Raw genomic sequence first — 56,140 nt, 5'->3', positions numbered from 1 at the left:
ATCCCCAGCGCGATCTGCCCGAGGCCTTCTGGCGCTGGCTGCTGCTGGGAGAGCCTCCCACCGGCGCATAGATTGACGTCCCAGAGCCGAGCCCAGAGGTCATTCCATGAGCAGCACCCTGCTGATCGGATCCTGTGATCCCTTCAGCGGCAAGTCAGCCCTGGTGCTCGGCCTGACCCGGAACCTGGCCCAACAGGGATTCCCCGTCCGCTACGGCAAGCCTCTGGCCACCAGCGTGCGCCAACCACGGCAGGGAGAGCCACCCACCTCGGGCCGCCTCGACGATGACGTACGTTTCGTCGGTCGCATCCTCGGCCTGCCGGAGGAGAACCTGTTGCCCTCCCTGCACCTGCTGGAGGCGTCCACGGCCCAGGAGCGGCTGCTGAGCGGCGACCTGGAGCCCGGTGAGGGCTTCGCCCGCCTGCGGGATCAGCTCGCGGCCTACCCCGATGGCCTCACCCTGCTGGAGGGCACCGGCACCCTCAGCGAGGGCCTGCTCTACGGCCTCAGCCTGCCCCAGCTGGCCAGGGGGCTGGAGGCTCCCGTGGTGCTCGTCCACCTCTGGGAGGACAGCCGCAGTGTCGATCCCCTGCTGGCGGCCCGCAACGTGCTCCAGGAGCGCCTGGCCGGGGTGGTGCTCAACGCCGTCGATCCCGATGCGGTGGAGCGGCTGCGCGCCGAGGTGGTGCCGGCCCTGGAGCAGCTGGGGCTGCCGGTGTTCGGCGTCATGCCCCGCAGCCCGCTGCTGCGCAGTGTCACCGTCGAGGAGCTGGTGGACCGCCTGGAGGCGCGTGTGCTCTGCTGCCTCGAGCGTCTCGACCTGCTGGTCGAGACCCTCTCGATCGGAGCGATGAACGTCAACTCCGCCATGGAGTTCTTCCGCCGCCGCCGCAACATGGCCGTGGTCACCGGTGCCGACCGCACCGACATCCAGCTGGCGGCCCTGGAGGCCTCCACCCAGTGCCTGATCCTCACGGGGGCCGGGGAACCCCTGCCCCAGTTGATCAGCCGCGCCGAGGAGCTGGAGGTGCCGATCCTGAAGGTGGAGCAGGACACCCTGACCACGGTGGAGGTGATCGAGCGCGCCTTCGGTCATGTGCGCCTGCACGAGACGGTTAAGGCCAGTTACGCCATTCGCCTGGTGGAGGAGCACTGCCGTTTCGAGCGCCTGTTCGAGCGCCTGGGACTGGTGGTGAAGGCCTGAAGCCTGCGCCCCGCAAGGGCGCTGCTAGTTTCCCCCCATCGGATGCATACACGAGGTGACCCGGTCCCTTGATCTGCCGGCCCTCGACCGGATCGACACGCTGGCCCAGGAGCTGGCCCTGCTTCAGGATCGCGGCAAGCGCCGCATCGCCATCCTCGGCAGCCGCCACGTTCCGGCCGTCTCGATCCACCTGGTGGAACTGGTGGCCCGGTCCCTGGCCCAGGAGGGTCACAACCTGATCACCTCCGGCTCCCAGGGGGTGAACGCGGCGGTGATCCGCGGCGTGCTCAGCGTTGATCCGGCCCGGCTCACGGTGCTGCTGCCCCAGAGCCTGGAGCGGCAGTCGAGTGAATCCCGCGAGCAGATGGAGCGGGTGCTGCATCTGGTGGAGAAGCCCGAGCACGACGAGCTGCCCCTGCCCATGGCCAGCAGCCTCTGCAACCAGGAGATCATCGGCCGCTGTGACCAACTGATCTGCTACGCCTTCCACGACAGCGAGACCCTGCTCTCCAGCTGCCGCACCGCCGAGGACATGAACAAGGTGGTCAGCCTGATGTTCTTCGACTGAGGGCGGCGAGCACCTGCAGGCGGGTTCCCTCCCGCCGCAGCACGGTCACCTCCTCCCCCGCCCTGGGCCCCGGCCCACCATCCGTCTCGAGCAGTTCGGCCGCCCAGCTCTGGCCCTGCCAGCGCACCCGCCCCCGGCCGCGCTCGTCGAAGGGCTGAATCACCTCGGCCCGCTCGCTGCCGGGCTCACTGAGGGCATCGAGTGTGGGCCGCCCCCTCAACGACCAGCGCCTCAGTCCGGCGTAACCCCCCAGGAAGAGCAGGCTGAACAGGGCCAGCTGGAGGGCCGCGGCCAGGGGCAGCAGGGCCGCGACGGCCGAGAGCAGCAGCGCCGCCACCCCACCGATCAGAAAGCCATCGACGCTGGGGAAGAGCAGCTCCAGCAGCAGCAACACCCCGCCACCGGCCAGCCAGATCAGGGGATGCATCAAGGCAGTGCGGGGCCTTCCAGTCTGCGGCGGGGGCCTTCCTAGGGTGAGCCTGGCTCTGCCTGGGCCGCTGTCCCCTCGTGCGCTCTGCGGCGCCACCTGCCATGGAAGGTCTGTTCTCCATCCCCGCCCTGGTGCTGCTGGCCGTGCTCGGCGCCAGCGGGGTGAAGGTCACCAGCGGTGGCCGCTCCCTGCTGGTGGAGCGGCTGGGCCGCTACGACCGCGAGCTGCAGCCGGGCCTCTCCTTCGTGCTCCCGGGCCTGGAGCGGGTGGTCAGCAACCAGTCGATGAAGGAGCGGGTGCTCGACATCCCGCCCCAGCAGTGCATCACCCGCGACAACGTCTCGATCACCGTGGATGCGGTGGTGTACTGGCAGCTGCTGGAGCACGCCAAGGCCCATTACTCCGTGGATGATCTGCAGGCGGCGATGGTGAATCTGGTGCTCACCCAGATCCGCGCCGAGATGGGCAAGCTTGACCTCGACCAGACCTTCACCACCCGCCAGGACGTCAACGAGATGCTTCTTCGGGAGCTTGACCAGGCCACCGATCCCTGGGGCGTGAAGGTGACCCGCGTCGAGTTGCGCGACATCATGCCCTCCCAAGGCGTCCAGCAGGCGATGGAGCAGCAGATGACGGCCGAGCGCGAGAAGCGGGCGGCCGTGCTGCGCTCGGAAGGCCTGCGGGAGTCGGAGGTGAATGCGGCCAAAGGCCGCGCCGAGGCCCTGGTGCTTGATGCCAAGGCCCAGCAGGAGGCGCTGTTGCTCGATGCCGAAGCCCAGGCCAAGCAGCAGGAGATGCTGGCCGTGGCTCGGGGCCGGGCGGCAGCTGAGCTGGCCCGCCTGATCGATGCCAGCCCGTCGGGTTCGGAGGCCCTGCGCCTGCTGCTGGCCCAGGACTGGATGGCGATGGGTGAGGAGCTAGGCAAGGCTCCCGGCGGCAGCGTGCTGATGGTGGATCCCCAGAGCCCAGCGGCCCTGCTGGCGGCCCTGCGGGGTCTGCAGAAGGGCTGAGGGCTCCCGTTCTCAGTGCGCCAGCACGGCCTTGAGGCCCTCCATGTAGAGCACGGCCGTGCAGACCAGGGCCACCGCCCAGCAGAGTGAGCGCAGCAGCGGCAGGTTGGCCACGTAGGCGCCGATGTAGGTCAGCCGCAGCAGCGGTTGCAGCAGTGCCGCTGCTGCCACAAGCGGCCCGCCAGCTCCTGCCTGCAGGCAGAGCAGACAGGCGGGGGCGTGCAGGGTGAAGGCTTCGAAACTGTTCTGGTGCGCCCAGCTGGCCCGCTGGCCCCAGGCCGGCAGCCGCTCGAACATCGCCCGTGGCGCCGCCAGATCCTCGGGCGTGAAGTCGGCATTGGCGCGTCCGGCCCCCAGGGGCACCAGGCTGACGATCACCACCGCCCCCGAGAGCAGCAGGGACCAGGCCAGTGCAGGCGCGGCGGCAAGCAGGAGGGGGGGCATCGGGGGGAGCAGATCAGAGCCCCTTTTCTAGGATTGGTCCTGATCCGAGCGCAGCCGCTGCCCATGGCCGACACCTACTCCTTCGACGTGGTCTCCGATTTCGACCGGCAGGAACTTGTCAATGCCGTGGACCAGGTGCGGCGCGAGGTGGGCCAGCGCTACGACCTCAAGGACTCCAAGACCGAGATCGAGCTGGAGGAGGGCAGCCTCACCATCACCACCGCCAGCGACATGACGCTCGACGCGGTGACCGACGTGCTGCGCCAGAAGGCCACCAAACGCCAGCTCTCGCTGAAGATCTTCGATTTCCAGACCCCCGAGCCCGTGGGCGGCAACCGCCTCCAGCAGGTGGTGAAGCTGCGCAAGGGTCTCAGCCAGGAGCTGGCCAAGTCGCTCAGCAAGACCGTGCGCGATCAGATCAAGAAGGTGACCGTGGCGATCCAGGGCGAGAGCCTGCGCGTCACCGGCAAGAACAAGGACGACCTGCAGCAGGTGATCCAGCTCCTGCGCGCTGAAGATCCCGAGGTGCCGCTGCAATTCGAGAACTACCGCTGAGGCCGCTGCGTGAGCGCAGTTGAGAGCCCTCAGCAGCCGGGCCCCCAGACCGGCTGGAGCTTCTGGATTGATCGGGGCGGCACCTTCACCGATCTTGTGGGCCGGGCCCCTGACGGGGAGCTGGTGGTGCGCAAGGTGCTCTCGCAGCAACCCGAGCGGGCGGGGGATCCGGCGGTGGCGGCCATGCGCGAGCTGCTGGGGCTGGTTCCCGGCCAGCCGCTTCCTTCCGGCGCGGTCAGCGAGGTGCGGATCGGCACCACGGTGGCCACCAATGCCCTGCTCGAAGACCGGGGTGCCGCCACCCTGTTGCTGATCAGCAGCGGTTTTGCCGATGCCGCCTGGATCGGCGACCAGCACCGGCCCGATCTATTTGCCCTGCACGTTGTGCGACCGGCCCCGCGATACCGGCGGGTCCTTGAGGTGGCGGGGCGTCTGGCGGCCGACGGCACGGAGCTGATGCCGCTGGTTCTCGATGCAGCTCTGGAGCGGGCCTTGGTGGAGGCCCGCAGCGACGGCATCAGCAGCTGTGCCGTGGCCCTGTTGCACAGCGCCCGCCATCCACGCCATGAACGTCAGCTGGCTGAGTGGCTGATGCCGTTCGGCTTCGAGCCAGTGGTGCTCTCCCACCAGGTGGGCCGGAGGACCAGGCTGGTGCCGCGGGCCCAGACGGCTGTGGTGGAGGCCATGGTGGCGCCGGCGCTGGCGGAGTATCTGGATCAGCTGCGGGCCGAGCTCGGACCCCACTGCCGTCTGCGGGTGATGCAGTCGAGCGGCGGCCTGGTGGCGCCGGAGCTGCTCAAGGCCAAAGACACGATTCTCTCCGGCCCCGCCGGCGGCATGGTGGCAGCGGTGCGGCTGGCGGGAGGGAGCACGCCCATCGTCGGTTTCGACATGGGCGGCACCTCCACCGATGTGTTCCATGTGGAGGCCGGTGGGCCGTCCCCGGGCTGGGGGCGACGCCAGGACACGGAGATTGCTGGCCTCACCCTGCAGGCGGAGATGCTGCCGATCCACACCGTGGCGGCGGGCGGTGGTTCGCTGCTGCATTTCGATGGCCAGCGCCTGCAGGTGGGGCCCGCCTCAGCCGGGGCCGATCCCGGGCCGGCCTGCTACCGCCGCGGCGGACCGCTGACGATCACCGACGCCAACCTGCTGCTGGGCCGCCTGCAGCCGCAGGCGTTTCCTGCGGTTTTTGGGCCAGACCGGGATCAGGGCCCCGATCCAGTGGTGGTGCGGCGGGGGTTCCAGCAGCTGGCGGAGCAGGTCGGCCAGGCCAGTGGGACCTCCATCACGCCCGAACAACTGGCGGAAGGTGCTCTGGTGATTGCCATCGAGCGGATGGCGGAGGCGATCCGACGCATCTCGATCCAGCAGGGCCACGATCTGCGCGGCGCCACGCTGGTCTGCTTCGGCGGGGCCGGCGGCCAGCACGCCTGTGCCCTGGCCGAGCGGCTGGGCATGGCCCGGGTGCTGCTCCATCCCCTGGCGGGGGGGTTCTCGGCCTATGGCATCGGTCTGGCCGATCAGCGCTTGCTGCTGCAGGAGGTGGTGCGCCGTCCCCTGGATCAGGGCCTGGTGGAGCAGCTCCAGCTGCAGGCCGATGCCCTGCTGGAGCGGGGTCAGCAGGCCCTGGGCGCCAAGGGCCGCGCCGAGGTGAGTGTGGGTGTGCGGCTCGCTGCCACTGAGCTGACGCTCCCCCTGGCTCTGCAGGAGGCCAGCGCCATGGAGCTGCAGTTCGCGCGCGACCATCAGCGTCGCTTCGGCCACCGCCCCGAAAACGCCGAGCTGCTGGTGGAGTGGCTGCTGGTGGAGGTGGTGGCCGCTGGAGAGGCTGTCTCGGCTGAAGCTGTCGCGGCTGAGATCGGCTCACCACCTCCCCTTGATCGAGCCCCCCCGGCCGCCGAGGAACGGCTGATCCAGCTCTACTGGGACGGCGCCTGGCGGTCCGTTCCGCTGCGCCGTCGTGAGGCCCTCACAGCCGCTGAGTGGCTTGACGGCCCAGCGCTGCTGGTGGAGGCCACCGGCACCATCTGGCTGGCCCCGCTCTGGCGGGCCGAATGCCGAGCCGACGGCTGCCTGCTGCTCAGCCATGGGCCAGCGGCGGCCCAACCAGCGAAGCAAGGACTCGCGGTGGATCCGGTGAGCCTGGAGTTGTTCAACCACCGCTTCAGCGCCATCGCCGAGCAGATGGGCGTGCGCCTGCAGCAGAGCGCCCGCTCGGTGAACATCCGCGAGCGCCTCGATTTCTCCTGTGCCCTCTTCGATCGCCAGGGGGAGCTGGTGGCCAACGCCCCCCACATCCCGGTGCATCTGGGGTCGATGGGGGCCAGCGTGGCCGGCCTGCTGGCGGCGGTGCGGCGGGGGGAGTGCCCAGCCCTGAAGCCCGGCGACGCGATCGTCTCCAACGACCCCGCCAATGGCGGCACCCACCTCCCCGACCTCACCGTGATCACCCCGGTGTTCATGCCCCGTCAAGGAGCGAACCCGGCGGACGGCCGCGAGCCACGGCCACAGCCTGATGGATTTGTGGCCTCACGCGGCCACCATGCCGATGTGGGCGGCATCACCCCCGGCTCGATGCCCCCCTTCAGCCGCTGCCTGGCCGAGGAGGGCCTTCTGCTCGACAAAGTGCCCCTGCTGCGTGATGGCGTGCTGCTGGCCGCCGACTGGAAGCGGCGGCTCGCGGCCGGTCCCCATCCCGTGCGCAACCCCGAGCAGCTGCTGGCCGATCTGCAGGCCCAGGTGGCGGCCAACCAGCTGGGCGCCGAGCTGCTGGTGGATCTGGCGCGGCGCGAGGGTCTCCAGCGGGTGAGCGCCTTCATGGCCCATGTGCAGGACAACGGCGCTGAAGCGGTGCGGCGGGTGATCGATCGGCTCGAGCCCGGCGCCTTCAGCCTCCCCCTCGATGGCGGCCTGCGCATCCAGGTGGCGGTGAGCATCGATCGGGCCTCCCGGCGGGCTGTGATCGATTTCACGGGCACCTCCCCCCAGGACACAGGCAACCGCAATGCCCCCCTGGCGATCACCCGGGCGGTGGTGCTCTACGTGTTCCGCTGCCTGGTGGGGGAGGCGGTGCCCCTCAATGCCGGCTGTTTCAGGCCCCTGGAGCTGGTGGTGCCACCGGGTTGCCTGCTGCATCCGAGCCCCATGGCTGCGGTGGTGGCCGGCAACGTGGAAACCTCGCAGGCGGTCGCCAATGCCCTCTTCGCCGCCCTGGGGGTGATGGCCGCCGCCCAGGGCACCATGAACAACCTCAGCTTCGGCAACGAGAGCTATCAGTACTACGAAACGATCTGCGGCGGCTGCGGCGCCGGACGCGGCCTCGATGGCCAGGGTTTTGCAGGTGCTTCGGCGGTGCAAAGCCACATGACCAACTCCCGCCTCACCGATCCTGAAATCCTCGAGCAGCGCTTTCCGGTGCGGCTGGAGGCTTTTGGGCTGCGGTGCGGCAGTGGCGGAGTGGGCCGCTGGCGGGGCGGTGACGGTGTGGTGCGGCGGATCCGCTTTCTCGAGCCGATGACCGCCGCGATCCTCTCGAGCTCCCGCCAGGTGGCCCCCTTCGGTCTCGCCGGCGGCGGGGCCGGCGCGCTGGGCCGCAACCGGCTGATCCGCTCCGATGGCAGCGAACTGGAGCTGGGTGGATCGGTGCAGCTGGAGCTGGCGGCTGGCGATGCCCTCGTGATCGAGACCCCCGGAGGTGGTGGCTATGGCGGCAGCTGAACTCCGCCGCCAGCGCTGGGCCCTGCTGCCTCTGACGGCCCTCGCCTTGCTGCCGCTGCCAGCGCCGGCCGATGTGCTCCAGGAGGCCAGTCAGCGCTTCCAGCCGCTCTGGTCGGCGGGGGGGATGGTGGCCAGCCAGGAGGTGGAGGCCTCCCGGGTGGGGCGTGACGTGCTGCGGGCAGGAGGCAATGCCGTCGATGCGGCGGTGGCCACCTCCTTCGCCCTGGCGGTCACCCATCCCCAGGCGGGGAACCTGGGTGGCGGCGGCTTCCTCGTGCTCTGGCGGCCGGAGCGGCTCAGCCGAGGGCGGCCGCCGCAGCCCCAGGAGGTGCGGGTGGGCAAGGGCCGGGCGGTGACGATCAACTTCCGCGAGAGCGCTCCCCAGGCGGCCGGCCCCGATCTGCTGCTCGATGCCTCCGGTGCGGTGGATCGCCGCAAGGCCACCCGCAGCCTGCTCAGCAGCGGGGTGCCCGGCACGGTGGCGGGTCTGCTGCTGGCTCATCGCCACTACGGCCACCTGCCCCTGGGGCGACTGATTGCCCCCTCGATTCGTCTGGCGGAGGAGGGGGTGGTGGTGAGCAAGGCCCTGGCCGATTCCCTGGAGACTGCGGCTCCCTTGTTGCGGACCGATCCCGAATCAGCTCGGCTGTTCTTCCGCCCAGGGAGCCAGCCTTACCGGCCGGGCGAGCGTCTGCGTCAGCCCCAGCTCGGCGCCACCCTGCGGCGCATCGCCGCCCAGGGGGAGAGGGGCTTCTATCAGGGGCCGGTGGCGCAGCAGCTGGTGGCCTTGATGCGCCGCCGGGGAGGCCTGATCAATGCTGAGGATCTGAGCAGCTACCGGGCCCGCCTTCAGCCCCCCCTGGTGGGCGATTGGCGCGGCCATCCCGTGATCGCCATGCCCCCGCCCAGCTCCGGTGGGGTCACCCTGATCCAGCTGCTCAACATCCTGGAGGGCTTCGATCTGGCGTCCCTGGGGCCCAACAGCGCCGCAGTCCTGCATCCGATGGCGGAGGCGATGAACCTGGCCTACCGCGACCGCAACCGCTGGCTGGGCGACCCCCGCTTCGTGGCGATGCCTCTGGAGCGGTTACTGAGTCAGGGCTATGCCGATGAGCTGCGACGCACGATCCGGCCCGAGCGCCACCGGCCTGCGCGCGACCTCGACCCGCCGGCTGAGGGCCGCTCTGCCGAAAGCCTCAACACCACCCATCTCTCGGTGATCGATCGTGACGGCACGATGGTGTCCACCACCACCACCCTCAACTTCCCCTACGGCAACGGCGTGAGCGTGCCGGGCGCCGGCTTCCTGCTCAACAATGAGATGGACGATTTCACGGCCCTCCCGGGTGCCGCCAATGCCTTCGGTCTGGTGCAGGGGGAGGCCAATGCGATCGCGCCGCGCAAGCAACCGCTGAGCTCGATGGCGCCCACCCTGGTGCTCACCCCCGGGGGTGACCCGCTGTTGGCCACCGGCAGCCCCGGCGGCAGCCGCATCATCACCACGGTGCTGCAGGTGCTGCTCAACCGGCTCGAGCACGGCCTCAACCTGGCCTCCGCGGTGGCTGCCAGCCGGATCCACAGCCAGCACTGGCCCGACGAGCTGGCGGTGGAGGAGGGCTTCAGCCCCGACACTCTCAGATTGCTGGAGGCGAAGGGACACCGCTGGCGGCTGGCACCGGCCATGGGGGCGGCCCATTCGCTGGAGGCGCTGCCCGGCGGGGGGACCCTGGGGGCGGTCGATCCGCGGCGGGCGGAAGGGGCCCTGGCGGGCGAGTGAAACTGGGGCATCCCCGAGCCAACCGGCCGTGCCCCTGCTGTCTGCCCCTGCCCCCAGTCCCGCCCTGCTGGCTGAATTCACCGTCCAGGAGTGGATGTGGAGCGGCGGTCTGATCGAGATCAGCCTGGTGCTCGCGGCCCTGCTGGGGGCCGTCTGGCTGGTCAGTCGCCGGAGTTGAGCGGGGCCATCAGCAGGTTCACCGCCGAGAACACCAGGGCGATCCCCAGCAGGGTGCCGACGGCCCAGAGGCTGTCGCTCGGCCACTCGGCGATCAGCAGCACCCCCAGGCCGGCGGTGACGAGCCCATCCAGCAGGACCAGACCTTTGGCAGGAAGGTCGGCGGCGGCAGCGGTGGCCAGCTCCATCAGCCCTTCGACCGCCAGCAGGAGGCCCACGAACAGGGTCAGGCTCACTTCGCTGATCACCGGATCCACCAGGATCCACACACCCCCCGCCAGGTAGAGGAGGCCGCTGAGGCCGCGGAAGAGTCGGCTGCGCGGGTCGCCCGCTCCGCTCAGGCGGATCAGCTGGGAGACACCGCTGGCGATCGCCACCCCTCCGATGGCGATCGTGAGCAGGGTGGCCGAGATGAACGGCAGGGCCAGGGCCAGGACCGCCGCCGCCAGCACCAACCCTGCCGCCAGCCAGCGCAGGGGACGGGAGGCTGGGATCGACATGGGGCTGACTCGACTGAGATCAGGCTAAGGAGTCGAGCCGACCCGCTCAGAACCGCATTTCCTGACGGTGGCCACCCCCGCCCAGTGGAGCCTCCGAAGCTGGAGTGAGTGGCAGGACGGGCACGCGCCCATGCTCGAGCTTCTTCCTCCCCTCAACGATCGCAACCTCCCCTGGATCGACACGATCCACCCGATCGTCGTCCATTTCGTGATCGCGATGGCTCTGATCGCCTTCGTGTTCGATCTGATCGGCCGTCTGGCGGGCAAGCCCTCCCTCTATGAGGTGAGCTTCTGGAACCTGCTCTTCGCCACGGTGGCGATCTTCATCGCGATCATCTTCGGCCAGGTGGAAGCGGGGCTTGCCAATCCCTATGGCGCCTCCCGCGACATCCTCAACCTGCACAGCACCCTCGGCTGGGTGCTGGCCGGGGTGCTCTCGGTGCTCACCGCCTGGCGTTACGTGATCCGCAGCCGTGACCCCCTGCAGCTGCCTCTCGCTTTTCTCGGGGCGGGCAGCCTGCTCAGTGCCCTTGTGGTGGTGCAGGTGGTGCTCGGGAATCAGCTGATCTGGGTCTACGGCCTGCACACCGTCAAGGTGGTGGAGGCGATGCGCGCAGGTCTGGTGTGATGGAGCTTGGAGCCAATGATCTGCCCTACCGGCTGCCGATTCACCCCAACCTGGTGCATCTCACGATCGGCCTGTTCGTGATTGCCATCGCCTTCGATATCGCCGGGGCCCTCTTCCCCTTCGAGAAGCGCCTGTTCCGTTTCCTGGCCCTGCCGGTGACCCGCTCCGGTCTTCACGATGTGGGCTGGTACAACCTGCTGGCTTGCTGCCTGATCAGTTTCTTCACCGTGGCGGCGGGTTTCGTGGAGATGCAGCTGGCCGATCCACTCCCCGGGGTCATCAGCAGCTTCGCCATGGGCAGCACCGCCACCATGCTCTGGCATGGAGCTGTGGGTGTGGGCCTGCTGTTCGCGATCGTGCTGATGACCCTCTGGCGCGGCTTCCAGCGCTACCGCTGGCGCTGGGAGATGGGCCGCCAGGTGCAGTGGAGTTACCTGCTGGTGGGCCTGCTGGTCTTCGCGCTGATGGCCTGGCACGGCACCCTCGGTGCCCAGCTGGGGGTGGAGTTCGGCGTGCACGTCACCGCCAGTCAGCTCCTGGCTGAAGGCGCCAGTCTGCGGGAGGCCCTGCCATGACCACCACTCCGCAACGCTTCCCCCTGACCCGTGTGATCGGCCTGGTTCTCTGGCTGGGGCTGCTCATCCTGCTGAGTGTCTGGATGGGCGCCCAGGTGCCCCGCTGGCTGCCGGTGCCGGCCTCCTCGGCGGCCCCGCTGGTGGATGGCCTCTTCGGTTTCGAGACGGCCGTCGCCACCTTCGTCTTCGTGGGGGTGGTGTCGGTGATGGTCTGGGTCGTGCTCTTCAACCGGGCCGAGAAGTACGACATGAGTGATGCGGAGCCGATCGAGGGCAACACCACCCTGGAGATCATCTGGACCGTGATCCCCCTGGTGCTGGTGATGGGGATCGCCGCCTACACGATCCAGGTGAACCGCGAGATCGGCCTGATCGGCCCCATGGACCATGCCCATGCCCCGGCCACGGCAAACTCCACCGCTGCCGCTCCCCCGCCTGGCGGGGAGGTGCAGGTGATCGCCCGCCAGTGGTCGTGGGAGTTCCGCTACCCGGTGGCGGGGGTCTCCTCCACCGAGCTGCACCTCCCCCTCGGCCGGCGTCTCGGCCTCCAGCTGGAGAGCGAGGATGTGATCCACGGGTTCTACGTGCCGGCCTTTCGCCTCAAGCAGCAGGTGATCCCAGGCCGCTCGATCACCCTCTTTCTCACCCCCACCCGCGCAGGCCGCTACCGCCTGCGCGACTCGGAATACAGCGGCACCTGGTTCGCCGCCAACCAGGCCGATGTGGTGGTGGAGAGCGAGGAGGCCTACCAGGAGTGGCTGCGGCGCGCCTCCCGCCTGCCGCTCCAGCCCGGCCTCAGCGATGCCGCCCGCGAATATGCCCAGCAGCTCAGCGGCGATCGCCCCAGCGGTTACGCCACCATCACCCCGGCCCCGCCGCCGCTGGTGAATGTGCCCGGCTCCAACACCCTTCCCCACGACGGCTGATCCCATGACCTCCACCGCCGGCGTTGACTCGCGCATCCTGAGGGCCCCCCATCCGGTGCCCGGTGCTCCGGACAACTGGAAGCGCTTCTTCAGCTTCAACACCGATGCCAAGGTGATCGGCATCCAGTACATCGCCACCGCCCTGTTCTTCCTGCTGGTGGGCGGCCTGCTGGCGATGATCATGCGTGGTGAGCTGATCACACCGGAGGCGGATCTGGTCGATCGCACCGTGTACAACGGCCTCTACACGATGCACGGGACGATCATGCTCTTCCTGTTCATCTTTCCGGTGCTCAACGGGCTCAACAACCTGCTGATCCCCTGCATGATCGGCGCCCCCGACATGGCCTTCCCCAAGCTCAATGCCGCTGCCTTCTGGATGGTGCCGGTGTTCGGGGTGATCCTGATGGCCAGCTTCCTGGTGCCCGGCGGCCCGGCCTCCTCCGGCTGGTGGTCGTATCCACCGGTGAGCCTGCAGAACCCCCTCGGCCATCTGATCAACGGAGAAGCTCTCTGGATCCTGGCGGTGGCCCTTTCGGGAATCTCCTCGATCATGGGCGCGGTCAACTTCGTGACCACGATCCTGCGCATGCGCGCCCCGGGCATGACCCTCGGCCGGATGCCGATCTTCTGCTGGACGGCTCTCTCGGCCCAGACGATTCAGTTGATCGGCTTGCCCGCCCTCACCGGTGGTGCCGTGATGCTGCTGTTCGATCTGGCGGTGGGCACCTCCTTCTACCGGCCGGAGGGCGGCGGTGATCCGGTGCTCTACCAGCACTTCTTCTGGTTCTATTCCCACCCCGCCGTCTATGTGATCATCCTGCCGGTGTTCGGGGTGTTCTCCGAACTGTTCCCGGTGTATGCGCGCAAGCCCCTGTTCGGCTATCCCTTCGTGGCTGGGGCCTCCCTGGTGATCGTGGGCCTGAGCCTGATCGTCTGGGTGCACCACATGTTCCCCAGCGGCGTTCCCCAGTGGATGCGCGATGTCTTCATGGTGACCACCATGCTGATTGCGGTGCCCACCGGCATCAAGGTGTTCGCCTGGCTGGGGACCTTGTGAGGCGGAAAGTTACGTCTGAACACGGCGATGTTGTTCGCCCTCGGCGGCCTGTTCAATTTTGTTTTTGCAGGCGTCACCGGCATCATGCTGGCCACGGTGCCTGTGGATATCCACGTCAACAACACCTATTTCGTGGTGGGCCATTTCCACTACGTGATCTATGGTGCGGCCACGATGGGTGTCTATGCCGCGATCTATCACTGGTTCCCGAAATTCACCGGACATATGTATTATGAGGGGCTGGGCAAGCTTCATTTCCTGCTCACTTTTGTGGGCACCAACCTCAACTTCTTTCCGATGCATCCCCTCGGCCTGATGGGCATGCCCCGCCGGGTGTCCTCTTATGACCCGGAATTCGCTTTCTGGAATGTGATCGCCAGTCTCGGTGCCTTCCTGCTGGGGGTCTCGATCATTCCCTTCCTGCTCAACCTCGTGAGCTCCTGGGTCCGGGGACCGAAGTCTCCGGCCAATCCCTGGAATGCCATCGGCCTGGAATGGCTGCTGCCCTCCCCGCCGCCGGCTGAGAACTTCGAGGAGCACGTGCCCACCGTGATCAGCGGTCCCTACGGCTACGGCACCGGCCGGCCGCTGGTGGAGCACCAGGCCGAGATCGAGCGCACCCTTCTGCAGGCCTGAGCCATGACCATCAGCCCTCCCCTCGATGCCGCCCCGACCCCCCAGGGTCATGACGCGGCTCACGCCAATCACAGCCTCACTGGCTTCATCATCTTTCTCTGCTCCGAGAGCGTCATCTTTCTGGCGTTCTTCAGTGGCTATGCGGTGCTGAAGCTCTCGGCCCTGCAATGGCTGCCGCCAGGGGTGGAGGGGCTGGAGTGGCGCAGCCCCCTGCTCTACACGCTGGTGCTGGTCTCCAGCAGCGGCACGGTGGCCCTGGCCGAGCGCTGCCTCTCCAAGGGTCAGCTCTGGGGCTTCCGTGCTTTCTGGCTGCTCAGCATGGCGATGGGGGCGGTGTTTCTCTATGGCCAGGCGATCGAATGGCGCTCACTGGCCTTCGGCATCACCAGCGGCAGTTTCGGCAGTTGCTTCTACCTGCTCACAGGCTTTCATGGCCTGCACGTGCTCAGCGGCATCCTGCTGATGGCCCTGATGCTGCAGCGCTCCTTCCGCCCGGCCAACTACGCCGCCGGTGAGCAGGGGGTGATTGCCACCTCCCTGTTCTGGCACTTCGTGGATGTGATCTGGGTGATGCTCTTTCTTTTGCTCTACGCCTGGTCATGATCCTCGACGACCAGCACCACGATGTGATCGTGATCGGCTCCGGTGCCGCCGGAGGCACCATGGCCGGAGCCCTCGCGGCCAAGGGCCGCACGGTGCTGCTGCTGGATCGCGGCGGGGCCATGGACCTGGCCGATCAGAACGTGGCCAGCGTCGATCTGTTCCGAAAAGACCGCTATCACCCCGGCGACGACTGGTTCGGCCCCGACGGCGATCCCTTCTCCCCCCAGACCATCTACGCCCTCGGCGGGAATACCAAGATCTGGGGCGGGGTGCTCGAGCGCATGTGGCCGCGCGAGTTCGAAGGCCTGCCCCTGCAGGAGGGTGTCGCCCCCGCCTGGCCCCTCAGCTACGACGAGCTCGCCCCCTGGTACGACCGTGCCGAGGCCCTCTACCGCGTCCATGGCCGTGCCGGCACGGATCCGCAGCAGCCGCCGCGCAGCGGCCCCTATCCCCATGAGCCGCTGCCGCTGGATCCAATCTTTGAGCCGTTGCGCCAGGGGCTGCAGCGCCAGGGCAGCCATCCCTACGACCTGCCGCTGAGCTGGTCGGAGCAGCCGGAGGATCCCAGTGGCGACGCGGAACTGTTCGGGGTGCATCCGGCCCTGGAGCATCCCGGCACCCGCCTGATCAGCAACGCCCGCGTCACCCGGCTGCATGTGGATCCCAGCGGCCGCGAGGTGAAGGGGGTGCAAGCCGAGATCGATGGTCAGAGCTGGATGTTCCTCGGCGATCAGGTGGTGCTGGCCGCCGGTGCGGTGAACACCCCAGCGCTGCTGCTGCGCTCCCGCAGCACACTCCACCCCAACGGCCTGGCCAATGGCTCCAGCCAGGTGGGCCGCCACCTGATGAAACCCCAGCTCACCGCCATCCTGCAGCTGGCCCGCGAGCCCCACAGCGGCCGCTTCCCCCGCAGCCTCGGCGTCAACGATTACGTCTGGGGTGATCAGAACGTCAGTTTTCCGCTCGGGCACATCGAAACCGGTGGCGGGGTTCTGCAGGACGCCCAGTTCGCCGAGTCGCCGCCTGTGCTCTCGCTCGTGACGCGGCTGCTGCCCAACGCCGCCCTGGAGCAGCTGGCGGTCCGCTCGATCTGCTGGTGGGCGATGAGTCCGGTGCTGCCCGATCCCGAGAACCGCATCGAGCTGCGCGGGGAGCGGCTGAGCATCCAGTACTTGGCCAACAACCTCGAAGCCCACGACCGCCTCGTTTACCGCTGGCTCTCCGTGCTCAAAGCGGTCGACGCCGATCCGCTCACTCCCCAGGTGCGCCCGGCCCCCTTCTACCCCCGCGGCGAGGCACCACTGGCGGTGATCGGCCACGCCTGTGGCACCTGTCGCATGGGCAACGATCCAGCCCACTCGGTGGTCGATCGCGACGGTCGCGTCCATGGCCTGGCCAACTTGACCATCGCCGATGCCAGTGTCTTCCCCAGCTGCCCGATGGTGTCGCCCGGCCTCACCGTGATCGCCAACGCCCTCCGGATGGCGGAGCGGCTCTAGGCTTCCCCTATCAGGGGATTGGAGGATCGAACACCAATGGCCGAACGCGGATCCCCCGCCAGTCCCATCCTGGCCAGTGCCATCGCCGGGGCGGTGATCGGTGCCGCCGGTCTGGCCTGGTGGCTGCTGGCAGAGGCCGAGAGCCGCCGCCTGGCCCAGCGGCAGCGGCGCAGCCTCACCCTCTCGCGCCTGCAGGCGGGCTCCCGCGACGGCGATGACGGCGAGCGCAGGCCCCTGCTGGAGCGGGAGCTGCAGCACAAGGTGAACGAGCTGAACCGGGCGATCGAAGACGTGCGCCGTCAGCTGGAGACCCTCAGCCCCGAAGCCTGAGCCGCGGCAGCACGCCTCGGTAAGTTGCTTGCGGTGCCACAGAAGGGTTCATGCTCCGTTCCGCCGCCATCACCGCAGGCGTTCAGCGTTCTCCCAACCGCGCCATGTTGCGGGCCGTGGGCTTCGGCGACGGTGACTTCAACAAGCCGATCATCGGCATCGCCAATGGCTACAGCACGATCACGCCCTGCAACATCGGCCTGAACGATCTGGCCCGCTGCGCCGAGGAGTCTGCCCGTCTGGCTGGGGCCATGCCACAGATGTTCGGCACGATCACCGTCAGCGACGGGATCTCGATGGGCACCGAGGGGATGAAGTATTCCCTGGTGAGCCGGGAGGTGATCGCTGATTCGATCGAAACCGCCTGCAACGCCCAGAGCATGGATGGCCTGCTGGCCATCGGCGGCTGCGATAAGAACATGCCCGGCGCCATGCTGGCGATGGCGCGCATGAACATCCCGGCGATCTTCGTGTACGGCGGCACGATCAAACCCGGCCGGCTCGGCCCCTGCGACCTCACCGTGGTGAGTGCCTTCGAGGCTGTTGGTCAGTTCTCGGGCGGTCGCATCGATGAGGAGGAACTGCTGGCGATCGAGAAGAACGCCTGCCCCGGCGCCGGCAGCTGCGGCGGCATGTTCACCGCCAACACGATGAGTTCGGCGTTCGAAGCGATGGGCCTGAGCCTGCCGGGCAGCTCCACCATGACGGCCGAGGATCCGGAGAAGGCCGAGAGCGCTGCCCGCTCCGCCGAGGTGCTGGTGCGGGCCATCGAGGCGAACATCCGCCCCCGTGATCTGATCACCCGCGAGGCGATCGAGAACGCCATCAGCGTGATCATGGCGGTGGGGGGGTCCACCAATTCGGTGCTGCACCTGCTGGCGATCGCCCGCACCGCCGAGGTGCCGCTCACGATCGACGATTTCGAGACGATCCGTCAGCGGGTGCCGGTGATCTGCGATCTCAAGCCCAGCGGCCGTTTCGTGACGGTGGATCTGCACCGGGCCGGCGGCATTCCCCAGGTGATGAAGCTGCTGCTGGATGCCGGCCTGCTGCACGGCGATTGCCGCACCATCGAAGGCCTCACGCTCAAGCAGGTGCTGGCGGAGGTGCCCAGCGAGCCCCCCGCCGATCAGGACGTGATCCGGCCCCTCTCCAATCCGCTCTATGCCAAGGGTCACCTGGCGATCCTCAAGGGCAACCTGGCCGAGGAAGGGGCCGTCGCCAAGATCAGTGGCGTCAAGACCCCGGTGATCACGGGGCCGGCCCGGGTGTTCGAGAGTGAGGAGAGCGCCCTGGAGGCGATCCTCGCCGGTGAGGTCCATGCCGGTGATGTGGTGGTGGTGCGCTACGAGGGCCCGGTGGGCGGGCCCGGCATGCGTGAGATGCTCTCGCCCACGGCCGCGATCGTGGGCCAGGGCCTGGGGGAATCGGTGGCGCTGATCACCGACGGTCGCTTCAGCGGGGGCTCCTACGGCCTGGTGGTGGGCCATGTGGCCCCCGAGGCCGCCGTGGGCGGCACCATCGCCCTGGTGCAGGAGGGCGACAGCATCACCGTTGATGCCCATCAGCTGCTCATCCAGCTCAATGTGGAAACCAGCGAGCTGGAGCGGCGCCGGGCGGCCTGGGTCAGGCCCGAACCGCGCTACCGCACTGGAGTGCTGGGCAAGTACGCCCGGCTGGTGAGCAGCAGCAGCCTGGGGGCGGTCACCGATCAGGGTTGAGCAGGGCTGAGCAGGGCCCGCAGCCGCCGGGCCAGGGCCTCCAGTGCCGCACCCGCGACAGGCCGCTCGCAGCGCTGGCCACTGTCGCCATCCATCCAGACCGGGTGGTTGCCCTGCCAGAGCATGGGGTGATCCGTTTGCTCTGGCCAACTCAGCATCAGGTGCAGATCCTCTCCACTGCGGTAGATCTCCAGCTCGATGTCGTTGAGCTCCGCCCGCTCACCATCCGCCCGGCGGCACTGCAGCCTCAGGGTGCACTCCTCTTCGCCCGGCTCGGAGCTGATCACCACGGCGTGGCGGTGGGGTTTCAAGCAGAGATCAGCCGCCGCCGCCACCCGCCTGAGCAGATCGTTGGGGCCGGGCCCATCAACGGCTTCGCTCAGGCTCTCCACCTCAGGGAACGGCCCGGATCGCTTCGATACCGAGGCGCAGGGCACCGGCGCGGAAGCCGGGATTGGGCCGGCCATCGTCACCGAACTTCGAGTGCAGGATCTGCAGCCGTGTGATCCGGGAGGGATCAAAGCGCAGCAGGGGCAGCGCCATGGGCTGGGCCCGCACCGAGGCCTTCAGCTTCTCGAAGGGGATCTCCACGGTGGTTAGGCCCTCCGAACTGGTGGCGAATTCGCTCACCCAGCGCAGCCCTCCTGGGATCAGCTCCGTGAGGCCAGCCACCCCATCGGCGCAGGCCACCGCCAGCTTGTAACGCCGTCCGTCGCCGAGCAGATCGAGCTGGAGGGCCCGGTAGGCGCTCAGATCCAGGGGCGGTGAGAACAGGGGGGAGCGGCAGCTCACGAAGCCGCCACCGGTTTCGATCACCTCCGCCTCCAGCACCAGCCCCGATGGTCCGCTGCGGCAGACGCCGCTGCTGCTCCCGCCCATGATCGTGTCGTTGAGGGCCAGCCAGCCACTGAATCCATCACCGCTCACCACCAGCAGGGGTGCCACCATCAGGGCCAGCTCGATCACTCCCCCAAGCCTGCCGCAGCGGCGGCATCGGCGAGGATCAGCACCGGCTGGCGGGGGCTCACCAGCCGTGCCGGGGTGCGCTCGGGTGATTCTTCGGGATCCAGCAATCGGCGCAGGGCCTGCTGCTTGCCCGCTCCGCTCACCTGGAACAGCACCTGGCGCGCCGCGCTCAGCACCGGAGCGGTGAGGGTGACGCGGGGCAGCCCCTTGCCTTCGCTCACCGTGGCTTCTCGATCGGTCACCGCGGTGGCCGGGGTGCCGGGAAAGAGCGAGGCTGTGTGGCCGTCCTCCCCCAGACCCAGCAGCACCAGATCGAAGACCGGTGGATCCCCGGCGCAGGTCCTGGCCACCAGGGCGGCATAGGCGGCGGCGCTGGCCTCGGGGCTTTCCAGATCGGTGGGCACCGGCTGGAAATGGGCCTCGGAGCCAGGGCCCTCCGCCAGCAGGGTCTGGCGCAGCATCAGGGCGTTGCTGGAGGGGTCGTCGGCCGCCACCCAGCGTTCATCGCCCAGCAGCACATCCACCCGCTGCCAGGGCAGCCGCTCCCGCGCCAGCAGCCGGTAGGCGGCGGCGGGGGTGCCACCGCCGGCCAGAGCGATCTGGGCCCGGTCACGCTGGGCCAGGGCCAGATCGATGCAGGCGGCGATGGTCTCGGCGGTGCGCCGGGCCAGTTCGTCGCCGTCGGCGGCCACTTCGATCCGGTAGCTCGCCGGCGACTGGCTGCGCATCACAGCCACTCGGTGTGGAAACTGCCCTCGCGGTCCACCCGTTGGTAGGTGTGGGCGCCGAAGCAGTCGCGCATGGCCTGCAGCAGGTTCTGGGGCAGCCGGGCCGTGCGGTAGCTGTCGATGTAATCGAGGGTGCTGCTCAGGCAGGGCACGGGAATGCCGGCCAGGGCCGCACCGGCCACCACCTGACGCAGGCCGCTCAGTCGGGCGTTCACCTGCTCGGCGAACCAGGGGTCCACCATCAGGTTGGCCAGATCCGGATTGGTGTCGTAGGCGTTCTGGATGCGCTGCAGCAGCTTGGCGCGAATGATGCAGCCCCCCTTCCAGATCTGGGCGATCGAGGAGAGGTTGAGGTGGTACTCGTGCAGGGCGGAGGCCTCCACCATCAGGGCCATGCCCTGGGCGTAGCTGGCGATGCAGGCCAGAGTGATGGCATCACGCAGGGCCGGCATGCCCTTGGAGGGTTCCCCCAGCGACACCGCAGCGGCCGCCGCCGGAGCATCGATCACGCTGGCCGCCGCCAGACGCTCGCTGTGCAGGGAGCTCATCACCCGGGCATTGAGCGCCGCGTAGATGGTGGGCACCGGCACTCCCATCTCCAGCGCGCTGACCACGGTCCATAGACCGGTGCCCTTCTGACCGGCCACGTCGAGGATCTTCTCCACCAGATCACCGCCATCCTCGGGATCACGGGTGCGCAGGCAGACCTCGGTGATCTCCACCAGATAGGAGGAGAGCTCCTCGAGCTGGTTCCAGCCGTCGAACACCTGGGCCATCGCCAGGCCATCCATGCCGGCGCAGCGCTTCATCAGGTCGTAGGCCTCCACCAGGATCTGCTCGATCCCGTACTCGATGCCGTTGTGGACGGTCTTGACGAAATGGCCGGCACCGCCGGGGCCGATGTAGGTGACGCACGGGCCGTCGTCGACCTGGGCGGCCATCTTGCGCACCAGCCCCTCGATGGCGTCGTAGGCGGCCTTGGTGCCGCCGGGCATCATGCTCGGACCCTCCAGGGCCCCCTTGGCGCCGCCGGAGACCCCCATGCCGATGTAGCCGAAGCTCTGGCTCTCCAGCTCCTTCACCCGCCGCTCGGTGTCGGTGTAGAGGGAGTTGCCGCCGTCGATCAGCAGATCACCGTCCTCCAGCAGAGGGGAGATCTGGGCGATCATCGCGTCGATGGGTGAGCCCGCCTTGATCATCATCAGAATGCGGCGGGGTCGCTCCAGGGCTCCGACGAACTCCTCAAGGGTGTGGGCGCCGATGATGTTCAGCCCGGCAGCCCGCCCCTTGAGGAAGTCTTCGGTCTTGGCGTAAGTGCGATTGAAGACGACGCTGGAGTAACCGTTGCGTTCGGCGTTGAGGACCAGGTTCTCGCCCATCACTCCGAGGCCGATCAGGCCGAAGTGTGCTTTGCTCATGAGAAGTTGGCGTGCAGGCCGTTCGGATTCAGTGTGGCCTTGAGCCTGCCCGAACGCCGTTGGCTCGCGCCCTGTGTCAGCAAGCGCTCAGATCACGGTGCCGTCGGCGATGGTGGCGTTCTTCTCCACCACCACGATGCCGTTGCGGATGTAGAAGCCCAGTTCAGGCCGGTCGGCCTCCTCGATCCCGTCCTTGTTGACGATCGTGACGTTGCGCCCGATGCGGACGTTCTTGTCGAGGATCGCCCGGCGCACGGTTGTGCCGCGGCCCACCCCCACCGGGATGCCGCCCCGTTCGCGCAGCACGGCCCGCTCCTCGCTGGATTCGAAGAAGTCGGCTCCCATCACCAGGGTGTCCTGCAGCACCACTTCACTTTCGATGCGCGAGCGAACGCCGAGCACACAGTGGTGAATGCTGCAATCCTGCAGCAGGGAACCTTCGCCGATGATCGACTGGGTGACCTGGGCATCCAGAAGCTTGCTGGGCGGGAGGTAGCGGGGTCGGGTGTAGATCGGAAACTTCTCGTCGTAGAAGGAGAAGGCCGGCCTCGGTTGGTCGGTCAGGGCCAGGTTGGCTTCGTAGAAGGCCCCGATCGTGCCGATGTCCTCCCAGTAGTCATCGAAGAGGTAGGCCCTGAGATTGTCACCCTGACCAAGCGCGGTGGGAATGATCTCCTTGCCGAAATCGGTGGAGCCGGGGTTCTGCGCCAGCAGATCGAAAAGCGTGTCGCGGCTGAAGACATAAATGCCCATCGAGGCCAGGTAAGGCCTGCGGGTGGCCTCGGCTTCCGCCAGTCCCAGGCGGGCCGTGTCCACTTTCATGGCCTCAAGGGCTGCGCCCTTGGGCTTCTCGGAGAACTCACGAATGCGGCCATCGAGGTCGGTGCGCATCAGCCCGAAGCCTTCGGCCTGTTCGGCGTCCACCGGCAGGGCTCCCACCGTGAGGTCGGCGCCGGACTGGATGTGGTGATCCACGAAACGGCTGTAATCCATCCGGTACAGCTGATCGCCGGAGAGGATCAGGTATTGATCCACGTCCCATTCCTGGAACAGCCACTGGTATTTGCGCACGGCATCGGCGGTGCCCTCGAACCAGGTGGGGCTGTCGGGGGTCTGCTGGGCGGCCAGCACTTCCACGAACCCCTGCCCGAAGCCGGCGGAGAGGTTGTAACTCTGGGTGAGGTGCCGGTTCAGCGAGGCACTGTTGAACTGCGTGAGCACGTAGATCTTGTTGATCCCCGAGTTGATGCAGTTGCTGATCGGTATATCGATCAGGCGATACTTGCCGGCGAGTGGTACAGCCGGCTTGGCCCGCATCTTGGTGAGGGGATAGAGCCGGGTGCCGGCGCCTCCGCCGAGAATGATCGCCAGAACCCGCTTCATCACTGCCCTCCGAGACTGCTGCCATCAGCGTGGGTGCACCGTACCGGATCAGGTGCCTCCAGAAGCCCGTACGCCAGGGCTGAACACAAAAACGTGGCAAGCCGCTGTAGCCCAGGCCACATCAGCTCTCCTCGTCCTCTCCGTCGAGAGCAAAGAGCTGGTGGAGCACCTGCATCGCCTGATGGCGCTGCTGGCGGGGCTGGGGTGCCCGCAGGTTGGTGACCGGGCTATGCAGGATTTTATTTATGATGCCCTTGCTCAGGGCTTCCACCACCTTGCGCTCCCGCGCTGAGAGGTCGGGACCCATGCGGCTGAGGGCCTTCTGCAGTTCCTGCTCGCGGATCTGTTCCAGCTGCTGGCGCAGGCGGTTGAGGGTGGGGACCGCCTCCAGCCCATCCCACCATTCCAGGAACTGACGAGCCTCCTCCTGCAGCAGCCCTTCGGCCTCCACGGCGATGTCGCGGCGGGCCTCCTGGTTGCGGGTCACCACCTCCTGGAGATCGTCGACGTCGAAGGCGTCGACACCGCCGAGATGGCTCACGTCGGCGCTGATGTTGCGAGGAACACCGATGTCGATGAGCATCAGTGACGAGCGCCGGTTCAGGCCGCTGAGCCGCCCGGCGTCGATGATCGGCTCCTCGGCTCCAGTGCTGGTGAACACCAGGGAGCAGGTGCTCAGGCAGTGGTCCAGGTCGCTCAGCGGGCGGCACTGGACGGGGAATTCAGGGAAATCAGCGGCCAGGGCCTCGGCACGTTCCGCCGTGCGATTGAGCAGCACCAGGCCGCGGCAGCCCTTGGCCTGCAGGTGCTGCAGCAGCAGCCTGGCCATGCGCCCGGCCCCCACCACCGCCACCTGCTCCTGATCCAGTGGCACGAGCTCGTCGAGGCCCCGGGCCTGGCCCACTTTGAGCTGGGCCAGTTCCACGGCGGCGGAGCTGATCGAGACCGCACCGGTGCCGAGGTTGGTTTCGCTGCGTACCCGTTTGCCGGTGCTCACCGCCTGGTTGAGCAGGCGGTTGAGGATCGGTCCGATCGAGCCGTGTTCCTGGCCCAGCCGCACCATCTTCTTCACCTGGGAGAGGATCTGACCCTCCCCCAGCACGAGGCTGTCGAGGCCGGCGGCCACCCGCAACAGATGGGCCACCGCTTCCTCGTGGTGGTAGGTGAACAGATGGGGCGTGAGCTCCCCGAAGTCGAGCCCGGAGTGCTGGCTCAGGAAGCTGCCCACGGCATGGATGCCCTGCTCGGGGCTGCGCAGCAGGGTATAGATCTCGAGCCGGTTGCAGGTGCTGAGGATGGAGGCCTCCAGAACCTGCGAGTCCCCGCGCAGGTTCTGGAGGGATTCCTCCATGGTCTGCTCGGGGATGCTCAGTCGCTCCCGGATCTCCACCGGAGCCGTGCGGTGGCTGAGGCCGACGACGGCGATGTGCATGGGAGGCGGCTCAGCGCAGGGCGACGCTCTGGGCGCCGGGCTTGATGTGCACCGTATCGGTGAAGCGGGCCGAGGAGTCGAGCGAGCTGATGATCAGGCTGCTGGTGCGGGTGCAGTCGCGCTCGAACACCACCCCTTTGAACAGCAGGCCGGGGGTGATGCCACTGCCGGCAAACACAACGTTCTCACCGGAAGCCAGCTCTTCGGCCTCATAGACCTTGTCGATGTCGGTGATGCCCATCGAGTTGAGCCGCTCGATGTTGCCTTCCTTGGTGTAGTCGGCCCACTCGCTGGTCTGGGCAATGGCGGGGTCATACACCAGCTGGCCCTGGAAATGGGCGCCGAGGCAGCGCAGGGCAGCAGCGGAGATCACGCCTTCTGGTGCGGCGCCGATGCCCATCAGGCAGTGGGTGCCGGTGCCGGCGAAACCGCAGGCAATCGCGGCTTGAACGTCACCGTCGCTGATCGGCTTCACCCGGGCGCCGGTGGCGCGGATCTCCGCGATCAGGTCCTTGTGGCGGGCGCGGTCCATCACCACGATCGTCAGATCGCTGGCGGGCATGCCCAGGCATTCGCTCAGGATGGCGATGTTCTCGGTGGCGCTCTTGCGGATGTCCACCTTGCCCTTGGCGGCCGGGGGTGCAGCCAGCTTCTTCATGTAGAAGTCGGGGGCGTTGAACAGTCCGCCGCGGTCGGAGGCGGCCAGCACCGCCATCGAGCCGTCCTGGGCGTTGGCGCAGAGATTGGTGCCCTCGCAGGGATCCACGGCGAAATCGACGCCGGGGCCAGTGCCGCTGCCCACTTCCTCACCGATGTAGAGCATGGGGGCCTCATCCCGCTCGCCCTCGCCGATCACGATCCGGCCCTGCATGGCGATGGAGCCCATGCGGGTGCGCATCGCTTCAACGGCGGCGGCATCGGCCTCATCTTTCTTGCCGAGCCCGGTGAGGTGGGCGGAGGCGATGGCGGCCTGCTCGACGACTTCGAGCAGTTCCTGAATGAGGGTGCGATCCACGACGGTCCGGCAGGGGGGAGAGAAGGCGTCAGCAGAAAGACAGGCAGACCAGCTGCAGCAAGGTCTTTCCGACAAGAAGCGGGCGTCACTGTATCAGCGCCGCGTGGGAGGCCCCACCCCACGTTCCTACAATCACCAGGCTCCCTTCGCCCCCGGTGGCCCCAACCATGAGCACGAAGCCTCTGGTGATCGCCCCGTCGATCCTTTCCGCTGATTTTGCCCGCCTCGGTGACGAGGTGAGGGCCGTAGACGAGGCTGGAGCCGACTGGATCCATGTCGACGTGATGGACGGCCGTTTCGTTCCCAACATCACCATCGGCCCGCTGATCGTCGAGGCCCTGCGCCCCGTCACCAGCAAGCCCCTCGATGTCCACCTGATGATCGTGGAGCCGGAGCGCTATGTGGGCGATTTCGCCAAGGCAGGCGCCGACCACATTTACGTGCAGGTGGAAGCCTGCCCGCACCTGCACCGCAACCTGGGCCAGATCAAGGACCTCGGCAAGAAAGCTGGCGCCGTGCTGAACCCCGGCACTCCCCTGGAAACCCTCGAGTACTGCCTCGAGCTCTGCGATCTGGTGCTGATCATGAGCGTCAACCCCGGATTCGGGGGCCAGAGCTTCATCCCCTCGGCTGTGGAGAAGGTCCGTCGCCTGCGCCGGATGTGCGACGAACGTGGACTGGATCCCTGGATCGAAGTGGATGGGGGCCTCAAGGCCAACAACACCTGGCAGGTGGTGGAAGCCGGCGCCAACGCGATCGTGGCTGGTTCGGCCGTGTTCAACGCCCCCGACTACCGCGCGGCGATCGAGGGAATCCGCCACAGCCGCAGACCTGCGGCCGTGCTGGCCTGAGCAACGGGGGGACCGAACAACGGGGGGACCGGGCCTTTGGCTTTGGCCCGGCTTCCCCGTCAGGCGCCCAGGAACCAGCCGTAGCTGTGCAGGCCGATGCCCAGCAGGTTCACGCCGATGTAACAGACGACGATGACCACCAGACCCGCCGCTGCCACCAGGGCGGGACGGCGGCCCTGCCAGCCCCGACTCAGCCGGCTGTGCAGATAGGCGGCGTAGACCAGCCAGCAGATCAGAGCCCATGTTTCCTTGGGGTCCCAGCTCCACCAGCTGCCCCAGGCTTCATTCGCCCACACGGCTCCACTCACCAGGCCCACCGAGAGCAGCAGGAAGCCCACGGTGATCGTGCGGTAGCTGAGGCTGTCGAGTTGCTCGCTCACCCCGATCGACACGCTGCTCAGGCGCAGCTCGCCCGCTTCACCGGCCAGCTTGGCCTGGCGATAGCCGCCGCTGCCGATGGAGCTGCTGCGCAGTTGCAGGTCCTGGCCGCGATCGGTGAAGAGCACGGCCACCGAGAGCAGTGATCCCACCAGGAGAGCGGCGTAGCTCACCATGATCACGCTCACGTGCATCACCAGCCAGCTGGAGCGCAGAGCCGGCACCAGGGGTGAGGCTTCCTGCAGCCGATCGGGCAGGGCGAAGCTGGCGAAGGCCAGGCAGCCCAGGCCCATGGGTGTTGCCGCGGCCGGCACCAGTGGACTGGGCCAGGAGCGCTCCACCAGCAGCTGGGTGAGGGTGCAGGCCCAGGCCAGGAAGCAGAGGGATTCGTAGAGGTTGCTGATCGGGAAGTGGCCGGAGTCCCACCAGCGCAGAGTGAGCTGGGCCGTGAGGCTCAGATTGGCGGCCGCAACCAATAAGCGGACTGCGCTGCTGGAGCGGCCGCCGCTGAGGCCCCAGAAGGCCAGGGGCAGGGCCAGCAGCAGCAGGGCGAAGGCCAGCAGGCCGAGGGAGAGAACCGGTTCGTTCACTGCAGCGCGCTCAAGGCGGGGCGGATCTGCAAGCCAGTCTGCCTGCAGGCCTGGCTGGACGGGGACCGGTTCAGCGGCTGGCCTGGCGCAACAGCAGCAGGCCCAGCAGCAGGCCGATCAGCACCGGGGACCAGGCCGCCAGCACGGGGCCGAGTGTGCCCTTCACCCCCAGGGAGCTGAAGATGAACGACATCAGGTAATAGGAGAAGATCAGCAGCACGCTGATGCCGAACCCCTGGCTGCGGCTCGTGCGGGCATTGGGCCTGACCCCGAGGCTGCTGCCGATCAGGCCGAACACCAGGCAGATGGCCGGAAAGGCGAACTTCTCCTGGATGCGCACCCTCAAGCGCCGGGCTTCCTTCTGATCGCCCGCTTCCCTCAGCAGAGTTTCAGCCCGCAGGGCTTCTGACACCGACATGCTGGCCGCATCCTTGGGCAGGGCCGCCAGCTTGAGGGGTCCCTGGTCGAGCGGGTAGAGATAGCGATCGAACTTGGCTGAGGTGGTGGTTTCGCTGTCGCCCACCAGCACAATCTGCCCGTCGCGGAATTCCCACATCCCCGCTTCATCGTTCCAGGTGCCCGTTTTGGCCTTGAGGATCTGGGTTCCGCTGGGGCGGCTGAAATCAAGGACCGTGACTTCCTCCATCTCTCCATCCTTGAACTGCCGGGAGTAAAAGAGTTGGGAGAGGTAGCGCTCGCTGCCACTCTCATCAAGCTTGCTGGGGCGACGGCTGAAGCGCGAATAGATGATGTTGCTGCCCTTCTCCGCCGCGATCGCCTTGCCAAGGGCCTGATTCAAGGTGTTGGTCGCCTCCAGATTGGCGCTGGGAACGATCAGGTCGTTGAACACGAAGGTGAGCAGGCTCATCAGCACCGCCACGATCAGGGCCGGCAACACCATGCGCCAGGTGCTGACCCCGACGCTGCGCAGGGCAATCAGTTCACTGTTGCTCGAGAGGGTGCTGTAGGCCAGCAGGGTGGCCATCAAGGTGGCCATCGGAAACGAGAGCACCAGGAAGCCGGGCATCCGCAGTCCAAGCACCTGCAGGGCCGTGAGCAGCGGCAGACCCGATTCGGCTACACGCCGCACCAGCTCGAATACCACCCCCACCGAGAGCGACACTGCCGTGAAGGCCGCGACACCGAACAGCAGCGGACCCATCAGCTCGTTGGTGAGCCAGCGATCCATCAGGGGTAACCGCTGCCAGGAGAGCATGAACGGCTTCAGCACCCGCTGAACCACCGGTGTGGTCTGTGGCTTGGTGGATGCGCTCACAATTGGAATCCCTCGCCCAGATAGTGACGCCGCACCAGGGGGTTGCTGGCCACATCCGAGGAGGGGCCCGAGGCAAGAATGCTCCCCTCGGTGAGGATGTAGGCACGGTCGGTGATGGCCAGCGTCTCGCGCACGTTGTGGTCGGTGATCAGCAGGCCCATGCCCCGCTGGCGCAGATTGCCGATCAATGCCTGCAGATCGGCAACCGCCAGGGGATCGACGCCCGCGAAGGGTTCATCCAGCAGCAGATAACGCGGTCCCTCGCGGCCCACGGCCAGGGCCCGAGCCACCTCACAGCGCCGGCGCTCACCACCTGAGAGCTGGAAGCCTCGGCGGTGCTGGAACCTGCTGAGATGAAATTCCTCGATCAACTCCTCCAACCTCTGGCGCCGCACCCGCACCGGGGTTCCGCTCTGTTGCAGGGCCAGCTGCAGGTTCTCGCGGGCCGTGAGCTGGCGAAACACACTGGCTTCCTGGGGCAGGTAGCCGATGCCCAGACGCGCCCGTTTGGGCATCGGCAGGCCTTCGACCCGGCGTCCATCCAGCAGCACCTGACCCTTGTCGGGCCTGAGCTGACCCGTCACCAGGTTGAAGGTGGTGGTCTTGCCCGCTCCGTTGGGTCCCAGCAGGCCCACCACTTCTCCGGGTTCCAGCTCCAGGCTCACCTCCTTGACCAGGGGACGGCCGCCCAGGCTCAGGGTGACGCTCTCCAGGGAGAGGCTCATCGAAGCGGCGGGGTGAGGGGCTGAGGTTGCGCTCCCGGCGGCTGAACCTGGGGTGTGGTCTGAATCAGGAGTTTGCTGAACACCTGCTGGCCTTCCAGGGGCTGGGCCAGGGCCCGTTCCCGCTCCACCAGGTAAGTGACCCGGTCGGCCCGCAGCAGGTTGCCATCGTCCTGGACCACATCCACATCGCCGCTGAGAATGATCATCCCCTCCCGGGTGAAGTACTGGGCCTGTCGGGAGGTGGCCACCACCCGGCGGTCGGGATAAACGATCCGGACGTTGCCCGTGGCGGTGATGATCCCGGTGACGTTGTCGGCCTGCTGGCGGTCGGATTCGATCGTGACCTGGCCGGTGGGTGCAGGGGCTGGCACTGCCGGCACTTGGTCCAAAGCGGGGCCGACCTGTTCACCGGGCTGGATCGGCTGGGCACGGCTGCTCTCCGCTGAAGCCAGCATCAGGAGCATGGCTGCCAGGGCCGGCATCACATGACGTCGCCTTGGCCACCGGAGCGGTTCGGACATCTCGACGGGGCTCACCTGCTGGGCAGTGCTCACATCTCAGCGGCAATGGTGGGTGTTGAACCAATCTGAGTTGGCAATCTACGGGCCGATGTCGGGAGCTCAGCGGCAGGGCGGACGCTCAGGCCTGCGGCCGCAGGCTGGGCAGGGGCAGTCCTGATGGATCGCCGCCAGCTTGCAGACAGCGCAAACGGGCGGTGCTGACCTGGCGCAGATGGTCGAGGTCGAGGCCGAGCGCCTCAGGACCGCTGTTGGCCAGACGGCCCACCCCTTCACCCAGCAGCACGGTGGCGCCGCGCTCGTTGCCTCGCTCCAGATGGAGGTGGGCCACGGCGATCTGCAGCATCCCCTGGAGCACGGGTCGGTCCGGGCCCAGGGTTTCATGCCAAAGCTCCTCGAGCCCGTCGTGGCAGGCGTACCACTGACCGGCATTGAAGAGGACGACCGCCTGCCGGAAGCGGGGGTCGTCCTCGAGGGCCTCGCTCAACGCTTGGCGGGCTTCTTCGCCGGCAGCTTGCGCAACCGGATCGATTCAGGGGTCACCTCCAGCATCTCGTCGGGGCCGATGTATTCCAGTGCCCGCTCCAGGGTCATCTGGATCGGCGACTGCAGGGTGTCGAGCACCTCAGCACCGGCCGAGCGGATGTTGGTGACCTGTTTGGCCTTGCAGACGTTGAGCTCAAGGTCGGGCGGTCGGTTGTGCTCGCCGACGATCATGCCCTTGTACACCTTGGTGCCCGGTGTGATGAAGAACTGGCCCCGATCTTCGGCACCCTTCAGGGCATAGAAGGTGGCGGTGCCTTCCTCGTAGGCAATCAAAACGCCATTGCGGCGCGCATCGAAATCGCCCTGCATCGGGCGGTACTCGAAGAAGGAATGGCTCATGATCCCCTCACCCCGGGTGGCCCGCACGAACTCTCCGCGGAAGCCGATCAGGCCCCGAGCCGGAACGACGAACTCCAGCTGGGTGCGTCCATCACTGCCGGTTTCCATGTTCTGCATCTCGCCCTTGCGCATCCCCAGCTTCTCGATGCAGCTGCCGACGGCATCTTCGGGGACATCCATCACCAGGGTTTCCACCGGTTCGCAGGGGGTGCCATCGATGGTGCGGAAGATCACCTGGGGCTGCGACACCTGGAATTCGAAGCCTTCCCGGCGCATCGTCTCGATCAGGATGCCGAGGTGGAGTTCACCACGGCCGCTGACGGCGAAGCGATCCGGGGAATCGGTGTCCTCGACCCGCAGGGCCACGTTGGTGAGCAGCTCCTTCTGCAGGCGGTCACGCAGCTGGCGGCTGGTGACGAACTTGCCCTCCTTGCCGGCAAAGGGGGAATCATTGACCACGAAGGTCATCTGCAGGGTGGGTTCATCCACCCGGATCAGCGGCAGCGCTTCGGGGTGATCAGGGCAGGCGATGGTCTCGCCGATGTTCACCTCATCGAAACCGGCCACGGCCACCAGATCTCCGGCGCGGGCCTCGGCGATCTCCACCCGGGCCAGTCCTTCGAAGCCCAGCAGCTTGCTGATGCGGCTGCGCTTGATGCTGCCGTCGTCGCGAATGAGTGCGGCCGGCTGCCCCGCCTTGATCGTGCCGTTGTGCACCCGGCCGATCATGATCCGTCCGAGAAAATCGGAGTAATCGAGCGTGGTGACCTGCAGCTGCAGGGGTTTGGTGGGATCTCCCACCGGAGGTGGGACGTGGCGCAGGATGGCGTCGAAGAGCGGCTTCATGGTGTCGCTCTCGGTGGCCATGTCGGGCTTGGCGTAACCGCCCATGCCGCTGCCGAAGAGGTAGGGGAAGTCGCACTGGTCGTCGTCGGCGCCCAGTTCAAGGAAGAGATCGAGGACCTTGTCGACGGCCTGCTCGGGGTCCACCCGGGCCCGGTCGATCTTGTTGACGAACACGATCGGCCGCAATCCCTGCTCCAGAGCCTTCTTGAGCACGAAGCGCGTCTGGGGCATCGGCCCCTCGTTGGCGTCGACGATCAGCAGCGCCCCATCGACCATGCCCAGCACCCGCTCCACTTCACCGCCGAAATCGGCGTGGCCTGGGGTGTCGACGATGTTGATGCGGGTGCCGGCGTAGGTGACCGCCGTGTTCTTGGAGAGAATCGTGATGCCGCGCTCGCGCTCCAGGTCGTTGGAGTCCATGACGCAGGTGGGCACGGCCTCCCCTTCGCGAAAGATGCCCGATTGCTGAAGCAGGGCATCCACCAGGGTGGTCTTGCCGTGGTCCACGTGGGCAATGATCGCGATGTTGCGGATCGGTGCGCTCTGATTGGCGCTCATACGGGATCTCTCGCTTAATCTTGTCGGCAGCAACCGAAACGGTTGCAACAATCCATCACCTTATCCCAGGACCACCTGGAAGCCTCAGGTTCCATCAGTTAAGGGAAGCCCTCGACAAGAGCCGTCCGAGCTGAATGGGGACATTCAGGCCTGAGATCTCGACCCTCCTGCTCCATGGCTCAGTTCACGGGCCAGATCACCGCCCCAGTTGCCTTGCCGTCTCGAACAGGCGCAGGGCCTCCAGAGATCCCTCGTAGCGCCAGTGCCAGGGCTCATAGCTCACCCCCTGGCTGTTGCCCCTGGGAAAGGACAGCTGGTAGTGGAAGCGATTGGCATTGGCCTCGAGCCAGCGGAAGGCGGCGGTGCGGTCGAAGCCTTCACTCAGGTGGCTCTGGGGGTTGGTGCCGTCGCCCAGATCGACCGCATAGCCGGTGCTGTGCTCTGAAAACCCCGGTGGCGCGCTCACCTGGGCCCGCTCCTGGGCGCTCTGGTTCCGCTCGGCCTTGACATCGAAGAAGATGGCCTTCTGAAGCTCGATCGAGCGAAAGGCGCTGAGCAGCCGCAGGTCGACGCCATCGGCGCTGGCGGCTCGCTGCATGGCCAGCAGGGCATCGGCGGCCTCAGGCCGCAGTTTCAGGCCAGGGGCCACCGCCTCCAGGCTGCTGGCGGCCGCTTCGGGGTAGGGGAAGTGACCCAGCAGGCGGCCATCGAGGGTCTGGCGCGCCTCAAGGCCAGGCACAGGCGGGGGCGCCAGCCAGAGCCGCAAGGGCTGAAGGAAGAGCAGCACCCCGCCGGCCGTCAGTGCCAGCAGGACGGCGGTCGTGGTGGCCACCGGCTTGAGCAGGCCCCTTCGGCCACGGCCCTCGGGCAGGGAGCGGCGCGCCACCGGCAGGTCCTCGCGCTGTTCGCTGCGCTTCAGGCGCGGCGGCCTTCGCGGTGGCACGCAACCTCGTAACAAACTTCGTCACAATCGTAGATGTCAGCCCTGGCCTGATCAACATCGAGCTGGGCGTGGGTGTTAGCTTCGCGCCCAAGGATCATTCCAGCGGAGCAGGTTTCAAGATGTTGCGAGTCGCAGTGGTGGGTGGCGGCCCGAGCGGTTCCTGCGTAGCCGAAGTGCTAGCGAAAGCAGGAATCGAAACCTGGCTCTTCGAACGCAAGCTTGACAATGCCAAGCCTTGTGGTGGTGCCATTCCACTTTGCATGGTCGAAGAATTCGATCTTCCCGAGTCGATCATCGATCGCAAGGTTCGCAACATGCGCATGATCTCCCCCTCCAATCGTGAGGTGGATATCCATCTTGAAAACGAAAACGAATACATTGGTATGTGCCGCCGGGAGATCCTTGATGGATTCCTGCGCAACCGTGCCGCTGAGCTCGGGGCCCATCTGATCAATGGTCTGGTTCAGTCGATCGACACCGGTTCCGCCCGCCAGGGTCCCTACACCCTCCACTACGCCGACTACTCCGGCGGTGGCCCCACCGGCGAGATCAAGAGCCTCGAAGTGGATCTGATCGTGGGTGCCGATGGCGCCAACAGTCGCGTGGCCAAGGCCATGGACGCCGGTGACTACAACGTCGCCATCGCCTTCCAGGAGCGCATCCGCCTGCCCAAGGAGGAGATGAGCTACTACGAGGATCTCGCCGAGATGTATGTCGGCACTGACGTCTCCCCCGATTTCTATGCCTGGGTCTTCCCCAAGTACGACCACGTGGCCGTGGGGACCGGAACGATGCAGAAGAACCAGGCGCTGATCAAGAGCCTGCAGAAGGGCATCCGTAAGCGGGCCAGTGCCCGGCTTCTGCGCGGTGAGGTGATCAAGGTGGAAGCTCACCCGATTCCCGAACATCCAAGGCCCCGTCGTGTCGTGGGCCGCATGGCCCTGGTGGGGGATGCCGCTGGCTACGTCACCAAGAGTTCAGGAGAAGGGATCTACTTCGCTGCCAAGAGCGGCCGCATGTGCGCCGAACAGATCGTTGCCGCCAGTGCTTCCGGAGCCAAGATCCCCACGGAAGCGGATCTCAAGGTCTACATCCGCAAGTGGGACAAGCAGTACGGCGCCACCTACAAGGTGCTGGAAATCCTCCAGAACATTTTCTATCGCAACGATGCGGCCCGCGAAGCCTTTGTCGAGATGTGCGACGACAAGGACGTGCAGCGTCTCACCTTCGACAGCTATCTCTACAAGCGGGTGGTGATGATGAATCCCTGGCAGCAGATCAAGCTCACCCTGCTCACCCTCGGTGCCGTGCTGCGCGGCAATGCCCTGGCTCCACAGTCGTACAAACCTGTGCCCAGCGTGGTCCGCAGCCCCGAGGAAATGGAAGCCTGGCTGGCCACCCTGGCCCAGGAATCAGAGCAGCAGCAGGGCGTGGGCAAAGCCAGGCGAGAACCTCTGGCCCAACCCGTGGTGGCCAACCCTCAGGTGAGCGAGGAGCGTGAACCCGCGCTGGCCGCCAAGGGCTGAGGTAAGGGGAGAGGCTGGTGCTTCCAGCCTCAACCGCTGAGCTTGCTGAAGTCGGCCAGAACACTGGCCTGATTGCGCAACACCGCCAGCAGGTTCAGTCGGTTGCGGCGCACGGCCGGGTCGTCGCACATCACCATCACACTGCTGGCGCCATCGAAGAAGGCGGAGAGGGCTTCGGCTCCCTCTGCCAACTTGCTGGCCAGCTGGCGGTAACGGATCTCGCCGTCGGGTAGCGAGAGGATCGGATCCAGCTCCTGCAGCACCTGCAACATGCCGGCTTCGCTGGGGGAGCTGAACAGGGCCGGATCCACCACAGCCGTAGGGCTGAGCACGTCGACCGGCAGGTCTCCCTTGACCGCCAGCCGTGCCGCCCTCTGCACCACGGCCTGCACCGGAGCCAGCTGGCCGTCAACGCGGAGCTGGGCCAGCAGGGCCACCCGCTTTCGCCCGTCGATCGGATCGCCCAGCAGCCGCTCGGCCGGCACCCCATCACCGGCCACGGCCTGGACCAGGTCGGCATCGAAGCCTTCCTCATCGAGCAGGGAGACCATCCGCAGGCGCAGAGCTTCCACCAGCTCGCCGGCGAGTGAGGGGGCATCGAGCTGCAGGTCTGGCAACAGCTGGGCCCAGTGGGCGCTGGCCTGCTTCAGCAGGTTGATCAGATTCAGAGACCAGCCCCGTTCCCAGAGGATCTGCAGCACGCCGTTGCCCGCCCGGCGCAGGGCATAGGGATCGGAGGAGCCACTCGGCCGCTCTCCTTTGGCGTAGATGCTCAGCAGCAGCTCCAGCCTCTCGGCCAGGGCCACCACAGCGCCGGCGTCGGAGCTTGGCGGCAGATCCCCGGCTCCCCGCGGCAGATAGTGCTCCAGCACCGCCAGGGCCACGGCCCTGGATTCCCCCTCCGCCAGGGCGTACTTGGCCCCCATCACTCCTTGCAGTTCTGGGAATTCACCCACCATCTGACTGACCAGATCGTGCTTGCACAGGTGCGCGGCCCGCAGGGCAGCCTCCTGGTGGTCCCGTGTCAGGGAGAGGTGCTGCAGCAGCAGTTCGCTCAGCCAGAGCAGGCGATCACTGCGATCGAGCAGGCTGCCTAGCCCTTCGGCGAAGGTGACGCTGGCGAGGCGCTCCCGCCGCTGCTCGCAGCTGATCGCACGGTCGGCCTGGAGAAAGAACTCCGCATCAGCCAGGCGGGCCTTGAGCACCCGCTCATTGCCCCGCCGCACCGTGGCGGCCGCCGCCGGCAGACCGTTGCCGATGCAGAGGAAGCGGGGCAGCAGGCTGGCCTGGGCCGAGAGGGCGAGAGGATCTTCCGCCGCGTCCAGGCGGCGCAGGGGCACGTAGCGCTGGTGGCTGCGCATCACCGTGCTCAGGACCTCCGGCGGCAGGTTGAGGAAACGCGGCTCCACCGATCCCTCGATCAGGCTGGGGCTCTCCACCAGATCCACCAGTTCCTCGAAGAGCTCCTCGGGGAGATCGGGCCTTGCCTGGGCGGCGCTGGCGGCCGCGAGCACCTGCTGGCGGATCCAGTCGGCCCGCTGCTGCCGTTCCACCAGCACACCGGCTTCAGCCAGCAGTTCGCTGTGGAGGCCCGCGTCAGGAATGGTGAGGGTTTGCTCCGACAAGCGGTGGCCCCGGCTGATCCGGCCGCTGCTGATCAGTGGATCACTGCCCTCCAGCACCACGGGGATCACCTGCTGATCGAGTAAGGCCACCAGCCAGCGGACCGGGCGGCTGAAGCGCAGCTCTCCCTCGCCCCAGCGCATGAAGCGCCTCCCCTGCAGGCCGGCGATCCAGGCCGGGATGCATTCCGCCAGCACCTCTTTGCTTGGTCGGCCTGGCTGCAGGAGGCGAGCAAAGACGAACGGACCCTTGGGAGTGTCCCGCAGCTCCAGGCTGGCTGGATCGACGCCGCAGCGGTTGGCGAAACCGATGGCGGCCGGGCCCGGTTGGCCATCCACAAAGGCCTGGCCCCCCGGGGGGCCCTTGCGTTCCTCGGCCAGATCGTCCTGGCTCAGGGGCAGATCGGCGACGCGCACCACCAGGCGCCGCGGCGTGCTGGTGGCCTCCACCAGGCCATGGGGCAGCCGCTGGGCGGCCAGGTCATGTCGCACCTGCTGCTCCAGCTGAGGCAGGGCCAGGCGCGCGAAATCGGCCGGCAGTTCTTCGGTTCCGATTTCCAGCAGGAACGTGGCCACTCGTACAGCTCAGCAGCCTGTGACTGTATTGAAAGCCCGTCAGCCTCACCCTGCTTCGCTACCTTCGAGGGACGCTGATGCCTTTGTTGTGACTCTCACCCCCGAACGTCATCTCAAGTCGTCGGGGCCCGGCCACACCAAGGTTGAAACCGAGGCTGTGGATGCAGCCTCTCGATCCTCTCCGGCCACCAACGGCAATGCCGCTGACGAGTCCGCCGCCGCCATCAAGCCTCCAAGCAAGTTCGAGCGCCTGAAGGCCGCCAGCGACTACCTCAAGGAGCCCCTGGCCACCGAACTGGAGAACGACAAACCCTTCTTCACCGATGGGGCCGTTCAGATCCTCAAGTTCCATGGCAGCTACCAGCAGGACAACCGCGACAATCGCCAGAAGGGCCAGGAGAAGGACTGGCAGATGATGCTGCGCCTGCGCAGCCCGGCTGGCCGCATTCCGGTGCCCCTGTATCTGGCGATGGATGATCTCGCTGATCGCCTCGGCAACGGCACCCTGCGGCTCACCACCCGCCAGGCCTTCCAGATGCATGGCATCGCCAAGGCCGACATCCGTGAGGTGATCGGCACGATCGTGCGCTCGATGGGCTCAACCCTCGCTGCTTGCGGTGACATCAACCGCAACGTGATGGCTCCGGCCGCACCCTTTGAAAAGGGGGGGTATCCCGCCGCCAGGCGTCTGGCCGATGAGATTGCCGACCTGCTCTCCCCGCTGGCGGCCGAGGGGTCGTATCTGGATCTCTGGGTGGATGGCGACCACAGCTACCGCTTCAAGCCCGCAGCGGCCGTGAAGCGCGTCCGTCAGCGGCAGTTGCAGGGGGCTGGATTCAGCGGCGACCCCAACGAACCGCTCTACGGAGGCACCTACCTCCCCCGCAAGTTCAAGGTGGCCGTCACCGTGCCGGGAGATAACTCGGTGGATCTGCTCACCCAGGACATCGGTCTGGTGGCCTTCACCGACCCCTCCGGACGTCTGCGCGGCTGCAACGTCTACGTGGGCGGCGGCATGGGCCGCACCCACAACAAGGAGGAAACCTTCGCCCGCACCGCCGATCCCCTCGGCTACGTGGCGGCTGAGCATGTGCTCGATCTGGTGCAGGCCATCGTGGCCCTCCAGCGCGACCACGGCGACCGGGAGCAGCGGCGCCATGCGCGCATGAAGTATCTGATCCACGACCGCGGGGTCGACTGGTTCCGCCAGGAGCTCGGCCGTTACCTTGACGCGCCGATCAAGCCCCTGCGGAGGGAACCGAAGCCTCGCCTGGACGACTACCTGGGTTGGCACCGCCAGAACCGAGGGCTCTGGTTCGTGGGGTTGCCCCTGGTCTGCGGCCGGCTGGAGGGTGAGCGCAAGCGCGGGCTGCGGCGCCTGGTCGAGACCTACCAGCTGGAGGTGCGGCTCACCCCCAACCAGGATCTGCTGCTCTGCTCGATCGGCACCTCCCAGCGCAACAGCGTGAAGGAGGCCCTGGCCGCCCTGGGCTTCGAGGCGCCGGAAGCGCCGTCTTTGCTGTCGCGCCATGCCATCGCCTGTCCGGCGTTGCCCACCTGCGGCCTGGCGATCACCGAATCGGAGCGGATCCTGCCGGCGGTGCTCGAGCGCCTGGAGGCTCTGCTGCAGCGGCTCGGTATCGAACGGCCGCTGCTGCTGCGCATGACGGGCTGCCCGAACGGTTGCGCCAGGCCCTACATGGCCGAAGTGGGCCTGGTGGGCAGCGGCGTGGAGCAGTACCAGCTCTGGCTGGGCGGCACCCCCAACCTCACCCAGCTGGCGGCTCCCTACCTGGAGCGCATGCCCCTCGCCGACCTGGAGGCCACCCTGGAGCCGCTGCTGGTGCTCTGGAAGAGCACGGGCGGTCGTCAGAGTTTCGGCCAGTTCATCTCCGGCCTCGGCGCCGAGAGGATTCAGGGGCTGCTCCCTGCCGAGAGCTGATGATGGCTCCCCTGCAGAGCGGCTCTGCTCCCCTGCTGCTGAGTGCAGCCAGCCTGGTCCTGGGGGTGATCAGCCCCTGGTGCCCACCGCTCGAGGCCCGCACGATGCCACCACCGCCGAAAACGCCCGTCACGATCTATCAACCTGACGGTGACACCTGCCGGGCCGACCACCTGCTCAAGGCGTACCAGAGCCAGCTGCTGCAATTTGCCGATCAGCCCCCTCAGGTGCTGCAGCGGCTTCGTCAGATGCAGCTGGAGCTGGGAGAGGCCAGCCTCAAGCGCTGCGCCAACGAGAACCGGATCAGCCGGGAGGAAGCTGACCGCATCTGGCGGGAGCTGCAGCGTCAGCCCCTGCCGGGATCCCAGCCGCCATAGATCGCGGCCGTCGCTCCCTGCCGCCAGGCCCAGAGCTGATCGCCGTGGCTGAAGTGCCACCACTCGTTGGGGTGCTGGGCAAATCCGGCAGCCGCCATCACCTCACGCAGCAGACTGCGGCGCCCGTGCCACTCGAGCTCGAGTACCCCTGCCCCTCCGCTCCCACTCTGCAGGCGTTGTTCTCGCTTCGAAGGGTCGTAGTGATCAGGCTCCGAGACAGCTCCGATCGCATCGATCTCCCCGCCCAGATCGAGCGGTTCGCCGCCTGAGGTGGCCAGGGTGAGATCCACAGCACCGCCGGTGCTGTGGGGGGGTGGTGTCGCTGGATCCAGGCTTGGGGGGGCCCAGAAACGGCCCACGTCCGCGGTCACGGCCTCCAGCTCGGGCCCGCTCTGGCGAGGGTCCAACCCCAGCCGGCGGCATTCGCTCGCGATGGTGTGCTCCACCATGAACTGCTGCACCCGTACGGGCCTCCAGCCGTCGAAGATCGCCAGGCGCCAGTCGCTGCGTTGACGCTGCAGCTCGCCCTGGGCCACCAGCAGGCGTTCCACCACGCCGTTGCGCAGCTGGAAGGGGCTGCAGCCGTCGCCGTAGGGCGCTCCCAGCGACGCGTAGGGGTGGGGCTCAAGTCGCAGAATCTCCCTGGGCAGGGGAATCAGCGGTTCGGCCGTGTCCTGGATCGGAATCGGGCTCCAGGGCCTGAGCAGGCTGGGGCTCACACTCGGGGATGGCGGGGACGGTCAATTCAAGCTGCCGGACTCGACCTGCCGTTGCCGCTGCTCGAGCAGCGCCTGGCGCAGGCCCGGATGACCCTCCAGGTCGGGGTCGAGCTCCAGCAGCCGCCTCGCCAGCGAGCGGGCCTGCTCCAGCACGTCCCCATCGTCGCTGAGGCTGGCCAGGGCCAGGTCTGGCAGGCCCGACTGGCGTGTTCCCAGCACCTGGCCTGGTCCCCGCAGTTGCAGATCCATCTCGGCGATCTCGAAGCCGTCGCTGGAGCGCACCAGCAGCTCCAGCCGCTGCTGGGCCTGCCCGGCTTTGCCATCGTTGATCAACAGGCAATGGGAGGCGGCCGCCCCGCGCCCCACCCGGCCCCGCAGCTGATGCAGCTGCGCCAGCCCGAAGCGCTCGGCGTGCTCGATCACCATCACGCTGGCCTCGGGCACGTCGACCCCCACCTCCACCACGGTGGTGGAGACCAGCACATCACAGTGGCCGCTGGCGAAGGCGTTGATCGCCTCCTGCTTGCGGGGACTCGGCATCCGCCCGTGCAGCAGGCCCACGCGCAGGTCCGGGAAGATCTCCTCCTGCAACTGCTGGTGCACGGTCACCGCCGAGCGCAGGTCCAGGTTCTCCGACTCCTCCACCAGGGGCAGCACCACATAGGCCCGCTGGCCCAAGGCCACCTCTGCGCGGATCAGCTCGTAGGCCTCCTGGCGCTGGCCGCCCCGCAGCAGGCGGGTGCGGATGGGGGTGCGCCCCGGCGGCAGGCCGTCGATCTGACTCACCTCCAGGTCGCCGTGCACCGAGAGGGCCAGGGTGCGCGGGATCGGTGTGGCGGTCATGGTGAGCAGGTGGGGCTGCAGGCCCTTGCCCATCAGCCGGTCGCGCTGGCGCACGCCGAAGCGGTGCTGCTCATCCACCACCACCAGCCCCAGGCGGGCAAAGGCCACCGGATCCTCCAGCAGGGCATGGGTTCCCACCAGCAGCTGCAGCTGGCCGTTGGCCAGGTCCTGGAGCAGCTGGCGCCGCCGCCCCGCCGGGGTGGATCCCGTCAGCAGGGCCGTGCTCACGTGCAGCTGGCTCAGCCACTCCCCCAGCTTGCGGGCATGCTGCTCGGCCAGCACCTCCGTGGGGGCCATCAGGGCCCCCTGGCAACCGGCTTCGATGGCCACCAGCAGGGCCGCGATCGCCACCACGGTCTTGCCGCTGCCCACATCCCCCTGCAGAAGGCGGGCCATCGGCTGCTCCTGCTCCAGATCGGCCTGAATGTCCGCCAGCACCCGCCGCTGGGCCTCGGTGAGCTGGAAGGGAAGCAACTCCAGAAAGGAGGCCATCAGACTGCTCTGCCCCCTGGGCAACCGCAGGGGCCGGGCCGGCCGCCGGGCGAGCTGCGCGCGCCGTTGCAGCAGGCTGAGCTGCAGCAGCAGGAATTCATCGAAGACCAGCCGATGGCGGCTGGCCCTGAGGTCGTCGCGATCAGCAGGATCGTGCAGACCGCGCCAGGCGGTGGCTCGATCCTGCAGACCCTCCTGCCGCCGCAGGGCTGCCGGCAGGGGATCGCCCCAGTGGGCGGCTGCGGTCAGCACCGTCTGGATGGCCTGGCGCAGGCGTTCGGCGCCGAGCCCTTCGGTGAGGGCATAGACCGGCACGAGCCGTCCGATCTGGCGCGAGCGCACCGGGGTATTGGGGGAGTCGAGCACCTCCAGCAGGGGATCCTGCAGGGTGGGGCCATAGGGGGTCTGGCGCACCAGGCCGCTGGCGGCCACGCTGCAGCCTGGCGGGAACTGCCGTTGCTGGGCCTTGAGCCATCCCGGTGAGCTGAAGCGCCTGCCAGCGAAGAACTTGCTCAGCCGCAGCCGTCCGGTGATGTCGTGGAGCTGCAGTTCCAGGATCACCAGCCTGGGGTTGCGCGGGCTGGCGAAGGCATGGGAGCGCTGCACCGTGGCGACGATCGTGGCCGTGCTGCCCGGCACCAGCTCCCGGATGCGCACCAGATTCGCGTAATCGAGGTAGTCGCGGGGGTAGTGGCGCAGCAGGTCGCGGGCCAGCAGCAGGCCGAGGCCCGCCAGTCGCGTGGCGGTTTTCGGCCCGATCCCCGGCACCTCGGCCAGGGGGGTGTCGGGTTGGATGGGGCTGGCCGTCCGGCGGGCTCCCGAAGGACCCCCGTTGGAGGCAGCTGTCTGGGGCGCCAGCTTCAGGCGCGGTGGGCCGGGCGGCCGGGGAGGATCCAGGCTCTGGCGAAGGCTGTGCAGCTGCTCCCGGCTGCGCCGCAGCAACGACTGGCGCTGGGCCAGGGGCAGCGCGTCGTAGCGGGCGAAGAGCTCGGCCAGGGCGATCAGGGCTGGCGCCGCCTCAGGCAGCCGGCGGATCAGGTCGTCGGGGGGCTGTCGGCACTGGCGCTCCAGGAAGAGGCTGAACCGTTCCCGGCGGCCCTGCAGGTTCTCGAACCCGCGCTCCACCTCCAGCTGCAGGGCCTGTTGCAGGGTGGTGATCCAGCTCCCATGGTCCAGGCTGGCCCAGGGTTGGCTGGCCCCGGCGCTGGCGGCCGGCGGATCCCCCGCCGGGTTCAGGCCGGGCTCTCGGGGGTGGATTGGCTGTCCTGCATCCACTGCTGTTCCGCTTCCAGGGCCCTGGCCCGCCGCTGCCAGTGGCGGTACTGCTGAGCCATTTTGCGTACGCTGGCGCGGCGCCGCTCCAGGCGTTTGCGGCAGGTGCGCAGGCGGGGTTGTTCGTATTCGAGGTCACTGGTGCGCAGGAGCACACCCAGGGCCTCGATCTGAACAGGCATTTCGGGGCTGCCGAAGGGCAATTGGATCCGCAGCAGGTTGGCCGGGGCGGGCAGGGCTTCGAGGTCTCCCTGCAGGACGGCATCAAGCAGGGACAGCGGCAGCAGGCTGCGAGTGAGCCCCAGCTTGATCAGATCCAGGTTGATGGCATGGGAAAGGTTGCGCAGGCGCCTCTGCAGGGCACGGTCGAGTGCCTGCCACCACTCCAGCAGCTCCAGGGGCTGCCGAGGCACCAGAGCCTGATCCCCATCAGTGGCCTCGGACCCAAGGGGGAGCGTTTCGGTTGAGGCCTCGGCAAGCGGGCGGCCAGGACCGCGAATCTGGGCGCGGCGTTCCGGGGGCACAGCCATCACCAGCAGGGCCCGCAGGATGTCGGTGGGATCCTCCGCCTCAGCCTCGTCAGCCTCAAGGCCCTCAAGGTCGTCCAGGCCGGACTCATCCAGGTCCCCGTCTTCTCCTGCGTCTTCGTCTAGTCCCTCGTCGCCCAGGTCCTCAAAGTCGACGGCTCCGTGGTTGCCGTCCTCTTCGTCGTGTTCTTTGCTGCCCATCAGCTCCGGTGAGGCGTCGTCCAACAGCCTGGTGAGGCCGGCCAGGGCGGGGATGCCAGCGGAGAACAGCTCGGCGGAGAGGGGAAGGTTCAGATCCAGCCGGATCGAGCCCTCAGCTTCCTCACGCTCGTTCCCGTCATCCTCGTCGTTGCCCTGGTCAGCCCCGGCGGACATCTGAGCCAGGGCACGGGCCAGGCGACGTTGTTCCTGCTGACCCAGGCGCCTCTGCTCGCTCTGGACCTGGCGCGCCAGCACCAGCAACTGCTCCAGGGTCAGCAGGCAGCCGCAACGCTGCACCAGCTGCGCCAGACGCCCGGGCAGCTCCTGGCGCTGGCGATCGTTCAGTTGCTGATAGCGCTCCGGCACCACCTGGGTGGCCACGTGAAAGACGGCCTGCTGAACGGCGTCCAGCAGACCGTCGCGCAACACCTGCAGGTAGAGGGCCAGGTCGTGATAGAGGTCCCGGTGCCCTTCCCCCAGACGCCGGCGGATCCGCTCCAGGTGCCCGTGGGCTTCTGACAACGCGGTGGCGCTGGTCTCCAATCGGCTGAAGCGGAGGGACGGAATGGGAACGCCAGCGGCGCTCAGGCCGCCTTGCCGGTGATGGCGGCCACCTCGGCGGCGAAGTCGGTCTGCTCCACCTCGATGCCCTCACCGAGGGTGTAGCGGGTGAAGCGACGCACCTGGATGTTCTCGCCGATCTTGCCGGCCACCTGCTTGACCAGCTCGGCCACGGTGATCGAGCTGTCCTTGATGAAGGGCTGCTCCAGCAGGGCCAGTTCCTTGAGGCGCTTGCCGATGCGCCCCTCGACGATCTTCTCCTTCATCTTGTCGGGCTTGCCGGCCAGGTCGTCACGACCCATCTCGATCTGCTTCTCGCGATCGGCGATAGCGGCGGGAATTTCCTCGGTGCTGACGTATTCGACGTTGGGGCAAGCAGCGATCTGCATCGCCACGTTGCGCAGCAACTCCTGGAAGACATCGCCGCGGGCGACGAAATCGGTTTCGCAGTTCACCTCCACCAGCACACCCACCCGTGCTCCGGTGTGGATGTAACTGCCGATGGCGCCCTCAGCGGCGGTGCGGCCGGCTTTCTTCTCGGCGGTGGCGATGCCCTTCTGGCGCAGCCACTCCGCGGCCTTGCCCATGTCGCCGGCGGATTCCCCCAGCGCCTTTTTGCAATCCATCATGCCGGCGCCGGTTTTCTCGCGCAGTTCCTTGACGAGCTTCGCTGAGATCTCAGCCATGGGAGGGGAAAGGAGGAAGGGAAGGGTGAAGGTGGTGATCAGGGGTCCCGAACAGCTTGGAACCCCGGGCAAACCTCAGGCCTGAGGCCTGAGCTCTGAGTCGAGAGGCTTCAGGCCTCGTCGTCTTCGGCGCGTTGTTCCTGGCTGCCGTGGCGACCTTCGTTGATCGCATCGGCCAGACGTCCCAGCACCAGCTGCACGGAGCGGACGGCGTCGTCGTTGCAGGGGATGGGGACGTCGGCCAGGTCAGGGTCGCAGTTGGTGTCGAGCATCGACACCAGGGGGATGTCGAGCTTGCGGCACTCGAGGACGGCGTTGTTCTCGCGACGCTGGTCAACCAGCACCACCACGTCCGGGAGGCGGCGCATGTTCTTCAGGCCGCCCAGGTACTTCTGCAGACGCTCCAGCTCGCGTCGCAGAACGGCCGCTTCCTTTTTCGGACGCATGGCGATGGCGCCGGAGCTCTCCATCCGCTCCAGATCCTTGAGGCGGTCGATGCGGGCGCGCATCGTGCTCCAGTTGGTGAGCATGCCGCCAAGCCAGCGCTGGTTCACATAGGCGGCGCCGCAACGGCTGGCCTCGATGGCGATCACCTCGGAGGCCTGCTTCTTGGTGCCCACGAAGAGGAAACGCTTGCCGCTGCGGGAGGCATTGCGAGTCCACTTGTAGGCGTTGTTCATGCAGACGGCGGTCTGCACGAGATCAATGATATGAACCCCGTTGCGCGCGCAATAGATGTAGCGCGACATCTTGGGATTCCAGCGACGCGTCTGGTGCCCGAAGTGGGCGCCAGCCTCCATCATCTCGGAGAGGGTGACAACAGCCATGGTTGGGAAGGGTTTCGGGTTCGCCTCCACCTGCCAGGGATCAGACGCGATGACCCGGAAGGGGGATCACCGGTGCCGACTGAGCACCCGAAACGGACAGGTGTGCGGTTTATTAAGGACAATCCAAGCTACCAAACGGTCAGCGAAGGCCCTCGGCGCGGGCTTCGCGGAACAGGGCGCGGACCCCCAGGCGGTTGAGCGGCAAGCGCAGCAGCTCCATGGCCAGAGCGTTCTGGCCATGGCGGATCAGCCAGGCCAGCAGCGGCCGCAGCGTGCGCTCGTTGACCAGCCCCCCCAGGGTGAGCAGCTCCCAGAGCAGGCGGTGCCACCAGGTGAACTGAATGATGAAGCGCACCCGCCGGGTGGGGTGCTTCCGGTAGAACACCAGCCCCATGCGGGCCCGCTCCTGCTCAATCCGTACCAGATCGGGCAGTTGCTCCAGGCTCAGCGCTGGATGCCAGTGGTACCCCACCGCCGCCGGGCAGCGCACCAGCTCCACCCCCAGGCGCCGCAGCCGCTCCCCCAGCTCCAGGTCTTCCCAGCCGTAGAGGCGGAAGCCGGTGTCGAAGAGGCCGGAGCGCTCCAGAAGCTGGCGATCGATCGCCACGTTGCCGGTGGCGAAGTAGGCCCAGGAGTGATCGCTCAGCTTGTGGGGTTCGCTGGTGGGATCCTCGAAATTGGCTGTGTTGATCACCGCGCCATAGGTGAAACAGAGCCGGTTGCCGCTGCGCTGCCAGTGGGCTTCCAGGGTCCGGGCATGCTCCAGCAGGAATGTTCCGGTGACCACCAGATCGCTGTCGATGAACACGATCACATCACCCCGGGCGTGATCCACGCCGCGGTTGCGGCCCTCGGCGGGTCCGCCATGGTTCTGCTCGATCAGGCGCACATGGGGGAAGCGCCCAGCCTCCTGCAGCAGCCACTCGGCGGTGCCGTCGGTGGAGCCGTCATCGACCACCACCACCTCGTACCCCTCCAGGGGCGGCTCCAGCCGCTGATCCTCCAGGGCCAGCAGCGCCTTCTCCAGGATCGGCCGGCGGTTGTAGGTGGGGATGACGACGCTGGGAAACATGGCTCGGCTGCCGGGGGGTGATGGGGCATGAAAAAGGGATCCCTCGGGATCCCCACGCCCGTCAGTCGCCACGCTCGGGCGCCTGACGGGCGACACCAGCTCCTGGCTCAGTCGGCAGCGCCGCCGTTGTTGGCCGTGCCGGTGACGCCGTTGCCGGCACCTTCACCACGACCGTCGTTGCGGAGCTTGCGCTTCTTGAACTTGCGGGCGTAGGCGCGGTTGCGCTCCTGCTTTTCCTTCTTCAGATTCCTGCGTTTCGCCATGTAGTGGTTCGGCCCGTTGGGGAGATTCTCCAGCCTACCAAGCCCTGCCCATCGGGCTTCAGACAGCCGGTTCCGGCTCAGGCACCCGGGCGGCGATCAGGCGGCCGTCCTCCATCTGCACCAGCCGGTCGGCCACATCCAGGATACGGGGGTCATGGGTGACCATCAGCACGGCGCAATGCTGCTCCCGGGCGAGGCGTTTGAGCAGATCCACCACCTCGCGGCCGCTCTGTTTGTCGAGGGCTGCGGTGGGTTCATCGGCCAGCAGCAGGCGGGGGTGGGCCGCCAGGGCCCGGGCGATCGCCACCCGTTGCTTCTGGCCTCCTGAGAGCCCGTGAGGCAGTTTGTCGAGTTGGTCGCCGAGGCCCACGGCCCGCAGCCACTCGCGTGCCTGATCGCGCCTGGCTCGGTAGCCGAGGTGCGGCAGGAGGTCGGAGCCCATCTGGACGTTCTGCTCGGCGCTGAGGCAGCGCAGCAGGTTGTGCCCCTGAAAAATCATGCCGATGTGTCGCCGCAGTTGCTGGCGCTGTCTCCTGCTGGACCCGTTCAGGTCCTGGCCCAGCACCCGCACATGGCCCTGCTGCACCTGGCGCAGGGCTCCCACCAGGGTGAGCAGGGTGGTCTTGCCACAGCCTGAAGGTCCGGTCAGCAGCACCACCTCCCCGGGCTGGATCGTCAGGCTCACCTGCTGAAGCACCTGGCGGCGCATCTCGCCGACGCCATACCAGTGGCAGAGGCCGTCCACCTCAACCATCGGTGGCGGAGATCCTCCTGGGGAGGTACGGGCGGGAAGGAATGAGGGGGAGGCGGTCATGGCGGCACGGCTGAGGTGGCGGTCAGAAGATCTCGGCGGGGTCGGCATCCCCCAGGCGGCGCATGGCCATCCCAGCCGAGCCCATGCACATCACCAGGATCAGGCTGAACACCAGCACGGCCCTGGGGGTGTCCATGTAGACCGGCAAGCGGGTGGCTGATCGCACCAGCGAGTAGAGACCCTGGCCGGCGGCATAGGCCGGCAGATAGCCGAGCAGAGCCAGCAGCAGACCCTCCCGGGCCACCACCCCCAGCAGGGTGGAGAGGGGATACCCCATCGCCATCAACGTGGCGTACTCCGGCAGGTGATCACTCACATCGCTGTAGAGGATCTGATACACGATCACGCACCCCACGATGAAGCCCATGGCGGCACCGAGGGTGAAGATGAAGCCGATGGCCGTGCTGCTGCGCCAGTAGTCCTTCTCGAAGTCCATGAAGCCCTGCTTCGTGAACACGTTCACGTCTTTTGGCAGGGAGGCCTCGAGGCGCTGCTTCACCTCTGCTGGATCCGCCCCTGGCCGCAGGCGGATCAGGCCCACTTCGATGCTGCCGGGGGGCGTGTTGGGCAGCAGCTGCAGATAGGTCTCGCTGCTGGTGAGGATGTTGCCGTCGGCCCCGAACGACACACCGAGGGCCACCAGGCCGCCGACGCGTACCCGCTTGCCGCCGATCTCGCTCTCCACGGTGCGGCCCTCCCGGAACCACTCCGCCACCGGACCGAACTCGGGCCTGGAGAGTTCATCGAAGAGCACCCGGCCCCGCTGGTTGAGCACCTTGGCCTTGGGCGCCAGGCCAGGATCGGTGAACAGGGGATCCCTCGGCTCAAACCCGAGGGCCAGGATCGAGCGGGTGCTGAGGTCCTTGGGATTGCGCCAGATCACCAGGTTCCAGTGCACCGGCGTGATGCCGGCCACGTCGGGATCGGCGAGGGTCTGCACCAGCCGCCGGCGGGGAAAGCCGGCCATGCTCACCGAACTGCTGGAGCGGGGGCTGAGCAGCACCAGATCGGTGTCGAACAGCTTGTGCACCGTGACGCTGGCGTCGAACAGGCCGTCGCGGAAGCCGAACTGCATGAACATCAGAATCCCGGCGAAGCTGATGCCCGCCAGGGCCACCGCCAGCCGGGCCGGTTGCCGGGTGAGCAGCAGCCAGGCCAGGGGAATCCGGCGCCGACTCCAGAGCGCCGCCAGCCTGGGCAGAGCGCTCATGGCTGGAAGCGGATCACGGTTTTCAGACCGGCGCGGTTCCGGACCTTGGCGATGTCGTCCGGCTCGAGGGCGAGCCGCACTTCAACAATGCGGGCATCGGCATCGCCGGTGGGGTCGGTGGAGAGCACATCCCGCTGGCGAACCTGGGGGCTGATCCGGATCACCCGGCCATTGAGGGTGCCGCTGAAGCCTCCGTTCTCGCTGGTGATGGTGGCCCGCTGGCCCAGTTGCAGGCGGTTGATGTCGCTCTCGTAGACCTCGGCAAGCACTTCCATCTGGTCGCTGGCGCCCAGTTCGAGAATGCCGTCATCACCGGGACGCTCGCCAACCCTGGAGCGCAGCTTCAGCACGGTGCCGCTGAACGGGGCACGCAGCTCCGTGTTGACCAGATCGGCCTCGGTCTTGACCAGTTCGTCCTGGGCTTCGCGCAGATTGCCCTTGAGTTCCACCAGGGTGAGTTCGCGGCTCTCGAGGTCAGCGGCCGGGGTGGCACCCGCCTTGGCCAGCTGGCGGTAGCGGGAGATCTCCCGTCCCAGAAGGGTCACCTGGTCGCTGAGGTTGGCGATGCGGCTCTGAAGCAGCCGCCGCTGGGCCTGAAGGGGCGGGCCGGTGTCGAAGGTGGCCAGCAACTGGCCCTCCTGCACCCGTTGGCCTTCCTCCACCAGCAGCTTGGTGATGCGAGGACTGCCGCCGATGCCGGTGATCGGTGCGGCCAGCTTGCGAATGTCGCCGGCGGGCTCAAGCCGTCCCAGGGCCGATACCGCCTCCAGCGTCCTGGGCTGGGCGGTGGTCTGGGGCGCGGCCTCGGAACTGGTGCTCTGCTGGCTGCGGCTGATCAAAATCGCTGCCCCGGCCACCAGCACCAGGGCAGCGGCGCCGATCAGCCACGGACGCAGGGTCAGTCGGCTCATGCCGGCGGCAGAGGATCGTCGAACAGGAGTTGCTCGATGTAGCGATCCGCCCAGCTCGGGTTGAACGCCTTCTCCAGCACGCGACGGGTCTTGTCGTTCCGTTTCTGCTGCTGGCAATACGAGAGCTGGCCGTGATATCTCGAAACCGTAGCGGGGTCATCGCTGGCCTGCTCCGGCGTGCTGGCCACGGCCTTGCCCATCACGGCCAGCAGTGCCGCCACCTCCTCGAGGAACCAGCCGTCCTCCTGTTCGCTCATCGGCCGCACGAAGCGCACGAAGGGGGAAAAGATCGTGCCCCAGGCCGGCAGCTCCCGCGGCTGGCTGTAAGGGCGGCGCGGCAGGGCGGCCAGGTCGGCGGCGATCCCGGCCGCCAGCTCACCGCCCGTTGGGGAGAGATCGGCGATGGCGGCAGAGACCCCGGCCGGTCCGGCCACGATGTCTGCGCCGAAGATGGGCAGGTCGTAGCGGGGATCCGGGAAGAACACGCAGTGCAGGATCTGCAGACCTGCTCCCAGCCGTGCGGTTTCCAGGTGCAGTTTGCGCAGGCCACGGCAGCGGCGCAGCTCATTGCGGATGAACAGCTTTTCGCCGTCGAGGCTGCCGCTGATCGCCTCGAGATCGGCCTCGATGGCCAGGGGAGCCAGATCCGGCAGCGTGCTCCAGCTTCTGCGGATCGTTTCGGCCAGGGCATCCACCAGGGGGTGCAGACCGGAGGAGGCGGGGCGCTGATCGGGGCTCGGGGCAGGGACGGTGGAGGTCACGGGGCAGCCTCGGCCAGCAGAATGTTGATCCTGCCACGCCCTTTCGGCCCAGCCGTTGCCCCTCCCCTCCCGACCCCCGCTCGAGGCTGCCGACAGCTTCGAGGATCCATGCCTGCTCCGCCTCGCCAATGGGGTGGATGTGGTGAGCCTGAAGCAGGAGCAGGCTCCCCTGGTCTGTATTGACTTCTGGTGCCAGGCAGGCAGCGCTGGTGAGGGCCCCGGACAGGAGGGGATGGCTCACTTCCTGGAGCACATGGTCTTCAAGGGCAGCGAGCACCTGGAGGCGGGGCAATTCGATCACCGCATCGAGTCGCTGGGCGGCAGCAGCAATGCGGCCACAGGCTTCGACGACGTGCACTACCACGTGCTCGTGCCTGCGGAGGCGGTGGCTGAAGCCCTGGAACTGCTGCTGGATCTGGTGCTCAAGCCACGGCTCGATCCCGGGGATTTCCGGATGGAGCGCCAGGTGGTGCTCGAGGAGCTCGCCCAGAGTGAAGATCAGCCCGAGGAAGTGGCTTTCCAGAGCCTGCTCCACCTGGCCTGTCCCCAGCACCCCTATGGCCGGCCGATCCTGGGAAACCGCGGGGCGCTCAAGGCCCAGACCCCCGAGGGGATGGCCTCCTTCCACAGCGGCGCCTACCGGCCCCGGCGCTGCAGTCTGGCCCTGGCCGGTGCCCTTGATCAGTTGCCGATCGAGTCCCTGCTGGAGGCCAGTGCCCTGGCCAGCCTTGAGCCTCTGGCCTCGGCAGATCCGCCAGGCCCAACCCTGGAGCTGCGCCCTGGGGTCCATGAGCTGCGGCTGCCCCGGCTTGAGGCGGCCCGCCTGCTGATGGCCTGGCAGCTTCCCGCCGCTGACGATCTGGAGGCGGTGGCCGGCGCCGATCTGCTCACCAGCCTTCTGGCCGAAGGGCGCCGCAGTCGCCTGGTGCAGCGGCTGCGCGAAGAGCTGCGCCTGGTGGAGAGCATCGATCTGGATCTGAATGTGCTGGAAGCCGGCAGCCTGGCCCTGCTCGAAGCGGTCTGTGCCCCGGAACAGGTGGCGGCGGTCGAGGAGCAGATCGCCGTGGTCTGGCAGCAGATCTGTTGCACCCTTCCCCCGGAGAGTGAGCTGGAGCGCGCCCGGCGGCTTGTGGCGAACGGCTACCGCTTTGGCTTGGAGTCGGCGTCGTCAGTGGCGGGGCTGATCGGTCACCAGTGCCTCTGGGGGCGCTTGCGACCACTGCGCCATCCCCTTGAGCTGCTGGAGCGCTGGAGCGTTGAGCGCCTCGGCGCTGAGCTGCTGCCGCTGCTGGCGCCCGAGCGGGCCTGCCGCCTGCTGGCCCTGCCCGCATGAGCCGCTCCACACCCCTTCCTCTTCTGCCCCAGCCCGAGCGCTTCGAGCTGCCTGGCGGCTGCCCGGCGTCGGTGCTGCGCCGCGAGGGGCCGGCAATTCTCTCCGCCAGGCTCTGGATCCGTGGCGGCAGTGCAGCCGATCCCCCTGGCCAGCGAGGCCGGGCCCAGCTGATGGCGGGCCTGCTCAGCCGAGGCTGCGGTGATCTCAGTGGCGACCAGCTGGCTGATCTGGTGGAGGGCCTCGGCGATGAACTGCGCTGCGAAGCCAGCGAAGACGCCCTGGTGATCAGTCTGAAGTGCGCCAGCGACGATGCCCCGGCTCTGCTGCCCCTGCTGGGGGTCATGGTGCAGCGCCCCTGGCTCGATCCCGATCAGATCAGTCTGGAGCGGCAGCTCAACCTGCAGACCCTCGGCCGCTTGCGCGAAGACCCCTTCCAGCAGGCCCATGACCAGTTGCGTTCGCACCTTTACGGCGAGGGCCCCTACGGCCACGACCCCCTGGGCGTGGAGGCGGAGCTGGCCGGTCTTGATCGTCCCCAGCTGCTCGATGCCGCCGCGGCCCTGGGGAGCCAGGGGGCAGCCCTGGTGCTGGTGGGCCGGCCACCCCATGACCTGGAGGAGTTGCTGCAGCCCCTCGGCAGTCAGGCCTGGAGCAGCCGATCACCGTCGCTGCTGAGCGGACAGGAGGCGGTGAACGAGGCTGGCCTGGTGCTGGAGGAGCAGGACACCGAGCAGCTGGTGCTGATGCTCGGGGCCGCCACGGTGCCCCTGGCCGATCCCCGCTCCCTGGCCCTGCGGCTGCTGCAGTGCCACCTGGGGGTGGGCATGTCGAGCCGGTTGTTCGTGGCCCTGCGGGAAGATCACGGTCTGGCCTACGACGTGGGTGTCCATGCCCCGGCCCGTTGCGGTGCCGCCCCGTTCGTGTTCCACCTCTCCAGTTCCGCGGAGCGGGCCGCTGAGGCCACCACCGAGCTGCTTGCCGAGTGGCAGCGTCTGCTGGATCAGCCCCTGAGCGAGGAGGAACTGTCCCTGGCGATCGCCAAGTTCCGCGGCGCTTCCGCCGCCGGCCGGCAGACCTGTGGCCAGATCGCCGATCGCCAGGCGATGGTGCTGGGCCATGGCCTGGGCTGGTCCTACGCCGATGAGGCTCTGGAGCGGGCCGGCAGCCTCGACCCCGACAGTCTTCATGTGGTGGCCCGCCAACTGCTGAGCCGGCCGAGCCTGAGCCTCTGCGGACCGCCCCAGGCCCTGCGGGCCGCCGGCAAGGTCTGGTGGGCTCACCCCTTCGGCCGCCCCTCGGGAGTGCAGGCGCTGAGCTGAGCGACATCCAGAAGGAAGGTGCCGCGCCGGAAGCGCACCGCCAGTTGGTTGATGGCCCGCAGGGCCATCACCTGGCCGGCTTCATCGCCATCGACCAGATCGGGGGGGCGCAGCATCGGCATCGGATCGGCGGTTTTGAGGTAGGTGATCCGGGCCGTGATCCGCACCCAGTCGCCCACGTTGAACGGCGCGGCTTCGGGCTCACCGGCAGGACTGGAAGGCTGATCCGTTGGTGGATGGTTCGGAGGGTCAGTCGTGGCCTTGGCGGAGTGATCGGAGGGTTGATCGGGGGGGCTCATCGCCACAGCTGTTCAGCTGGCATCCACTACAGCAGGATGGGGGCAGCCAATCACCCTTCGTTTGCGGGCCTTAGCCAACTGGAGTGGCGCCCTTGTCGGGCTGCTGCTGATCATCATGGGGGGTCTGATCCAGGCCGCTGTTCCCCTGCCCCTTGCGGGGGGCGGACTGCGCCTTCTCGACCTGCCCGTCACCGCCCAGGTGCCGGCGCTGTTGCTCACGGCCCTGGTCTGCGGGCCAAGGCCGGCCCTGCTGGCGGCGGTCGCCTACCTCAGCCTCGGTCTGCTGGTGCTGCCTGTGTTCCATTCCGGCGGTGGCATGGCCTACCTGCTGGATCCCGGGTTCGGCTATCTGGCTGGATTCGTGCCGGCGGCCTGGGTGAGTGGACGGCTGGCCCGTCAGGAGGGGATGGGTGAGCTGCTGCGCCTGCTGGGAGCTGCCTTCTTCGGGCTGGTGGTGATTCAGCTCAGTGGCATCGCCAACCTCCTGCTCGGAGCTCTGGCGGGCCGATGGGCCAATGGTCTGCCCGATCTGCTGATCGCTTACAGCCTCGGCCCGTTGCTGCCCCAGCTGCTGCTTTGCTGCGGCGTGGCGGTGCTGGCCTGGCCCCTGCGCCGCCTCCTGCTGGTGCAGCCATGAGCGGGGCGGGGAGCTCCAGTCGCCGCCTCGCCTGGAGCGTGGCGGGGCTGGTGGTGGTGCTCGACCAGCTCAGCAAGGCGTGGGCCACGGCCGCTCTTCCTTCGGGCCTGGCGGAACCGCTGATCCCGGGGCTCCTGCGTCTGCGGCTGGTGTTCAACACCGGCGCCGCCTTCAGCCTGCTCACCGGTCACACCGTCTGGCTGGGGGTGGTGAGTCTGGTGGTGGCGCTGCTGCTGGTGGTGTGGATCCAGCGCCATCCTTCTCTGCCGCGCTGGCAGTGGCTGGGGCTCGGATCCTTGCTCGGGGGCGCCGTGGGCAATGGCCTCGACCGCTGGCGGATCGGTGGCGTGGTCGATTTCCTTGAGTTGGTGCCCGTCCAGTTCCCGGTGTTCAACCTCGCCGATGTGGCGATCAACGTGGCGGTGGTCTGCCTGATCCTGGACCTCTGGGAGGGACGCCCCCGTGAGCGCCGTTGAGGGCTTGAAAAGGGGCTTGGTGGAGCTGGAGAGCCCGCCGGCCGCTCAGGTCGAGATCCATCTCGGCGGCCAGCCCCCCCGCCGGATGGCGCTCCACGGCCGCCTGGTCCGTCTTGGCCGAGATCCTGGTCTGGAGCTGAGCCTCGACCACCCTGCTGTCAGCAAGCAGCACGCCCGACTCGAAGCGGTGGGCCACCAGTGGCTGATCCGTGACAGCGGCTCCACCAACGGGCTGTTCTGGCGGGGCCAGCGGATCCGGGAGCTGCTGCTGCGGGATGGCGATGTGGTGCGCTTCGGCCCCCCCGAGCAGCCGGGGTTGCCGGAGCTGGTGTTTGAGCGCAAGCCGATGCCCCGGGGACTTCGGCTCGCCCGCGGTCTCACCCTGGTTCTGGCGGGCGTGGGTTCGGGGGGGCTGCTGCTGCTGGCTCTGGCCTTCCTGTGGACCCCGGTGAGGGGCAGCCTGGCGCCGGTGCGAGGTCCCCTCGCCCTCTACGACCGCTTGAACCGGCCTCTCAGTTCCGTCGAATCGAGCGAACATCGCGAAAACGATTCCCTCTCCGATTTCCCGCCGGCCCTGGTGGATGCCCTCCTTGCCAGTGAAGACAGCCGCTTCTGGTGGCACCCCGGCGTGGATCCGATCGGCACCGCCCGGGCCCTGGCCACCAACCTGCTCGGTGGCCGGGTGCTGGAGGGGGGCAGCACCCTGACCCAGCAACTGGCCCGCAGCCTCTACCCAGAGCAGGTGGGCCAGGGGGAAACGCTGATCCGCAAGTGGCGGGAGCTGATGGTGGCCCTGCAACTCGAGGCCCGTTTCAGCAAGGGCGACCTGCTGCTGAGCTACCTGAACCGGGTGTATCTGGGGGTGGGTTGGGGCTTCGAAGACGCCGCCCGCCATTTCTTCGCCAAGCCGGCGGCCCAGCTCAGCCTGGAGGAGGCAGCCCTGTTGGTGGGTCTGCTGCCCTCTCCCAACGGCCATGATCCCTGCGTCAATCCCCAGGCGGCCCTCGAGGCCCGGAACGTGGTGCTGCTGAAGATGGCCGACAGTGGCCGCCTCAGCGCCGACCAGGCCCGCCGCTCCCGCCGCAGCCCCATTCAGCTGGGGAGCCAGGCCTGCCGCAGCGGCAGCCGGCGACCTGCGCCCTACTACACCGACCAGGTGCGTCTTGACCTGGAGCGGCTGCTGGGGGCGGATGTGGCGGCTGAGGGGAATTTCCTGGTGGAGACCCACCTTGATCCGCCGGTGCAGGCGGTGGTGGAGCGGGAGCTGCGCCGTCGCCTGGCCGCTTCCGCCGCGCTTGGGGTGAGCGAGGGGGCCGTGGTGCTGCTGGACAGCCGCAACGGTGGGGTGATCGCCATTGCCGGCGGGCGTGACTACCGCACCAGTCAGTTCAACCGGGCCAGCCAGGCCCTGCGGCAGCCCGGCAGCACCTTCAAGCTCTTCACCTATCTGGCGGCCCTGCAGCGGGGCGCCAAGCCCGGCGACGCCATCAGCTGCAGTCCCCTGAGCTGGCGCGGCCAGTCCTTCTCCAGTGGCTGCGGCGGCAGCCTCAGCCTGCGCCAGGCCTTCGCCGCCAGCAGCAACACCGCCGCCCTGCGCCTGGCTCGGCGGGTGGGGCTGGAAGCGGTGGTGCAGCAGGCCCAGGATCTGGGCATCAGCTCCAGCCTCAGCCCGGTGCCCGGCCTGACTCTTGGCCAGAGCGAGGTGCGGCTGATCGAGCTCACCGCCGCCTACGCCGCCGTGGCCAACGGCGGGGTCTGGCATGCCCCCAGCACCATCCGCCGCCTCACTGACGCCGAAACCTGCGCGGGCCTCGAGAGCGAGCGCTGCCGCCAGCTGCGCAACCAGGGCGATCAGCCGAACCGGGCCATCCAGGCCGGCCGCAGCGTGCTCAAGCCCGAGGTGGCCCGCAGCATGCAGGGGCTGCTCCAGGCCGTGGTGCGCTCCGGCACAGGCCGGGCGGCGTACCTCGGCGGACAGGAAGGAGGCAAGACCGGTACC

General features: G+C 67.8%; 54 protein-coding genes and 1 pseudogene (2 of these 55 only partly in view). 25 read left to right on the top strand and 30 right to left on the bottom strand.

The window, feature by feature from the left end; genetic code table 11:
* The 3 genes in view from ebsA to WH5701_RS07970 are tightly spaced (at most 55 nt apart) and all read left to right on the top strand, a layout consistent with a single transcriptional unit that may run on beyond the window.
* A protein-coding gene (ebsA, locus tag WH5701_RS07980) for a type IV pilus biogenesis protein EbsA (protein ID WP_071934280.1) crosses the window boundary here: on the top strand, nt 1–71 show its end. The gene continues 343 nt to the left of window position 1, outside the view; only the last 71 of its 414 coding nucleotides appear in the window; its start codon lies off the left edge, out of view; its stop codon occupies nt 69–71.
* Between the two features lie 35 nt (nt 72–106).
* Nucleotides 107–1,204 (top strand): phosphotransacetylase family protein, encoded by a 1,098-nt coding sequence (locus WH5701_RS07975; RefSeq protein ID WP_006171669.1) that lies wholly within the window; start codon nt 107–109, stop codon nt 1,202–1,204.
* Nucleotides 1,205–1,259: 55 nt separating this feature from the next.
* Nucleotides 1,260–1,772: a hypothetical protein gene (locus WH5701_RS07970; protein ID WP_006171668.1), complete on the top strand. Its 513-nt coding sequence runs from the start codon at nt 1,260–1,262 to the stop codon at nt 1,770–1,772.
* On the opposite strand, the gene WH5701_RS07965 is transcribed toward WH5701_RS07970, so the two are convergent.
* On the bottom strand, nt 1,750–2,199 hold the full coding sequence (locus WH5701_RS07965; RefSeq protein WP_037979800.1) for an NfeD family protein: 450 nt from the start codon (nt 2,197–2,199) through the stop codon (nt 1,750–1,752). The genes WH5701_RS07970 and WH5701_RS07965 overlap by 23 nt on opposite strands.
* Nucleotides 2,200–2,303: 104 nt before the next feature.
* On the opposite strand from WH5701_RS07965, the gene WH5701_RS07960 reads away from it, so the two are divergent.
* The gene (locus WH5701_RS07960; protein WP_006171666.1) at nt 2,304–3,212 is read left to right on the top strand and encodes an SPFH domain-containing protein; all 909 of its coding nucleotides are present in this window, start codon (nt 2,304–2,306) and stop codon (nt 3,210–3,212) included.
* Nucleotides 3,213–3,224: 12 nt separating this feature from the next.
* Here the strand turns inward: WH5701_RS07960 and WH5701_RS07955 are convergent, their stop codons facing one another.
* Entirely contained in the window at nt 3,225–3,656 is a 432-nt protein-coding gene (locus WH5701_RS07955; protein WP_006171665.1) for an MAPEG family protein, read from the bottom strand.
* Between the two features lie 63 nt (nt 3,657–3,719).
* On the opposite strand from WH5701_RS07955, the gene WH5701_RS07950 reads away from it, so the two are divergent.
* From WH5701_RS07950 to WH5701_RS17630, 4 genes are read left to right on the top strand one after another with little or no spacing between them, the layout of a single operon-like run.
* Nucleotides 3,720–4,211 carry a YajQ family cyclic di-GMP-binding protein gene (locus WH5701_RS07950; RefSeq protein ID WP_006171664.1) on the top strand — a complete coding sequence of 164 codons (492 nt, stop codon included), beginning with the start codon at nt 3,720–3,722 and terminating at the stop codon, nt 4,209–4,211.
* A gap of 9 nt (nt 4,212–4,220) precedes the next feature.
* The gene (locus WH5701_RS07945) at nt 4,221–7,931 is read left to right on the top strand and encodes a hydantoinase B/oxoprolinase family protein (protein WP_006171663.1); all 3,711 of its coding nucleotides are present in this window, start codon (nt 4,221–4,223) and stop codon (nt 7,929–7,931) included.
* Nucleotides 7,918–9,708, top strand: a complete 1,791-nt coding sequence (ggt, locus tag WH5701_RS07940; RefSeq protein ID WP_006171662.1) for a gamma-glutamyltransferase — start codon at nt 7,918–7,920, stop codon at nt 9,706–9,708. Before WH5701_RS07945 ends, ggt begins: the two co-directional genes overlap by 14 nt.
* 28 nt (nt 9,709–9,736) lie before the next feature.
* Nucleotides 9,737–9,886, top strand: a complete 150-nt coding sequence (locus WH5701_RS17630; protein ID WP_006171661.1) for a hypothetical protein — start codon at nt 9,737–9,739, stop codon at nt 9,884–9,886.
* Here the strand turns inward: WH5701_RS17630 and WH5701_RS07935 are convergent.
* On the bottom strand, nt 9,870–10,385 hold the full coding sequence (locus tag WH5701_RS07935) for an HdeD family acid-resistance protein (RefSeq protein ID WP_006171660.1): 516 nt from the start codon (nt 10,383–10,385) through the stop codon (nt 9,870–9,872). The genes WH5701_RS17630 and WH5701_RS07935 overlap by 17 nt on opposite strands.
* A gap of 130 nt (nt 10,386–10,515) precedes the next feature.
* Between WH5701_RS07935 and WH5701_RS07930 the strand changes: the two genes are divergently transcribed.
* From WH5701_RS07930 to ilvD, 8 genes and pseudogenes are all read left to right on the top strand, one after another.
* Nucleotides 10,516–11,013: a DUF2231 domain-containing protein gene (locus WH5701_RS07930; RefSeq protein WP_037979795.1), complete on the top strand. Its 498-nt coding sequence runs from the start codon at nt 10,516–10,518 to the stop codon at nt 11,011–11,013.
* Nucleotides 11,013–11,588 (top strand): DUF2231 domain-containing protein, encoded by a 576-nt coding sequence (locus WH5701_RS07925; RefSeq protein ID WP_006171658.1) that lies wholly within the window; start codon nt 11,013–11,015, stop codon nt 11,586–11,588. The genes WH5701_RS07930 and WH5701_RS07925 overlap by 1 nt, the downstream gene beginning before the upstream one ends.
* On the top strand, nt 11,585–12,514 hold the full coding sequence (locus WH5701_RS07920) for a cytochrome c oxidase subunit II (RefSeq protein WP_006171657.1): 930 nt from the start codon (nt 11,585–11,587) through the stop codon (nt 12,512–12,514). The genes WH5701_RS07925 and WH5701_RS07920 overlap by 4 nt, the downstream gene beginning before the upstream one ends.
* Nucleotides 12,515–12,518: 4 nt before the next feature.
* Nucleotides 12,519–14,210 (top strand): annotated as a pseudogene (locus WH5701_RS07915) (cbb3-type cytochrome c oxidase subunit I).
* 3 nt (nt 14,211–14,213) lie between these two features.
* Nucleotides 14,214–14,813: a heme-copper oxidase subunit III gene (locus WH5701_RS07910; RefSeq protein ID WP_006171654.1), complete on the top strand. Its 600-nt coding sequence runs from the start codon at nt 14,214–14,216 to the stop codon at nt 14,811–14,813.
* Nucleotides 14,810–16,312, top strand: a complete 1,503-nt coding sequence (locus WH5701_RS07905; RefSeq protein WP_006171653.1) for a GMC oxidoreductase — start codon at nt 14,810–14,812, stop codon at nt 16,310–16,312. Before WH5701_RS07910 ends, WH5701_RS07905 begins: the two co-directional genes overlap by 4 nt.
* A gap of 36 nt (nt 16,313–16,348) precedes the next feature.
* Nucleotides 16,349–16,642, top strand: a complete 294-nt coding sequence (locus WH5701_RS07900; RefSeq protein ID WP_006171652.1) for a hypothetical protein — start codon at nt 16,349–16,351, stop codon at nt 16,640–16,642.
* 50 nt (nt 16,643–16,692) lie between these two features.
* A complete protein-coding gene (gene ilvD, locus WH5701_RS07895; RefSeq protein WP_037979792.1) occupies nt 16,693–18,363 on the top strand; it encodes a dihydroxy-acid dehydratase in 1,671 nt (556 codons plus the stop codon).
* On the opposite strand, the gene WH5701_RS07890 is transcribed toward ilvD, so the two are convergent.
* From WH5701_RS07890 to glpX, 7 genes are all read right to left on the bottom strand, one after another.
* The gene (locus WH5701_RS07890) at nt 18,354–18,755 is read right to left on the bottom strand and encodes a hypothetical protein (protein WP_006171650.1); all 402 of its coding nucleotides are present in this window, start codon (nt 18,753–18,755) and stop codon (nt 18,354–18,356) included. The genes ilvD and WH5701_RS07890 overlap by 10 nt on opposite strands.
* Nucleotide 18,756: 1 nt before the next feature.
* Complete coding sequence (locus tag WH5701_RS07885; RefSeq protein WP_037980751.1) at nt 18,757–19,311, bottom strand: CIA30 family protein; 555 nt, start codon at nt 19,309–19,311, stop codon at nt 18,757–18,759.
* A gap of 14 nt (nt 19,312–19,325) precedes the next feature.
* On the bottom strand, nt 19,326–20,057 hold the full coding sequence (gene pgl, locus WH5701_RS07880; protein WP_037979791.1) for a 6-phosphogluconolactonase: 732 nt from the start codon (nt 20,055–20,057) through the stop codon (nt 19,326–19,328).
* Nucleotides 20,057–21,475 carry an NADP-dependent phosphogluconate dehydrogenase gene (gene gndA / locus WH5701_RS07875; RefSeq protein WP_006171647.1) on the bottom strand — a complete coding sequence of 473 codons (1,419 nt, stop codon included), beginning with the start codon at nt 21,473–21,475 and terminating at the stop codon, nt 20,057–20,059. Before gndA ends, pgl begins: the two co-directional genes overlap by 1 nt.
* Before the next feature lie 87 nt (nt 21,476–21,562).
* Nucleotides 21,563–22,858, bottom strand: coding sequence for a glucose-1-phosphate adenylyltransferase (locus WH5701_RS07870; RefSeq protein ID WP_006171646.1), 1,296 nt, complete (start codon nt 22,856–22,858; stop codon nt 21,563–21,565).
* Nucleotides 22,859–22,979: 121 nt separating this feature from the next.
* On the bottom strand, nt 22,980–24,290 hold the full coding sequence (locus WH5701_RS07865) for a glutamyl-tRNA reductase (RefSeq protein WP_006171645.1): 1,311 nt from the start codon (nt 24,288–24,290) through the stop codon (nt 22,980–22,982).
* A 10-nt stretch (nt 24,291–24,300) separates the two neighbouring features.
* Entirely contained in the window at nt 24,301–25,305 is a 1,005-nt protein-coding gene (gene glpX / locus WH5701_RS07860) for a class II fructose-bisphosphatase (protein ID WP_006171644.1), read from the bottom strand.
* Nucleotides 25,306–25,472: 167 nt separating this feature from the next.
* Between glpX and rpe the strand changes: the two genes are divergently transcribed.
* Entirely contained in the window at nt 25,473–26,156 is a 684-nt protein-coding gene (gene rpe / locus WH5701_RS07855; RefSeq protein WP_006171643.1) for a ribulose-phosphate 3-epimerase, read from the top strand.
* 59 nt (nt 26,157–26,215) lie between these two features.
* Here rpe and ccsB read toward each other — a convergent pair whose 3' ends face one another.
* The 7 genes from ccsB to WH5701_RS07820 form a co-directional block, all read right to left on the bottom strand.
* Entirely contained in the window at nt 26,216–27,124 is a 909-nt protein-coding gene (gene ccsB, locus WH5701_RS07850; protein ID WP_006171642.1) for a c-type cytochrome biogenesis protein CcsB, read from the bottom strand.
* 70 nt (nt 27,125–27,194) lie between these two features.
* Entirely contained in the window at nt 27,195–28,400 is a 1,206-nt protein-coding gene (locus tag WH5701_RS07845; protein WP_006171641.1) for an LptF/LptG family permease, read from the bottom strand.
* Nucleotides 28,397–29,125 (bottom strand): LPS export ABC transporter ATP-binding protein, encoded by a 729-nt coding sequence (lptB, locus tag WH5701_RS07840; RefSeq protein ID WP_006171640.1) that lies wholly within the window; start codon nt 29,123–29,125, stop codon nt 28,397–28,399. The genes WH5701_RS07845 and lptB overlap by 4 nt, the downstream gene beginning before the upstream one ends.
* Nucleotides 29,122–29,646: an LPS-assembly protein LptD gene (locus WH5701_RS07835; protein WP_198005153.1), complete on the bottom strand. Its 525-nt coding sequence runs from the start codon at nt 29,644–29,646 to the stop codon at nt 29,122–29,124. The genes lptB and WH5701_RS07835 overlap by 4 nt, the downstream gene beginning before the upstream one ends.
* Before the next feature lie 118 nt (nt 29,647–29,764).
* Entirely contained in the window at nt 29,765–30,130 is a 366-nt protein-coding gene (locus tag WH5701_RS07830; protein ID WP_006171638.1) for a DUF309 domain-containing protein, read from the bottom strand.
* Nucleotides 30,127–31,932 carry a translational GTPase TypA gene (gene typA / locus WH5701_RS07825; RefSeq protein ID WP_006171637.1) on the bottom strand — a complete coding sequence of 602 codons (1,806 nt, stop codon included), beginning with the start codon at nt 31,930–31,932 and terminating at the stop codon, nt 30,127–30,129. The genes WH5701_RS07830 and typA overlap by 4 nt, the downstream gene beginning before the upstream one ends.
* Nucleotides 31,933–32,128: 196 nt before the next feature.
* On the bottom strand, nt 32,129–32,875 hold the full coding sequence (locus tag WH5701_RS07820) for a M15 family metallopeptidase (protein ID WP_006171636.1): 747 nt from the start codon (nt 32,873–32,875) through the stop codon (nt 32,129–32,131).
* Between the two features lie 119 nt (nt 32,876–32,994).
* Here WH5701_RS07820 and chlP point away from each other — a divergent pair, with 119 nt between their 5' ends.
* Nucleotides 32,995–34,401: a geranylgeranyl reductase gene (gene chlP, locus WH5701_RS07815; protein WP_037979790.1), complete on the top strand. Its 1,407-nt coding sequence runs from the start codon at nt 32,995–32,997 to the stop codon at nt 34,399–34,401.
* Nucleotides 34,402–34,430: 29 nt separating this feature from the next.
* Here the strand turns inward: chlP and glyS are convergent, their stop codons facing one another.
* Nucleotides 34,431–36,599: a glycine--tRNA ligase subunit beta gene (gene glyS, locus WH5701_RS07810; protein WP_006171634.1), complete on the bottom strand. Its 2,169-nt coding sequence runs from the start codon at nt 36,597–36,599 to the stop codon at nt 34,431–34,433.
* Between the two features lie 223 nt (nt 36,600–36,822).
* On the opposite strand from glyS, the gene sir reads away from it, so the two are divergent.
* Nucleotides 36,823–38,541: a sulfite reductase, ferredoxin dependent gene (gene sir, locus WH5701_RS07805; protein WP_037980743.1), complete on the top strand. Its 1,719-nt coding sequence runs from the start codon at nt 36,823–36,825 to the stop codon at nt 38,539–38,541.
* Between the two features lie 2 nt (nt 38,542–38,543).
* Complete coding sequence (locus tag WH5701_RS07800) at nt 38,544–38,918, top strand: hypothetical protein (RefSeq protein WP_156776595.1); 375 nt, start codon at nt 38,544–38,546, stop codon at nt 38,916–38,918.
* Here WH5701_RS07800 and WH5701_RS07795 read toward each other — a convergent pair.
* The 11 genes from WH5701_RS07795 to WH5701_RS07750 form a co-directional block, all read right to left on the bottom strand.
* The gene (locus tag WH5701_RS07795; protein WP_006171631.1) at nt 38,888–39,637 is read right to left on the bottom strand and encodes a M15 family metallopeptidase; all 750 of its coding nucleotides are present in this window, start codon (nt 39,635–39,637) and stop codon (nt 38,888–38,890) included. The two genes, WH5701_RS07800 and WH5701_RS07795, sit on opposite strands and share 31 nt — an antisense overlap.
* Nucleotides 39,638–39,658: 21 nt before the next feature.
* Entirely contained in the window at nt 39,659–42,247 is a 2,589-nt protein-coding gene (gene recG / locus WH5701_RS07790; RefSeq protein ID WP_006171630.1) for an ATP-dependent DNA helicase RecG, read from the bottom strand.
* Nucleotides 42,205–43,494 carry a hypothetical protein gene (locus tag WH5701_RS07785; RefSeq protein ID WP_050751404.1) on the bottom strand — a complete coding sequence of 430 codons (1,290 nt, stop codon included), beginning with the start codon at nt 43,492–43,494 and terminating at the stop codon, nt 42,205–42,207. Before WH5701_RS07785 ends, recG begins: the two co-directional genes overlap by 43 nt.
* 62 nt (nt 43,495–43,556) lie before the next feature.
* Nucleotides 43,557–44,219 carry a translation elongation factor Ts gene (gene tsf / locus WH5701_RS07780; protein WP_037980735.1) on the bottom strand — a complete coding sequence of 221 codons (663 nt, stop codon included), beginning with the start codon at nt 44,217–44,219 and terminating at the stop codon, nt 43,557–43,559.
* A gap of 110 nt (nt 44,220–44,329) precedes the next feature.
* On the bottom strand, nt 44,330–45,046 hold the full coding sequence (rpsB, locus tag WH5701_RS07775) for a 30S ribosomal protein S2 (RefSeq protein WP_006171627.1): 717 nt from the start codon (nt 45,044–45,046) through the stop codon (nt 44,330–44,332).
* A 139-nt stretch (nt 45,047–45,185) separates the two neighbouring features.
* On the bottom strand, nt 45,186–46,118 hold the full coding sequence (locus tag WH5701_RS07770) for a glycosyltransferase family 2 protein (protein WP_006171626.1): 933 nt from the start codon (nt 46,116–46,118) through the stop codon (nt 45,186–45,188).
* Nucleotides 46,119–46,225: 107 nt separating this feature from the next.
* Nucleotides 46,226–46,381 (bottom strand): hypothetical protein, encoded by a 156-nt coding sequence (locus WH5701_RS17625; protein ID WP_006171625.1) that lies wholly within the window; start codon nt 46,379–46,381, stop codon nt 46,226–46,228.
* A gap of 58 nt (nt 46,382–46,439) precedes the next feature.
* Entirely contained in the window at nt 46,440–47,135 is a 696-nt protein-coding gene (locus WH5701_RS07765; RefSeq protein WP_006171624.1) for a DevA family ABC transporter ATP-binding protein, read from the bottom strand.
* An 82-nt stretch (nt 47,136–47,217) separates the two neighbouring features.
* The gene (devC, locus tag WH5701_RS07760) at nt 47,218–48,405 is read right to left on the bottom strand and encodes an ABC transporter permease DevC (protein WP_006171623.1); all 1,188 of its coding nucleotides are present in this window, start codon (nt 48,403–48,405) and stop codon (nt 47,218–47,220) included.
* Nucleotides 48,402–49,316 (bottom strand): HlyD family efflux transporter periplasmic adaptor subunit, encoded by a 915-nt coding sequence (locus WH5701_RS07755; RefSeq protein WP_006171622.1) that lies wholly within the window; start codon nt 49,314–49,316, stop codon nt 48,402–48,404. The genes devC and WH5701_RS07755 overlap by 4 nt, the downstream gene beginning before the upstream one ends.
* On the bottom strand, nt 49,313–50,077 hold the full coding sequence (locus WH5701_RS07750; protein WP_006171621.1) for a phycocyanobilin:ferredoxin oxidoreductase: 765 nt from the start codon (nt 50,075–50,077) through the stop codon (nt 49,313–49,315). Before WH5701_RS07750 ends, WH5701_RS07755 begins: the two co-directional genes overlap by 4 nt.
* Before the next feature lie 55 nt (nt 50,078–50,132).
* Here WH5701_RS07750 and WH5701_RS07745 point away from each other — a divergent pair, with 55 nt between their 5' ends.
* Both WH5701_RS07745 and WH5701_RS07740 read left to right on the top strand, forming a co-directional pair.
* Nucleotides 50,133–51,410 carry a pitrilysin family protein gene (locus tag WH5701_RS07745; RefSeq protein ID WP_006171620.1) on the top strand — a complete coding sequence of 426 codons (1,278 nt, stop codon included), beginning with the start codon at nt 50,133–50,135 and terminating at the stop codon, nt 51,408–51,410.
* Nucleotides 51,407–52,729 (top strand): pitrilysin family protein, encoded by a 1,323-nt coding sequence (locus WH5701_RS07740; RefSeq protein WP_006171619.1) that lies wholly within the window; start codon nt 51,407–51,409, stop codon nt 52,727–52,729. The genes WH5701_RS07745 and WH5701_RS07740 overlap by 4 nt, the downstream gene beginning before the upstream one ends.
* On the opposite strand, the gene WH5701_RS18790 is transcribed toward WH5701_RS07740, so the two are convergent.
* On the bottom strand, nt 52,687–53,028 hold the full coding sequence (locus WH5701_RS18790; protein WP_006171618.1) for an NAD(P)H dehydrogenase assembly family protein: 342 nt from the start codon (nt 53,026–53,028) through the stop codon (nt 52,687–52,689). The two genes, WH5701_RS07740 and WH5701_RS18790, sit on opposite strands and share 43 nt — an antisense overlap.
* Before the next feature lie 61 nt (nt 53,029–53,089).
* On the opposite strand from WH5701_RS18790, the gene WH5701_RS07730 reads away from it, so the two are divergent.
* The 3 genes from WH5701_RS07730 to WH5701_RS07720 form a co-directional block, all read left to right on the top strand.
* Nucleotides 53,090–53,665, top strand: coding sequence for a biotin transporter BioY (locus tag WH5701_RS07730; RefSeq protein ID WP_006171617.1), 576 nt, complete (start codon nt 53,090–53,092; stop codon nt 53,663–53,665).
* Entirely contained in the window at nt 53,662–54,141 is a 480-nt protein-coding gene (gene lspA, locus WH5701_RS07725) for a signal peptidase II (RefSeq protein WP_006171616.1), read from the top strand. The genes WH5701_RS07730 and lspA overlap by 4 nt, the downstream gene beginning before the upstream one ends.
* An 85-nt stretch (nt 54,142–54,226) precedes the next feature.
* Nucleotides 54,227–56,140, top strand: partial view of a transglycosylase domain-containing protein gene (locus WH5701_RS07720; protein WP_156776692.1) — the 5' portion only. The gene runs 186 nt beyond the window's last position; 1,914 of the gene's 2,100 nt are visible here — the first part of the coding sequence; it begins with the start codon at nt 54,227–54,229; its stop codon lies off the right edge, out of view.

The organism is Synechococcus sp. WH 5701, from assembly GCF_000153045.1.
Classification (GTDB): domain Bacteria; phylum Cyanobacteriota; class Cyanobacteriia; order PCC-6307; family Cyanobiaceae; genus Regnicoccus_A; species Regnicoccus_A antarcticus.
This window is presented reverse-complemented; position numbering and strand designations above follow the sequence as displayed.

Coding starts and splice junctions, on each gene's coding strand:
- WH5701_RS07935 (WP_006171660.1), bottom strand. CDS start 10,385: ATGTCGATCCCAGCCTCCCGTCCCCTGCGCTGGCTGGCGGCAGGGTTG.
- WH5701_RS07865 (WP_006171645.1), bottom strand. CDS start 24,290: ATGCACATCGCCGTCGTCGGCCTCAGCCACCGCACGGCTCCGGTGGAG.
- rpe (WP_006171643.1), top strand. CDS start 25,473: ATGAGCACGAAGCCTCTGGTGATCGCCCCGTCGATCCTTTCCGCTGAT.
- WH5701_RS07920 (WP_006171657.1), top strand. CDS start 11,585: ATGACCACCACTCCGCAACGCTTCCCCCTGACCCGTGTGATCGGCCTG.
- WH5701_RS07765 (WP_006171624.1), bottom strand. CDS start 47,135: ATGGTTGAGGTGGACGGCCTCTGCCACTGGTATGGCGTCGGCGAGATG.
- WH5701_RS07965 (WP_037979800.1), bottom strand. CDS start 2,199: ATGCATCCCCTGATCTGGCTGGCCGGTGGCGGGGTGTTGCTGCTGCTG.
- WH5701_RS07870 (WP_006171646.1), bottom strand. CDS start 22,858: ATGAAGCGGGTTCTGGCGATCATTCTCGGCGGAGGCGCCGGCACCCGG.
- ilvD (WP_037979792.1), top strand. CDS start 16,693: ATGCTCCGTTCCGCCGCCATCACCGCAGGCGTTCAGCGTTCTCCCAAC.
- WH5701_RS07835 (WP_198005153.1), bottom strand. CDS start 29,646: ATGTCCGAACCGCTCCGGTGGCCAAGGCGACGTCATGTGATGCCGGCC.
- WH5701_RS07900 (WP_006171652.1), top strand. CDS start 16,349: ATGGCCGAACGCGGATCCCCCGCCAGTCCCATCCTGGCCAGTGCCATC.
- WH5701_RS07755 (WP_006171622.1), bottom strand. CDS start 49,316: ATGAGCCGACTGACCCTGCGTCCGTGGCTGATCGGCGCCGCTGCCCTG.
- WH5701_RS07905 (WP_006171653.1), top strand. CDS start 14,810: ATGATCCTCGACGACCAGCACCACGATGTGATCGTGATCGGCTCCGGT.
- chlP (WP_037979790.1), top strand. CDS start 32,995: ATGTTGCGAGTCGCAGTGGTGGGTGGCGGCCCGAGCGGTTCCTGCGTA.
- rpsB (WP_006171627.1), bottom strand. CDS start 45,046: ATGGCTGTTGTCACCCTCTCCGAGATGATGGAGGCTGGCGCCCACTTC.
- WH5701_RS07975 (WP_006171669.1), top strand. CDS start 107: ATGAGCAGCACCCTGCTGATCGGATCCTGTGATCCCTTCAGCGGCAAG.
- WH5701_RS07800 (WP_156776595.1), top strand. CDS start 38,544: ATGGCTCCCCTGCAGAGCGGCTCTGCTCCCCTGCTGCTGAGTGCAGCC.
- gndA (WP_006171647.1), bottom strand. CDS start 21,475: ATGAGCAAAGCACACTTCGGCCTGATCGGCCTCGGAGTGATGGGCGAG.
- tsf (WP_037980735.1), bottom strand. CDS start 44,219: ATGGCTGAGATCTCAGCGAAGCTCGTCAAGGAACTGCGCGAGAAAACC.
- WH5701_RS17625 (WP_006171625.1), bottom strand. CDS start 46,381: ATGGCGAAACGCAGGAATCTGAAGAAGGAAAAGCAGGAGCGCAACCGC.
- WH5701_RS07770 (WP_006171626.1), bottom strand. CDS start 46,118: ATGTTTCCCAGCGTCGTCATCCCCACCTACAACCGCCGGCCGATCCTG.
- lspA (WP_006171616.1), top strand. CDS start 53,662: ATGAGCGGGGCGGGGAGCTCCAGTCGCCGCCTCGCCTGGAGCGTGGCG.
- devC (WP_006171623.1), bottom strand. CDS start 48,405: ATGAGCGCTCTGCCCAGGCTGGCGGCGCTCTGGAGTCGGCGCCGGATT.
- WH5701_RS07885 (WP_037980751.1), bottom strand. CDS start 19,311: ATGGTGGCACCCCTGCTGGTGGTGAGCGGTGATGGATTCAGTGGCTGG.
- lptB (WP_006171640.1), bottom strand. CDS start 29,125: ATGAGCCTCTCCCTGGAGAGCGTCACCCTGAGCCTGGGCGGCCGTCCC.
- WH5701_RS18790 (WP_006171618.1), bottom strand. CDS start 53,028: ATGAGCCCCCCCGATCAACCCTCCGATCACTCCGCCAAGGCCACGACT.
- ggt (WP_006171662.1), top strand. CDS start 7,918: ATGGCGGCAGCTGAACTCCGCCGCCAGCGCTGGGCCCTGCTGCCTCTG.
- WH5701_RS07930 (WP_037979795.1), top strand. CDS start 10,516: ATGCTCGAGCTTCTTCCTCCCCTCAACGATCGCAACCTCCCCTGGATC.
- WH5701_RS07955 (WP_006171665.1), bottom strand. CDS start 3,656: ATGCCCCCCCTCCTGCTTGCCGCCGCGCCTGCACTGGCCTGGTCCCTG.
- pgl (WP_037979791.1), bottom strand. CDS start 20,057: ATGCGCAGCCAGTCGCCGGCGAGCTACCGGATCGAAGTGGCCGCCGAC.
- WH5701_RS07950 (WP_006171664.1), top strand. CDS start 3,720: ATGGCCGACACCTACTCCTTCGACGTGGTCTCCGATTTCGACCGGCAG.
- WH5701_RS07960 (WP_006171666.1), top strand. CDS start 2,304: ATGGAAGGTCTGTTCTCCATCCCCGCCCTGGTGCTGCTGGCCGTGCTC.
- WH5701_RS07910 (WP_006171654.1), top strand. CDS start 14,214: ATGACCATCAGCCCTCCCCTCGATGCCGCCCCGACCCCCCAGGGTCAT.
- typA (WP_006171637.1), bottom strand. CDS start 31,932: ATGAGCGCCAATCAGAGCGCACCGATCCGCAACATCGCGATCATTGCC.
- WH5701_RS07925 (WP_006171658.1), top strand. CDS start 11,013: ATGGAGCTTGGAGCCAATGATCTGCCCTACCGGCTGCCGATTCACCCC.
- WH5701_RS07740 (WP_006171619.1), top strand. CDS start 51,407: ATGAGCCGCTCCACACCCCTTCCTCTTCTGCCCCAGCCCGAGCGCTTC.